We start from the raw sequence: 55624 nt of genomic DNA on the forward strand, positions 1-55624 counted from the left end.
CACGGCTCAAAGGTCGTCGGTGACGACGCGGCTTTGGTGCTGTTCTCCGGCGGGCAGGACTCGGCCACCTGCCTCGCCTGGGCGCTGGACCGCTTCCGGCACGTCGAGACGCTGGGCTTCGACTACGGCCAGCGCCACCGGATCGAACTCGACTGCCGTGGCCGCCTGCGCGACGGGCTCGCGCGCCTCGATCCCGCCTGGGCGGGCCGGCTCGGCGAGGACCACACGCTCGCCCTCGACGCGCTGGGGCAGGTCTCCGAGACGGCGCTGACCCGGGAGGCAGCGATCGGCTACGAGGCGTCCGGCCTGCCCAACACCTTCGTGCCCGGCCGCAACCTCGTGTTCCTGACGTTTGCCGCGGCGCTCGCGTACCGCAGGGGCCTGCGCCACGTGGTCGGCGGCATGTGCGAGACCGACTATTCCGGCTACCCCGATTGCCGCGACGACACGATCAAGGCGCTCCAGGTGGCGCTGAACCTCGGCATGGAGCGCCGCTTCGTGCTGCACACGCCGCTGATGTGGCTCGACAAGGGGCAGACGTGGCGGCTCGCCGAGACCCTGGGCGGCCGGGCGCTCGTCGACCTGATCGTGGAGGCGAGCCACACCTGCTACCTCGGCGAGCGGGGCACGCGCCACCCCTGGGGCTACGGCTGCGGGACCTGCCCGGCCTGCCGCCTGCGCGGCGACGGGTTTTCGCGCTTCACGGCCGGGGCGGCCTGAGCCGCGTCATCGATCGGCTGGCCTGAGCCCGTCGACCAGCAGCGCGAGCGTGCCGCGGAACGCCTCGGGGCTCGCGAACAGCCGCTCCATCAGCAGCGCCCCTTCGAGCGTCGCCACCACGTGGCGGGCGAGCAGCGCCGGGTCCGGCCCGAGGCGCACGCTGCCGTCCGCCTGCCCCTCGCCGAGCACCGCGGCGAGCCACGCGAGGTGGTCGGCGAAGAAGCGGGCGACGTCGCCGCGCAGGCGCTCGGGCAGGGCCTCGCCCTCGATCGCCAGCGCCGCGCACAGGCAGCCGAGCCCCTGCTCGACGCCCCCGAGATAGAGCCGCCCGTAGGCCTCGATCCGTCCCGGCCCGTCGGGGATGCCGGCGCGGATCTCGGAGAGGGCCGCCGCGTAGCGCGTCGCGTAGGCCTCCACCAGGGCGGCGCCGAGATCGGCCTTGGTCGGGAAGTGGTGGTGGATGCTGGCCTTGCGGATGCCCACCGCTGCCGCGAGGTCGGCGTAGCTGAAGCCGGCATAGCCGCGGCCCCGCACCAGGGTCTCGGCCTGAAGCAGCAACTCGGCGCGGGTGTCCCTCATGGCTCCTCGTGCTCGCGCGAACGTGCGGCCCGTCGGGCGCATCGTGGCCCTCTGCGCACGGTGTGCCACTTGACGCCGCAAAAATCTACCTACTAAATGGTTGGCAACGAGAGAGGGAGGTTTCGGCATGACGGCCCGCGCCGTCCGTCCGGGCACATCCACCGGCCTGTCGCGACGCCACGCCCTGTTCGGAGGCCTGTGCCTGTGCTGCCTCGGCACGGCGAGCCTGTCGGCCGGCGCCTACGCCGAGGCGTTCACCCTGGACGAGGTCGGCCCCGGCGTGTTCGTCCGCAAGGGCCTGATCGCCGACGCCACCCCCGAGAACGCCGACGCCATCGCCAACATCGGTTTCATCGTCGGCCGCTCCGGCGTGCTGGTGACCGAGTCCGGCGGCAGCCTCGCGGACGGGCGCTGGCTGCGGGCCGAGATCGCCAAGCGCACGGACAAGCCGGTCACCCACGTGGTGCTGAGCCACGTCCATCCCGACCACGTCTTCGGCGCCGGCGCCTTCGCGGGCGACGAGCCGGTCTTCATCGGCCACGCCAAGCTGAAGAAGGCGCTCGACGCCCGCGGCGCCTTCTACCGGCAGCGCCTGATCGATCTGCTGGGCGAGGCGGCCACCGGGCCGGTGGTCTACCCGACGCTGGCGGTCGCCGACACGGCGCAGGTCGATCTCGGCGACCGCACGCTCACCTTCACCGCCCACGGGCCGGCGCACACGACCTGCGACCTGTCGATGATCGACTCGGGCAGCGGCCTGCTGTTTCCCGCCGACCTCCTGTTCGTGGACCGCATCCCCTCCCTCGACGGCAGCCTCAAGGGCTGGCTCACGGAGGTGGAGCGGCTGAAGGGCATGGGCCCGAGCCGGGCGGTGCCGGGCCACGGCCCGACCGCGGTCGACCTCGCCCCCGCGCTCGCCGCCCTCACCGGCTACCTGACCGCGCTGCGCGACGGCACCCGCGCGGCCATCACCCGGGACGTGCCGATCGACAAGGCGGTGGCGAGCGTCGCCGCGGACCAGCGCTCCAAGTGGGCACTGTTCGACACCTACAACGGCCGCAACGTCACCGTGGCCTACCAGGAACTGGAATGGGACTGAGAACCGTTCACCGCCCATATCCCATCCTCGACCTCATCCTGAGGTGCCGCGTCAGCGGCCTCGAAGGAGGGCTCCAGGGATCGCGCGGCCGGCTGGAGGGCTCCTTCGAGGCCTCCGCTGCGCTTCGGCACCTCAGGATGAGGTGAAGACTTGGAAGAACGATCGGACAGGTTCTGAAATCGGGAGACACGTCATGAGATCCGCCCTGCTCGCCCTCGGCCTGACCCTGTCGGCCGCCACCCTCGCCGGGCCCTTGAGCCCCGCCCACGCCGCCGGCGCCTCCGACACCGATCAGGAGCGGACCGCGCGGTGGCAGGAGATCGCCAAGTCGATCTTCGGCGATCGCCAGATCGAGAAGACCGACACCCTGGTGAAGATCGACGCCCCCGCCCGCGCGCTGGACGCGGCGCTGGTGCCGATCACCCTGACCATGCCGGAGCCGGGCAGGATCAAGGCGGTCTCGCTCGTGATCGACGACAACCCCGCCCCCTACGCCGCCAAGTTCGAGTTCGGCCCGGCCGCCGACCCGTCCGAGCTGAAGCTGCGGGTGCGGGTGAACAACTACACCGACATGCACGCGGTGGTGGAGACCGCCGACGGCAAGCTCTACGAGGCCAAGCAGTTCGTGAAGGCGTCCGGCGGCTGCTCGGCCCCGATGGGCATGAGCGACGAGGAGGCGATGCGGGGCATGGGCGACATGCGGATGAAGTTCGCCGAAGCCCAGCCCGGCAAGCCGGTGGAGGCGACGCTGATGATCCGCCACCCGAACTTCTCCGGCATGCAGATGAACCAAGTGACCCGCGACTACACGCCGGCGCGCTACATCGACAAGCTGACGGTCTCGGAGGGTGATCGAAAGATCTTCACCATGACCGGCGACATCTCGATCTCCTCGAACCCGGTGATCAACTTCGGCTTCAAGCCGGACGGCAAGCCGCTCCAGGTCGCTGCCAGCGACAACCAGGGCGGCCGCTGGACGCACAGCTTCACGCCGCCGAGCCCGACGAACTGAGCATGCGGCCGCTTCCCACCCTCGGGCGCGCGGCGGCGCTCGCCGCGGCCGCCCTCTGCCTCGCCGCGGCCGAGCCCGCCGATTCCCCCGTGAACGTGCCGGAGCCGGCCGGGCTCTATGCCGGCCCGCAGCGGGGCTACACGCCGCCGACCCTCAAGGGCGCGCAGGTGGTGGACGCGGCTGCCGTCGCCGCGCTGATCGACGGGCCGGACAAGCCCGTGCTGATCGACGTGGCGATGCGCGACCGCAAGCCCGCGGGCTTCCCCGAGGGCCGCCCGTGGCTCCCCGTGCACCCCTCGATCCCCGGCGCGGTCTGGCTGCCGAACGCGGGCGCGGTGCCCCTCGCGCCGGAGCGCGAGGCCCTGTTCTACGCCCGCGTCGCCGAGCTCACCGGCGGCGACACGGCGCGGCCGGTGGTGGTGTTCTGCCACGTCGAGTGCTGGGGGAGCTGGAACGTGGGCAAGCGCCTCGTCGAGAAGGGCTACACGGGAATCCGCTGGCTGCCGGGCGGCGTCGAGGCATGGCAGGAGACGCACGACACCGCCAACCTGCGCGAGGATCCCGCCTGGGCGGCGACCGGGCAGGGGGAGCGGTAGGTCCCGCCGCCGCGAGGTGGCGGGCGGGGCACGCGATCCTGTCCCTGTCGGTCCGAAGCCGGCCGGTCCGCTCGGGGCTTGGCGGGTTTGCTTGGCAGGTTCGCTTGGCCAGTTCGCTCGGCCGGTTCACAGGCGATCATCGGTTCGAGTTCCGCGTGCGGCGGTCAGGCATGCCGAGATGCGGCTCACCGTCCACCACGGAAGAGCCGCGGCCCTTCCCCGTCCGTTCTGAGCCGCCGGGCCGGTCTCTCAGCCCGCCGTCACCGGGACGAGGCCGTGGCGCAGCATCAGCGCACGCATCGCTCCCGGGTCGGCGTGCCCGGAATTCACCAGATCAGCGGTCTCCTGGAAATACTCGGGTCCGAGAACGCCGGGCGTGAGGATGCTCAGGAAGGTCGCCGCATCGGCGGTGCGGTTGGCGAAGCCGTGCACGACCCCGCGCGGGATGAAGATGGAAGCGCCGACGCCGACATCGACGTCCCGCCGGTCGACCGTCCACGTCGTGGTCCCGGAGAGCCCGTAGACGGTCTCGTCCCAGCCCTCGTGGTAGTGGGGGATGGGCATGCCGGCCCCCGGCTGCGCGGTGGTCGTGAACACGTCGAGACTGTCGTTCGTCCCGTGCCGGTCCTGCAGGAAGCGCAGTTCCAGGCCGGCAAAGCGGATGGCCGTCGGCATGATCGCCTCCTGACAGGGGCCTGGACCGGACGCGGACATCAGGCGTGGCCGGACGCCGCCGCGATCCGGGAGAGATAGGTGGAGACCGCTCCCGGCTCCGTGGCCGCGCAGGCGAGATAGCCGTCCGGGCGCACCAGCGCGATCGTGCCCCCGTGAAGGGCCGGACGGATCTCGGGATCGACCAGATCGCCGAACGCCTTCTGGAGCGCGGCGACCGCCGCGGACGGCTCCGCGCACAGGGCGAAGCGCGGTGCCGATCCCGAACCGACCGGGGTCTGCCCGGCAACCGGCGCGACGCGCTCGCCGGGCCGCACCACCCCGTGCACGCCCGGGCCGTTCAGCGGACTGTCGGCGTAGTGGATCGCGACCTCCGACATGGTGTCGGCCACGCCGTGGGCGACCCGCGGGAGACCGAGCAGCAGGCGCCCGACCGCGTTGCGCACACCTTGCGCCACAGGGTTCTTCAGGGTGGCCACGCTGGTCAGCCGCTCGGCCGCCTTCAGCACCTCGTCGCCGACCCCGCTGCGCTCCGGGCTGTAGCTGTCGAGCAGCGTCTCGGCGGCCCGGCCGTGCACCACCAGCGCCAGCTTCCAGGCGAGGTTGACGGCGTCCTGCATGCCCGTGTTCATGCCCTGGCCGCCCGCCGGGCTGTGGATGTGCGCCGCGTCGCCGGCGAGGAACGCCCGCCCCCGGCGATAGGAGGCGACCTTGCGCCCGTTGATCCTGAAGCCCGACAGCCAGACCGGATCGAACAGGCGCGTGCCCGCGGGACCGCGCCGGTCGACCAGCGCCTGCACCTGTTCCAGGGTCGGCACCGGCGCGGCCTGACCTTCGGTGTAGGGCAGGTCGCCGATGATCCGGTAGCGGCCGGGCCGGATCGGGAAGATCAGCAGCACGCCGTCCCGGTGCCAGTGGATCGACGCGTCCCCGTCGGGGCGCGGGTAGCCCGTCATGTGCACGTCGGCGAGGAACCAGTCGCTGAGCAGGGTCTCGCCCGCGAACGGCATGTCGAGGGCGTGGCGCACGGCGCTGTGGGCGCCGTCGCAACCCACGAGCCAGTCCGCCCGGACCGCTTCCGTGCTGCCGTCCGCGCGCCGCAGCACCGCGCCGATGCCGTCGGCACCCATCACGAACGCGGTCGCCTCGGTGCTGCGCGCGACCGCGACGCCCTGCTCGGCCAAGCGCTCCTCCAGCAGGCGCTCGGTCTCGGATTGGGGGATGGCCAGGGCGTAGGCGTGGACGCTGGGGATGCCGTCCATCGCGACGCGGCCGACGACGTCGCCGCCCGCCACGAAGGTCACGCCCTTCACCTTGAACCCCGCCTCGACGAACGGGGCCGCCCCGCGGGCGCTGCCGCGATCGAGGAGTTCGAGGGTGCGGCTCCACAGCACCATCGCCTTGGACTTGTCGGTGCGGTGCATCGCCGTGTCGACGATGCGCACCGGGACGCCGTAGCGCGTGAGTTCCGAGGCGAGCGTCATGCCGACCGGACCGGCGCCGACGATGAGAACGGACTGTGTCACGGGTCGTCTCCGGGTCGGGTGGACATGCAAAGGGATGTGGGTGCCCTGACGTCGGCTAGAGCGCTCTCCGCCGAAGTGGATGCCGGTTCGGCGAAAGAGAGCGCGTCAAAACAAGGACTTAGAGTCGAGCACGATTGCAACGCGATCGGGAACGGCTCTAGGCCGGTCGGTGCCCCCCCGCCAACAGGTGCAGCGCGGTGGCGAGGATGCCGGCGGCGCGCTGCTTGCCGTCCGGCCGTCCCGTCGCGAGATCGATGACCGCTAGCCCGACCGAGAGGGCGTGGAGGAAGCGGGCAGGCTCCTCCGCGGCGGGTACGCCCCCGATCCGCGCCAGGAAGGACGCCCCGCGCGCGGCGATGCCGTCGGCCAGCTCACGGACGAGTTCGCGCAGGCGGGGCTCCTCGTCGCCGGCCTGCACGAGCGCCATGAGGACGCGGGTGTTCTCGTGCCGGGTGACCGACGCGGCGATGGCTCGGGCCGCCTCTTCCGGCGTGTGGAGCGCGGCCAGCGTGGCGTCGACGGCTGCCAACGGGCGGTCGACGGCGACGCGGCCGACGGCGGCCAGGAGGTCGAGGCGGGTGGGGTGGTCGTAGGTGATGTGGCTCTGGCGCAGGCCGGCCCGGGCGGCGACGCGGGGCCGGGTGAAACCGGCGTAGCCCTGCTCGCGCAGGGTGGTGAGGCCGGCTGCGACGAGCTGCTGCCTGCGGTCATGCGCGGGCCCCTCTTGGTTGGTCGACATACCAGCGCGCGCCGCGTCGATACTGTCAAGAACGACGCCCGGCCGTCCTGTGGCATCACCCGGCCGCTGAAGCGCGACGCGCGCGTCGCGCCGGAGGATACCCCCACGAGGGGGGAGGATACGGGCGCGCGGAGCGCGCACGAACGGCCGTCGGCTCCCAGGGCTGCCGCACCGGCCTCCGGACGGCGAGGTCGAGCCGGCACCGGGCGTGGCCCCGCGCCGCCGCGCCCGACGATCGGGCACCGCCCCTGACATCCGCGTCCCGCCGCCCCGTCCCGCCGCTGTCCCCGTCCCTGGGCCGTTGGTATAACGCCTGCCCCGGCCGGAGCCGGGGCGGACGGCGTGAGGGAGCGGCGATGTCCCAGGTGATCCAATCCCGCCGCCTGCGGGCGGTGGACATGGCCAAGCGCAAGGCCGAGGGGCGCAAGATCGTCGCGCTCACCGCCTACCACGCGCACACGGCCGGCATCGTCGATGAATTCTGCGACTTCATCCTCGTCGGCGACTCGCTCGGCATGGTGATGCACGGGATGGAATCGACCATCCCCGTGACCCTGGAGATGATGATCCTCCAGGCGCAGGCGGTGATCCGCGGCACCAGCCGGGCGCTCGTCGTCGTCGACATGCCGTTCGGCTCCTACGAGGCGAGCCGCGAGCAGGCCTTCCTCAACGCCTCACGCGTGCTGAAGGAGACCGGGGCCGGGGCGATCAAGATGGAGGGCGGCGCCCACTTCGCCGAGACGGTGGCCTTCCTCGTCCAGCGCGGCGTGCCGGTGATGGGCCATATCGGGCTCACCCCGCAGGCGGTGAACGTCATGGGCGGCTTCAAGGTGCAGGGCCGGGCGCCGGACGACGAGCGCCGCCTGCTGGAGGACGCCCGCGCCATCTCCGAGGCGGGCGCCTTCGCGATCGTGCTGGAGGGCATCGTCGAGCCGGTGGCCCGGACGATCGCCACCTCGCCCCGGGTCACGGCGGCGACCATCGGCATCGGCGCCTCCGCCGTCTGCGACGGGCAGATCCTCGTCCTGGAGGACATGCTCGGCCTGTCCGAGCGGACCCCGAAATTCGTGCGCCAGTTCGGCTCCCTGCGCGGCCACATCGAGGGTGCGGTGCGGGCCTATGCCGAGGAGGTCCGCGCCGGCCGCTTCCCGGCCGAGGACAACACCTACGGGGTGCGCTGAGGCTCAGGACCCGCGCTCGCGCGCGGGCGGGCCCTTCTGCCCCTTCAACGCGGCGAGGTAGGCGCGCAGCAGCGCCGCCCGCCGGGGGCGGAAGCTCGTGCCGGCCGCCCGCGCCTGCGCGATCCGGTCGGCCCGGAAGGCCCGGAACGCCTCGCGCAGGCCGCACCACGCCAGCACCGCCATCGCGCTGTCGAGGTAGACGATGGCGAGCGGCAGGATCGTGCGCTCGGTCACCGCCCCCGCCGCGTCGGCGTAGCGGATCGTCACCGCCTCCTCGCGCCAGCAGCCCTCGCGGATGGTGGCGAGGTCCAGGGTGGCGGGGTAGCGCGCGGCGAAGCGGTGGACCTGCGAGACCGCGTGGACGAGGTGCTGCTCGCCCGCGTCGGGCAGGGTCGCGGCGACCTTGGCGAGCGCCGAGGCGGCCGCCCGCGCCAGCGCCGGGTCGCCCATCTGGCGCACCTCGGCGAGGCCGAGCACCAGCGCCTCGATCTCCAGCCGGTCGAGGGTCTGGGGCGGTAGCGCCCCGTCCTCGATCAGGCGGTAGCCGTAGCCGCGCTCGCCCTCGATCCGGGCGCCGGCCGCCCGCAGGCTGTCGATGTCCCGGTAGACCGAGCGCAGGGAAACGCCGGTCTCCTCGGCGAGACGCGCCGCGGTGAGGGGCGCGGGCAGGACCCGCATCGCCTGGAGGAGCCGGAGGAGCCGGTCGGTCCGCGCCATCGCCCAACCGCCCTCGCCCAACTGACCTCGCCCAACTGACGGAATCTGGCAGGTGGGCGGGGCTATAACACCGGCCGTCCCCCGGCGACAGGAGCCCCGAGCCGTGATCACCCTCTACCATTCCCCCAAGACCCGCTCGACGCGGATCGTCGCCCTCCTCAAGGAACTCGACGCGCTGGAGGCGGTGCGGATCGCGGTCGTCACCACCGCGCGCACGGACGGGTCGGGGGGCCGCGACGCGCGCAACCCCCATCCCGAGGGCAAGGTGCCGGTCCTCGACCACGACGGGGTGCTGGTGCGGGAATCGAGCGCGATCGTGCAGTACCTCGCCGAGCTGTTCCCGCAGGCCGGCCTGAGCGTGCCCCCGGGCGACCCGCGCCGGGGGGCCTATCTCGGCTGGCTCGCGTGGTACGCGGGCGTGCTGGAGCCGGTGATCCTGTTCGAGGCGGCGGGGCTCTCGCACCCGCTGCTGAGCGCCACGTTCCGGGACAACCCGACCGCGCAGGACCGGCTCGCGGGCGCGCTCACGCAGAGCCCGTTCCTGCTGGGCGACCGCTTCACCGCGGCCGACCTGCTGCTGCACTCGCCCTACGCGTGGTTCGGCAAACCCGGCGTGCCGGCGATCGACGCCTGGGTCGACCGCTGCGCCGACCGGCCGGGCGCGCGCTACGCGACCGCCTTCGACGCGGAGCATGCGCCGGGCTGAGGCGGATGCCGGGAAAGGATGCGGGCGCCTCTCCTCCCCCTTGTGGGGAGGAGGTGGAGGTGGTGCCGGATCGAGCGGGGCGGTGCCTCCTGCACCACCCCCACCCCTGCCCCTCCCCACAAGGGGGAGGGCAAGCGCGTCGTGGTTCGCCGCTCACCCCAGCCGCCGGGCGGACAGGCGCAATCCCGGCGCGGGCCGCTCCAGCAGGACCTCGCGGCGGAAGCGCACCAGCCGGGCCGGGCGCCCGGCGGTGCCGCTGGTGAGGCTCTCGGTCTCCTCCACCAGCCCCTGGGCCGCCACGAGCCGGCGGAAGTTCTGCTTGTGGAGCTGCGTGCCCGACAGCGCCTCCACCGTGCGCTGGAGCTGGAGCAGGGTGAATTCCGGCGGCATCAGCTCGAACACCACCGGGCGGTACTTGATCTTGCCGCGCAGGCGGCCGATCGCGGTGGCGAGCACCCGGCGGTGGTCGAAGGCCATCGGCACGCCGGTCGGATCGCCCGCGATCGCCGGGCCGGCATTGCCCCGCGCCTCCGGGATCAGCCCGGCCTCGAACAGCAATTCGTAGCGCTCCAGCACCCGCTCCTCGTTCCAGGTGCCGCCGTTCAGGCCGAAGGTCAGGCCGAGGCGGTCGAGGCGGCGGCGGCGCAGGGCGGGGTCGCCGGCCGACTCCGCCCAGGCCACGAGCCGCGGCGCGATCGCGTCGAGCTGCGGCGGGCGGCCCGCCCGGAAGTCCTCGTAGGGCAGGTAGCGGTACCAGTTGTGCCACGCGGCCTCGGCGAAGCCCGCCGGGCGCTCCTCGCGCACCAGGGCGAGGTAGGCCACCGACAGGGCGTGCGCCTCGGGGGCGCCGTCGCCGCCGGAGCGGTCGCGGTCGCCGAAGGTGTAGAGCTGCTCCACGTAGCCGAGGCGCTGGTGGGTCTGGCGCTCCACCCAGGCGCGCAGGCCCCGCTCCAGGGTGGCGTGCTCGGGCACCAGCGGCCCGGCGGGCAGGCCGTCGCCGCGGCCCGGCGCCTGCTCGGGCACGCGGATCGTCAGCGCGCGCGGTTCCCCCTCGGTCGCGGCGACGATCACCGCGACGAGGCCCACGGAGGAGCGGTCGGGCAGGGCCTGGGCCGGGATCCCGTCCTTGACGCCGTCCGCGGCGCCGTCCCTGGCCCCGGCGCGGACCCCCTCCGTACCGTCCGTCTGCGCCCCGGCGACCGACATCCCCTCGCGGATTCCTCCCTGCGGCGCGCCCGAAGGTCCCGGGCGACCCCTCTATAGGCGCAGGGGAACGGCGCCCGTCAACGCGGCGGGTTGGCGGCCCGGCGTTCCCGGCGGGGCGGGCCCGACCCGCCGCGGCGCCACCGCAACGCTCTTGTGCGGCCCATATTTTAGAGTCAATCTAATTCCAGAATGCCGATTCATCCCGAATCCTGCCGCTGGTGGCAGCTCACCCCCGTGCAGCGGGCGATGCTGCGGCGGCTGTGGCGCGACGGCCCGCTGCTGGCGCCGAACCCGTGGGAGATGCGGACGGTGCGATCCCTGGCGCAGCGCGGGCTCCTGCGCAGCCGCGGGCGGGCGGACGCCGCCGGCACGTGGTTCCTGACCGCCCGGGCGCTCCGGCTGATCGAGGGGGCGGCGCCGGCGCGCGAAGCCTGACCCCGGCGCCGGGCCGGCGCCCCGCATTGACTCCCCGCCCGGCGCCGGGCTTCACCCGAGAAGAACACGCGCGCGGCGGGCCGGATGGAGCGGAGATCGGAGACGGGGCGGGGCGGGTCGGTCGCCGAGGTCGCGCTCGCCTTCCTGCGGCTCGGGCTCACCGCCTTCGGCGGACCCGCCGCCCATCTCGGCTACTTCCGCGAGGCGCTGGTGCGCCGCCGCGGCTGGACGGACGAGGCCGGCTACGCCGACCTCGTCGCGCTGTGCCAGTTCCTGCCCGGCCCCGCGTCGAGTCAGGTGGCCTTCGCCCTCGGGCTGATCCGGGCCGGGGGGCTCCTGGGCGGACTCGCGGCCTGGGCCGCGTTCTCGCTGCCCTCGCTCGCCCTGATGACGGCCTTCGCCGCCGGCGCGGGGGCGCTCGGCGGCCCGCACGGGGCGGCCCTGCTGCACGGGCTGAAGCTCGCCGCCGTGGCGGTGGTGGCCGAGGCCGTCCGGGGCATGGCGCGGAGCCTCGCCCCGGACCGGACGCGGGCGACGATCGCCGTCGCGGCGCTCGCGGCGACGGCGCTGGCGCCGGGCTCCGGCGGGCAGGTCGCCGCCATCGCGCTCGGCGCCGCCGCGGGTCTCGCCCTGTGCCGGGAACCGGCGACGGGGGAGGGGACCCGCGCCCCCGTGCCGGTGTCGCGGCGGGCCGGCGCGCTGGCGCTCGCCCTGTTCGCGCTCCTGCTCGTCGGGGCCGGGCCCCTGGCGGAGGCCCTCGGCGCCCACATGCTCGCGGTGTGCGCCGCCTTCTACCGGGCGGGGGCCCTGGTGTTCGGCGGCGGCCACGTGGTGCTGCCGCTGCTGCGCGCGGCGGTGGTCGATCCCGGCTGGGTCGAGCCGGGGGCGTTCCTGGCGGGCTACGGGGCGGCGCAGGCGGTGCCGGGGCCGCTGTTCAGCCTCGCCGCCTACCTCGGCGCGGTGCTGCGGCCGGGGCCGGGCGGGATCGCCGGGGCGGCGCTCGCCTTCGCGGCGCTGTCGCTGCCGGGCCTGCTCGTGGTCTACGGCGCCCTGCCGTTCTGGGGGCGGCTCGCGGCCCGGGCCGATGCGCGGGCCGCCCTGCGCGGCGCCAATGCCGCCGTGGTCGGGATCCTCGCCGCCGCCCTCTACGATCCGGTCTTCACCGCGGCGGTGGGGAACGCCCGCGACCTCGCGCTGGCGGCCGCCTGCTTCATGCTGCTCGCCGTCTGGCGGACGCCGCCGTGGTGCGTCGTCGCGCTCGCGGCGCTGGGCGGGCTGGCGCTCGCCGGCGGGTGAGGGGAGGGCTCCCCGCCGACGGGGCGCGCCCGACACCTCCCGCCCCTGCACCGATCCGCCGATCGCCCGGAGCGGTTGATGCCCGCCCACGCGCTCCTCCCCCTCGCCGGGCCCTTCGCCGGCCCTCTCGCCTTGCCCCCCGTCCTCGCCACCGTCTTCACCGCCGGCTGCGTGGCGATCCACAAGGCCGGGCGCCACGCCGAGCGCGTGACCGAGACCCTGGGCCTGCTGTTCATCGTCTGCGCTTTCCTGTGCGTGCTGCCTGTGCGTGCTGGCCCTGCTGGCGCGGGAGACCGGGATGCCCCTCGGCGGCGCGTCCGCGCCGCAACGCGACCGCGTCGCGGGCGGCCACGGGCCGTGGCCCTTCTTCTGATGCCCGAGGGCCGGGATCGACGCGCCCGTGTGTGCCGGGGCACGGCGGCCGGAAACGCGCGCGCTTAGGTCGTCCTCACGCCGCGAGCGCAGCCGCGGACCCCGAAGGAGACCTCCCATGACTCGCACCGCCAAGATCGTCCTGCTCGCCGGCCTCGTCGTCCCGAGCCTCGCGCTGCTGGTCGGCGCCTACGTCCACGTCGCGAGCCTCGCCCTGCCGACGCACTTCGTCTGAGGCCGGCGGGCCCCCGAGGCGGCCGATCCGATGAACCGGGCGCCGTCTCGGGCATTGCCCTCACCGGGAGGAGCCGATGCCGAGCGACGACGCGCACGAGCCCAACGCCGAGCCGGCGAGCTACGAGCCGAAGACCGTGAACCTCGAACCGCCGGACGCCGCCGCCTACTGGGCGCGCCGGTTCCAGGTGCCGGTCGAGCAGCTCCACGCGGCGGTGCGCGCCGCCGGCCACGAGCCGGCGCGGGTGGCCGCCCATCTCGGCCTGCCGTGGCCCTACGAGGCCAGCGGCATCGTCTGAGGGTGCGTCTCTAAGCAGGTTTCGCCGAAGTGGTTGCCGGTTCGGCGTCGAAAACCTGCGATCCACCAAGAATCTAAGCGGGTGAAGCGTTGGCGTGCCAACGCGAACCTGCTTAGGGCGAGGCCCGGTCCCGGCGGAAGGCGCCGAGCAGGCGGGTCAGGCCCTGGATCACCGGGCGGGCCTCCGCCCCGGGCTCCGCGGGCTCGCCCTCCGCGGCCAGCCCCAATTCGTGCAGCGCCTGGGCCAGCAGGGGCGGCCACGGGACGTCGTGCTCGCGCAGCAGCCCCGCCGCCTTGGCCAGCGCCCGGCTCTGCGCCTCGGGCACCGGGCGGCCGGTGATCTGCGCGTCGAGAACCTGCTCGGACAGGACGCCCACGAGGCGCAGCACCTCGGACAGGCCCGCCTCGTCCCCGGCGCCGTCGGTGTCGATGCGCGGTTCGGTCATGGCTTCCTGACCCGTCTGACGCCCGGCTCGTCGCCGTCGGTGAAGGCGATGCCCGCGGCTTCCAGGGCGCTCCTCAGCTTCATCAACGTCTGGACCCGGGTCCGCACGACGCCCTCCCCGGGCTCAAGCCGCTTGATCGTCGGCACCGAGACGCCGGACGCCTCCGCCAGCCGCTCCTGCGACCAGCCGAGGAGCGCGCGGGCCGCGCGGAGTTGGGACCGATCCATGATGCCCTTCGGACCGTGCGTGATGGCGAAGGCATCGGCGATGCGACCGGGACCGCCTCTGATCCGAACGGTATCGGATTGGCCGGAAAAAGCAACTGGCGCGTGTGCCCGCCCGTGCCGCCGCTCCGAGCGGGAACGCGGGGGCCGCCGCGAGGTTTGCCGGGAAACCGCGGCCCCGCGGCGGTGGCAGGAGGTGGACATGGCCGGGACCGACGCCCAGAAACCCGGGGACGAGGCGCCCCCCGGCGCGCCCGGAACCGGGGAGAACCTGTGCCGCCGCTGCGGCGGCACCGGCCGGCAGGCGGCGGAGCCCTGCCCGGATTGCCGCGGCACCGGCCGCGTCACCACCGGCATCGGCGGCGGGTAGGCTCCCGGCCTCAGGCCGTCGCGTCCGACCCCCCAAGGTCGACCACGACGATCTCCGGCGGCGCGCCGAGCCGCAGCGGCACGCCCGCCACGAAGTGCGCGCCGAGCCCCGCCGAGACGATCAGGTGGCGCCCGCCCTCGACCACGTGCCCCTGGGCGTAGCGGGTGCCGTAGCGCGACGGGATCCAGGGCGCGAAGCCGAGGAGCCGCACCTGCCCGCCGTGGGTGTGGCCGGACAGGGTGAGCGCCACGCGCGGGTCGAGGCCGGCGGCGAACAGGTCCGGCTCGTGCGCGAGCAGGATCACCCGGTCCCCGGGCGGCACGGGCGCGAGGATCCGCGCCAGCACCGCCAGCCGGTGCCGGTCCAGGGCCCGGGGATCCCGCGGCGCGCCCGGCACCTCCTCGCTCTCGATTCCGGCGAGCCACAGCCCCGCCGCCGCGTCGAGGGGCACGGCCGCGTTCTCCAGGACCGGGAGGCCCGCCGCCCGCAGCGCCCGCTCGGTCCGGGTCGGCCCGTGCCCGCGGCGGCGGGCCGCGCGGTCGTCGCCCCAGTCGTGGTTGCCCTGGATGGCGTGGACGCCCAGCGGCGCGGAGAGGCCGCGCAGCAGGCCGGCCACCGTCTCGACCGGTACGCCGCCCCGATCCTGCGAGCCGTAATCGCCGAGCAGCACGGTGAGGTCGGGCATGAGCGCGTTGGTCCGCGCCACCACGGCGGCGATCGCCGCCTCGCCCATGCAGCGCGGGTGGGCGTGGAAATCGGTGAGCACGGCGATGCGCAGGCGCGTCCCCGCGGGCCAGCCGGGCAGGTCCGGGCGGTAGGCCGCCACCCGCACCCGGTGCGGCTCGACCGCGATGGCGTAGCCGGTCCCGGCCAGGCCCCCGGCCGCGGCGAGCGCCGCGCTCAGGGCCGGCTGGGACAGCAGGGCGCGGCGGCTCAGCATCCGGGGCTCCGGAGCGAGCGTTCGAACGGCGCGTGAGCGCGACGAGGCATCCGCATGAATCCTGTTTGGCCGACCCCGGTTACCGGCCCGTGACCGATCCCCTGGAACGCGCGAACCAACGCGGCCGTCGCGTGTATAATCGACGTGTATAACCCCCTGGGCCCGACTGGGACCCGGGCCAGGGAGCGTCACCGGCACATGCATCCAGAACGGGTCGTCCAAGCCCGCGCCCAAGCCCTCCGCCGCGCACTGCCGCGCGCACCGGCCGCTCCCGCTTTCCGATCCCCGCCCGCGACCGTCCCGCGCCGGCTCTCGGCCGCCGTCGCCGCCCCCGGCCGGGGCTACTGGGCGCTGGCCGCCGCCCTCGCCGCCGCGGACGCGGTCTGGGCCTGGGCCGCCGGCATCGCGATCGAGCCGGCGGGGATGGCGGCCGCGGCGGGCATCGTGGCGGCGCTGCTCGCCGCGGCCGCGCTCCTCGGGCCGGTCAAGTCGGAGCCGTGCCTGCGCGGCATGGCGCTGGGCACCGCCTTCCTCGTCGCCTTCACCGTGCCGGCGGCCCTGCTGCACACCCTGGCCGCGGGCCTCGACCGGCCGCTGGTGGACCCGATCCTCGCCCGGGCCGAGGCGGCGCTCGGCTTCGACTGGCCGGCCTACGTCGCGGCCCTCGCCGGGCACCCGGACCTCGCCCGGGGCCTCGCGCTCGCCTATCACACCAGCGGCCCGCAGGTGGGTTTGGTGGTGATCGCGCTGGCGGGCACCCGCCGGCTCGGGCGGCTGTGGGCCTTCGCGCGGCTGTTCGCGCTGACCCTGCTGTGCGTGATCGCCGTCTCGGCGCTGTGGCCGGCGCTCGGACCCTACGCCCACTACGCGCCGCGGATCGTCCCGTCCGGGGAACTGGAGACCGCGGGCGCCCTGTGGCACCTCGAACCGGTGGCGCGGCTGCGGGCCGGGACGCTCGACCACCTCGCGCTCTCCGACCTGCGCGGGCTCGCGGTCTTCCCCTCGTTCCACGTCTGCCTCGCGATCCTCACCGCCTGGGCGCTCGCGCCGGTGCCGGTGCTCGGCCCGCTCGCCGCGCTGCTCAACGCCGCGGTGATCGTCGGCACGCTCGGAGCGGGGGGCCACTACCTGCCGGACCTGATCGCGGGGGCCGCGCTGGCGCTCGCGGCGCTGGCGCTCCGGGCCGCCGGGCGGCGGACGTCCGGGTTCCGGAAGGGCGAGCCCTTCCGCGGGTGCCGGGTGGAACCCTGCGATGTCAGGGCTCTGCCCTGACGACCCGCCGAAGGGCTGCGCCCTTCGGAATCCCCGATCGGACGCGGCTGCTCTATAGGGGCGGGATGAGCAACGTGATCCGCCCGACCTTCGGCCGCCGACCCGAGCCCGCCGCCCCGGCGCCCGAGGCCGAGACGGTCCAGCTCCTGCGCGTCTACGGCACCGCCGCCGGCCACGGCGTCGCGCTGATCCGGCACGAGGCCGGGCCGGAGGGGCCGGCGCTGCGGATCGTGGTCGGCCCGGACGGGTCCGACACGGTGGAGGCGGTCGCCGTCCTGCCGGACACCCCCGAGGGCGAGGCCGACGCCGAGCGCACCGCCCTCGCGATCCTGCGGGCGCTGGCGGTGGTCGAGGGCGCCGAGGAGGAGCCGGACCCGGCTTGAGCGGCCCCGCGCGCGCGGGCGTCTCCCGGCGCGCGCGCCGGTCTCAGCGCGCGCCGGTCTCAGCGCTCGCGCCAGGCCTTGGCGACCTGGTCGGCCAGCGGCTTCGTCAGGTAGCTCAGCACCGAGCGCTCACCGATCTGCATGTAGGCCTCCGCCGGCATCCCGGGGATCAGGCGCAGGCCGCCGAGACGCGCGCGCTCCTCGGGGCTGATGCGGATGCGCGCCGCGTAGAAGCTCGTCCCGGTCTTCGGGTCCTGGGTCACGTCCGCCGACAGGCGGGACACCTCGCCGGCGATCTCGGGGGTGGTGCGGGCATTGAAGGCGGACAGGCGCAGCATCGCCGGCTGGCCGACCCGGACGCTGTCGATGTCCTGCGGCTGGACCCGCACCTCCACCACGAGCTGGTCGTCGTCGGGCACGATCAGCATCGCCGGCTCGGCGGGGGTGACGAGGCCGCCGATCGTGTGGACGGTGAGCTGGTGCACGGTGCCGGCCTGGGGGGCGCGCATCTCCACGCGCTTGAGCTGGTCCTCCGCCGCCACCCGCTTCTCGGCGAGTTCCGACAGCCTGCCGCGGATCTCGGCCAGATCCTTGCCGACCTCGGTGCGCATGTCGCCGTCGATCTGGAGGATCTGCAGCTCGGTCTCGGCGATCTTCCCCCGGGTCGCGGCGGTCGAGGCGGTGAGCTGGCCGCGCTCGCCCTCCAGCCGCACCGCGTCCCGCTCCAGGACCGTGACGCGGGAGAGCGGCACGAGGTTCTTGGCGTAGAGGTCGCGCACGCCCGAGAGCTCGGTGCCGATCAGGGCGACCTCGCGCCCCTTGGCCGCCGCCTGCTCGGTCAGCCCGGCGACCTCCTGGCGCAACTGGGCGATCCGCTCGCGCAACTGCGCCTTCTGCCCCTCGCGTCCGGCGCGGCGGGCGGCGAACAGGCGGGTCTCCCCGTCGATGAGATGGGCCACGTCGGGCTCGGTCGGGGCGCGGGCGAGGAGGCCGGGCGGGAAGGCGACCTGCCCGGCGCCGTCGCGCTCCGCCTCGTCGCGGGCGCGCCGGGCGTTCAGCTCGTCGAGCGCCTTCAGGACCACGTCGAGGTTGGCCCGGGTCTGGGTCTCGTCGAGGCGGATCAGCACGTCGCCCGCCCGCACCCGGGCGCCCTCGCGCACGAGCAGGTGCCCGACCACGCCGCCGGTGGGGTGCTGGACCTTCTTGACGTCGGACTCGACCACGAGCTGGCCCGGGGCGATCACCGCGCCCGCGATCATCGTGTGGGTGGCCCAGCCGCCGACCCCGCCGACGAGGGCCGCCGCCAGGGCGAGCGCGAGCGCGAGGTGGCGGCCGATCGAGGCGCGGGCGTCCGAGCGGGCCGGAGACGCCCCTCCAGCGGGCGGCAGGGCGAGGGATGCGGACATCAGGCGCTCTCCTGGAGCGGCACGGCGGCGGGCCGCGGCGGCAGCTCCGCCGGGCCGGCGGCGGCCGGGCGCAGCACGCGCTTGAACACCTCGTCCTTCGGCCCGATCACCTGTACCCGGCCCTCGGCCAGGATCAGGACGCGGTCGAGGGCGGCGAGCGCGCTCGGGCGGTGGGCGACGACCACGCAGATGCCGCCGCGGGCGCGCACCCCGAGGATCGCCTGGGTCAGGGCGTTCTCGCCCTCCGCGTCCAGGTTGGCGTTCGGCTCGTCGAGCACCACGAGGAACGGGTCGCGGTAGAGGGCGCGGGCGAGCCCGATCCGCTGGCGCTGGCCCGCCGAGAGGCCGGCGCCGCCCTCGCCGAGCGGCGTGTCGTAGCCCTCGGGCAGGCGCAGGATCAGCTCGTGGACGCCGGCGGCCCGGGCGGCCGCGATCACCGCCTCGGCCGGGGCCTCCGGCTCGAACCGGGCGATGTTCTCGCCGATCGTGCCCGCGAACAGCCCGGATTCCTGGGGCAGGAAGCCGACATGCCGCCCGAGCGCCTCGCTCGACCACTGGTCGAGCGCCGCCCCGTCGAGCCGGACCTTGCCGCGGGTGGGGACCCAGACGCCGACCAGCGCCCGGGCGAGCGACGACTTGCCCGACGCCGACGGCCCGATCACCCCGAGCCCCTGGCCCGCCGCGAGCGTGAAGGTCGCGTCCTGCACCGCGAGGCGGGCGGTCCCGGGGGGCGCCACGGCGAGCGCCTCGACGGCGAGGCTCGCGGCCGGCGCCGGCAGCCCGTGGCGGGGCGCGGGCGCGGGCAGGCGCGCGAGCAGATCCGCGAGCCGGGCCCAGGCCTGGCGCGCCTGGACGAAGCCCCGCCAGTTGGCGATGGCGAGGTCGACCGGCGCCAGCGCCCGCGCCACGAGGATCGAGGCGGCGATGATGACGCCCCCGGTCGCCTGGTTGTCGATCACCAGCCACGCGCCGAGCGCCAGCACGCCCGATTGCAGGGCGGTGCGGAACAGCTTCGCGGCCGCGCCGAAGCCCCCGGCCGCGTCGGCGGCGCGCCGGCTCGCCTGCCGGTAGCGCCGGTTCACGTCCCGCCAGCGGTCGGAGATCCGGCCCTGCATGCCCATCGCCACGAGCACCTGGGCGTTGCTCCGGCCGGCCTCGGCCAGCCGGCCGCGCTGCGCGCCGAGCCCGGTGGCGGCGCGCGCCGGCTCCCGCGCGGCCCAGTCGGTGGCCAGGGTGACGGCGACGAGGAAGCCGGCGCCGCCGACCGCCGCCCAGCCGATCAGCGGGTGGAACAGGAAGCAGACCGCGAGGTAGACCGGCATCCAGGGCAGGTCGCACAGGGCGGCCGGCCCCATCCCGGACAGGAAGGCGCGGATCCGGTCGAGGTCGTGCAGCGGTTCGAGCCCGTCGCCGGCGCCCTTCAGCGGAGCCCGCACCACGAGGTCGAACACCCGCCCCTCCAGATCCTCGTCGAGCGCCGCGCCGACCCGGGCGAGGACGCGGGCGCGCAGGGCCTCGAACAGCCCCTGGAAGGCGTAGAGCGCCAGCGCCAGCACGATCAGGCCGACGAGCGTCGGGATCGAGCGGCTCGGGATGACCCGGTCGTAGACCTCCAGCATGAAGAACGAGCCGGTCAGGGTGAGCAGGTTCACGAGCCCGCTCATCAGCGCGACCCCGAGCAGGGCGAGGCGGCACCGCGCCAGAACACCGCCCAGTTCGCCCGCCTCGCGCCGCATCGTCACCGTCCCGGACCGTGCCGGGAACTGATGTCCCGCCGGCCAATCTTAGACATCGCAATCGTGGCGAGATTTCCATCGCCGCCTGCACGGGTCGAGCCGCGCGCGGACGAGCGCGAATACGCGAGGGTCCGGGCCGGCGCCGCGGGTCCGGCTCCGCTCAGGCCGCGATCAGGATCAGGGCGATCGCGATGTTGGTGACCTGGTGCAGGAACTGGTCGAAGCCCATCAGCCACCAGAACCGCGCGTCGGTGACCGCGAAGCGCGTCCGCTGGCCGACCAGCGCCTTGCCGCGGTCGACCGCCCCGTGGATCACGAAATCCGCCGGGGCGAGCCACCACAGGCCGGGCTTCACGGCGAGCACGATCAGCAGGGTGCCGAGCGCGTGCAGGCCGGCATGGGCGGCGAGCGGCGCCGGCCAGCCGCGGACCCGCTCCTTGCCCTGCGCCATCCAGCCGGTCTGGAGCAGGAAGTCCGCCCCGAGATGCTTCACCTCCAGCGCCAGCAGCAGCAGGGCGAAGGCCCCCACGGGAACGGGCGTGTCGAGGGACACCATCGCGGCCTCGCTCCTCCGGTTGGCCTTCGCCGCGCCTCGCTCGACGCGGTCGGATTCGTGACGGGAAAAAAATCACTTCGCCGACGCGACGTACACCCCCGCCCAGTCCGGCGGGGGCGGCGCGCGCTCGAATTCGGCGATGCGCGCTGCGTAGAGGTCGTAGAGGCGGTCCAGCCGCAACGCGCGCGCCGGCGCGCGGCAGGCGTCGAGAAGGGCCCGGGCCTCCGCCCAGTCCCGCGCGCGGTAGGCGGCGAGCAGGGCGCCGTGCCGGGCTTCGAGGAGCCGGAACGCCTCCGAGGCGCGGGTCTCGGCGTCGCCGACGAGCGCCGAGACTCGCTCGGCCTCTGCCTTGCCCCGCACCCGGATCAGGTCGATCTCCAGGATCGCGAAGCGCCCCGCCACCGCGGCGGCGGTGGAGGCCCCGAGGATCGTCTTGACGCCGTAGAGCTTCGACTGCCCCTCCAGCCGCGAGGCGAGGTTCACGGTGTCGCCGAGCACCGAGTAGTCGAACCGCAGGTCCGAGCCCATGTTGCCGACGACGCAGGGACCGGTGTTGATCCCGATGCCGATGTCGATCGGCAGCACCGGGTGGCCGCCGGACTCCGCCTCGGCCTTGCGCAGGGCGTTCAGCGCCTCCATCCGCGCGATCATCGCGAGCGCGGCGGCACAGGCATGGGCTTCCTGGTCGGGGTCGTCGAGCGGGGCGTTCCAGAACGCCATGATCGCGTCGCCCATGTACTTGTCGATGGTGCCCTGCGCGTCGAGGATCGCGTCGCTCAGCGGCGTGAGGAAGCGGTTCATCAGCGCGGTCAGGCCGGCCGGATCGTCCTTGTAGAACTCCGAGATCGCGGTGAAGCCGCGCACGTCCGAGAACATGATGGTCATGGTCCGGTCCTCGCCGCCGAGCCTGAGCTTCTCCGGGTTGGCGGCGAGCTGCTCGACCAGCGCGGGGGAGAGGTACTGCCCGAAGGCCGCGCGGATGCGCTGCCGGCCCATCTGCTCGCGGGTGTAGTTGGAGAACATCAGCACCGCGTAGACGCCGAAGCTCGCGAGCAGCGGGAAGGTCGGGTCCTGCAACGTGTTGAACTGGGTGAAGCGGAACCACGTCGCGGCGGCGATGAACAGCGCCACGAGGCCGCCGAGCACGAGGAGCCGCAGCGCCCCGAGCACCGGCGCCAGGACGACGATGCCGAGCGAGATCACCACCGCCTCGGCGATCTCGAGGAGCACCGCGTAGCTCGGATAGGACAGGGTGGCGCGCGAGAGCACGTTCTCCAGCACCTGCGCCTGCACCTCGACGCCGGGGATGCTGCGGTCGATCGGCGTGGTCTTGTTGTCGAGGAGCCCGATCGCCGAGGTTCCGACGAACACGATCTTCTGAGCCACCCGGGCCGGATCGAAGCTGCCGTCGAGGACGGTGCGGGCGGAGATGAAGCGGGCGGGATCGTGGGCGCCGAAGTGCAGCCAGACCGCGGCGGAGGCGTCGGTGGGGATCTCGAAGCCCGGCAGCGCGACCGCGCGCACGCCCCCCGCATCCGCCCGCACCAGGATCGTGCCGGAGCCGGTCAGCACGCGCAGGGTCTCCAGCGTCACGGAGGGGACCATCCGCCCCTCGGCGATCATCACCAGCGGGACCCGGCGCACGAGGCCGTCGCGCTCGGGGATGATGGTGAACAGCCCGCGCCCGGCGGCGGCGGTCTCCAGGACCGGCAGGTTGTGGAGGAGGCCGGGAAACTCCGCCAGGAACGCGGAGGGGTCGGGCCCGCGGACGGCGAAGCCGGTCTGCGGCACGGCATCGTCGCCGGTCGTCGCCTGGGCGAGGGCGGTCTGGCCGAGGACGACGCGGGTCGCGCCGACGGCCTGCGCCAGGGTCGCGTCGTTGCTCGGCAGCGTCTCCAGGGCGTCGGCGACCCCCGCGTCGAGGGGGCGGATGGTCCGCGCCATCAGCCCCGGCGAGAGCCGGTCGGGCTCGGGGAAGACCACGTCGAAGGCGATCACCGCCGCCCCGGCCTGCGCCAGCCGGTTCACCAGCTCGGCGACCCGGGTGCGGGCCCAGGGCCACTGCCCCTCGGTGCGCAGGCTGTCCTCGTCGATGTCGACGATCGCCACGGGCCGGAACCCGTCGGCGCGGGGGCTCAGGGTCTGAAGCGCGTCGAAGGTGCGCAGCCGCAGCAGCTCGACCGGGACCGGGTCGAGGAGGCGGATCATCACCAGCGCCGCCAGCACGAGCAGGGCCGCGCCCCGGTCGATGCCGATGCGGCGCAGGAGCCCGCGGCGCGGGCGCGGCGCGCCGGCCCTCGGGACCGGCTTCGCGGTCTGGCCGGCGGCCTGATTGGTGGCCTGGGCGGAGGCCTCAGGGGCGGGCTCGGCCCGGGGGGAACGGCGGCGGGGTCGGACGAACACGGTCGCGGCGCGTCCTACAGGCCGTGAAGCGCCGTGAAGAGGGTGTGCGGGATGGTGTCGTGCCAAGCCGCGTGCGCCACGGGGTGGTCGCCGTCGAAGCCGTCGGATCCCGCCGCGGCCTGGGCGGGGAGGCCGGCCGCCGGAGCCGCCGCGAAGGGCGGGGCGGCGGGGTGATCCGCGGCCGTCGGCGCGGCGTGGAAGCGGAGGTGCGGGTCGACCGCGTCGAGCCACGACGACCACGCGTCGCCGGTCGCGGCGCCGGGCGCCGGGATCTGCAGGAAGCCGAACTGGTCGTGCTGGGCGTCGAGGAGCGCGTGCGCGGGGGCCGGCGCGGGGACCTGCGGGAATGTGAGCTGCGGGAAGTCGAACGCGTCGTGCGCGCCCGTCCGGTCGTGCTGCGCGTCCGCGGCGTGGGTGCCCCCGGGCTGCCCGCTCTCCGCCGGCCGCGACGGCGCGGGGGCGGCCTGCTGCGCGGCCGCGCCGGGACCCGCCGCGTGGGCGGCCGGCCCGCCGCTCCCCGCGGCATTCGCTTCGCCCGCCGTCCCGGACCCGCGGCCGCCGTCGTCCGGCGGCCCGTGCGGGGCGGCGCGGTCAGCGTGGTCCGGGCGATCAGCGTGGTCCGGGCGATCACCGTGGTCCGCGCCCGGCCCGCCCGCGGCGGCGATCCCCGCGACGGGCGCGCCGCTCGAACCGCCCGCCGCAGCCTCGGACGCGTGCGATGCGGGCTCGGGGGACGCGGGCGCGGGGGACGCGGCGGCGTGATGCGCCTCGCCCGGCGACGCCGCGCGTCCGGTCGCGGCGTGCGCGTCCGCGGCCTGGCCATCGTGCGGGCCGGACGGGGCTGCCGCGTGCTCCGACCCGTGTTCGACCGTCTGCGTCGCCGCCTGAGGCGCCGTTCCCTGGACCGATCCCTGGGCGGCGGGCGCAGGCACGTCGGCGTGGGTGCCGCCCGACCCGCTCGACGCCTGTGCGGTCGAGACCGGGCTCGTGCCGGCCGGGGCCGCCGCGTGGACGGTCTCCTGGGCCGCCGCCGGCGCGATTCCGGAGCTCGATCCCTGGTTCGTGCTCTGGGTGGTCGCGGACGGGGATGCGTGGGCGCTGCCCGACCCGCTCGACGGCGGCGCGGCGGCGGTCGTGCCGGTGCCGACCGGGGCCGCCGCGTGGCCGGTCTCCTGGGCTGGCGCGTGGGTCGCTCCCGACGGCGTCCCCTGGCTCGATCCTTGGCTCGATCCCTGGCTGGTGACCGGGCTCGATGCCGGCGTGGCGGAGGTCTCGGTGTGGGCGCCGCTCGACGCCGGCGCGGGCGCGGCCGAACTCGGGCCGGCCGCCGCGTGGCCGGTCTCCTGGGCCGCCGCCGGCGCGATTCCGGTGCTCGATCCCTGACCCGTGCTCTGGGTGGTCGCGGACGGGGAGGCGGGGGCGCTGGCCGACCCGCCCGACGCCTGCGCGGCGCCCGCACTCGTGCCGGTGCCGCTCGGGGCCGCCGCGTGACCGGCCTCCTGGACCGGCGCATGGGCCGCCCCCGATTGCGCCCCCGACTGTGCCGCAGATTGCGCCCCAGATTGCGTCCCAGATTGCGCCCCTTGGCCTGTGCCCTGGCCGGCGGCGGCCGCGATGGAACCGACCGGTGCCTGCGTCGCGGCCGCGGGCTGTCCGTGGGCTGCGCTCTCCGCCGGGCTCGGGGTCGCGGTCTCGGATTCCGCCGCGTGGTGCGTCGCCGGTTGCGGCGCGTGAGCCTGCGCCGTCTGGGCGGTCGAGCCGTGGCCGCTTCCCGCTGCGGTCTCGCCTGACGGCGCGGCCTGCCCCGGCGTCGCGTGGGCGGGATCCGCCGGAGCGGCCTGCGTGGTGCCCGCCGCCAAGGCTGTTCCGGAGCTGGCTGCTCCGGAACTGGCTGCCCCGGAGTTGGCCGCTTCGGAGTTGGCTGCCCCCGAGGCCGCGTGGCCCGCGGGAGCCGCGTGCCCGGTCTCGATCGTCCCCGCGGGGGCCGGACCGGGGCCGGCGGTGGCGGTCGGGTGATGCGCGCCCGGAGCGGGGGTGGCCGCGGATGCGGTCTGGCCCGCGGCGGCGTGATCGGCGCTCTCCGCCCGCGCCGGGGACCCGCCGGGCGCGGCGACCGGGTCCGGGGCGACACGCTCCCGGGTCGGCCCGGGCTCGCCGGCAGGCTCGGGCTCGGACTGGGCCGCGGGTTCGGCCGCGCGGTCGGCCGGCTCGTGCGCGCCCGCGTGGCCGGTATCGGCGGTCCCGTGCAGGGAGAGGGGGCCGGACGCCGCGGACGCGGCGGGAGCGGCCCGCGCGGTCGCGGCGTCGGCGGCGCTGGGCAGGCGGCGCTCGCCGAGGGCGAGGGTCCCGTCCATCAGGGTGCCCGCGGCCCCGGCCGTCCCGGAATCCGGCAGGCCGAGGACGTGCCCCATCTCGTGCATCACGACGGTGAGCAGGTCGTAATGCCCCGCCGCCGCCTGGGACGGATCGGTGAGCCGGGCGGTCCCGGCGGCGTTGGCGGCGTGGGGGAACTCCGCGTCGTCCAGCGGCGTCGGGTCCACGTACCAGCCGGCGCCGGCCGCGTCGGCGTCGATGGTGACGCGGCCGGCGGCCTCCTGGCCGAGCGCCGTGCCCGAGAGGTCCGCCACGGCGAAGGAGGCGGCGGTCAGCAGCGCGATCTGCGACGCGGTCGCGCCCGCCGCCCGCCAGTCGGCGATCGCCGCCGCGACCATGCCGTCGAGCTGCCGCTGGGTCAGGGCCGTCACGCCGGGCGTCGCGGGCGAGCCCTGCACGCCGCCGGGGCCGGCGCTCTGCGAGGGCGGAGGGCCGATCGTGTAGTTGCCCGAGACGGTGGAGGTCCCGTCGGTCAGGGTGAAGGACAGGCTGGCGCTGCCGGCCGTCTGCGCGTGGTAGGCGATCTGCCCGGCGTCGATCTCCCGCTGGGTGAAGGTCGTGACCTCCGCGGTGCCGGTGCCGTCGGTCCGGGTGAAGTAGCCGAGGCTCCCGGAGCCGGTCCCGGACATCGCGTAGCGGAGGTCGGCGGCGGCGGTGTCGGGATCGGTCGCCCCGAACGCCGCGGCGCTCAGGGTCACGGTCCCGCCCACCGCCGCGCGGATGGCGTGGGTGCCCCCGGCCGTCGGCGCGTCGTCGATGCCGTTGATCGTCACGCGCACGGTCGTGGCGGCCGAGGCCATCCCGTCGCCGACGCCGACGGCGTAGGTCGCGGTGACGCTCTCGCCCTGGCGCAGGAACGCCGCCGCGCTGCTGGGCAGCGCGAAGGACCACGTCACGGTCCCCGCGCTGCCGGCGCTGCTCTCCCCCGTCACCGCCGCGGTCAGGGCGGTGCCGAGCGCCGTCTGCAAGGCCGTCACGGCCTCCGCGCTGGCGCCGCTGCCGGACGCGGAGACCGTCACGTGGTCGAGATGGGCCGTCGCGGTGTGATGGTCGCCCGCGTCGGCGTCCGTGAAGCCGACCGCGCCGGTGGCCTGCAGCGCCGTGACCGGGGTGACGGCGCCGTTATAGGCCTGGAAGACGTAGACCCCCGGGCTGCCGGTGTTGCCGGGAGCGGTCGGCAGGGCCTGGAGCTGCGCGGCGTTCCCCGATTGCGGCAGCTCGTAGAAGTTGACCCCGTTGCCGGCCGCGTAGCCGGCGCGGGCCACCACGGCCCCGCTGGCGTCGCCCGTCGTCCAGTTCACCGCCTCGTAGCGGTAGACGATGTCGAAGTCGCCGTCGCCGCGGCCGACGAGCTGGACCTGGAAGGCGTTCGCCCGGTCCGTGTGCTGGGCGTAGTAGCCGACATCGTCCCAGGTCACGGTGAGGGTGTGCCGGTCCGCGTCCAGGTCGAGGTAGACGCGGTCGGAGCCCGTCGAGGTGCCGCCCGGCGTCGCCGCCGTCGCGCCCCCGCGGGTGTCCACGTCGGCGAAGAACGGCGCGATGATCGCGGGGCTGGCGGCGGTGATCGGGCTCGGCCTGTAGCTGCTCGACGCCGCGCCGAAGGTGATGTTGCCGTTGTTGTTGACGTAGAGCGACGTGTAGTACGTCCCGAAGAAGTTGAGGCCGTTCGTCCCGAACACCGCCCGGATGTCGATGGCGCCCGACGAGTTGTCGTCGCCGATGTCGAGCACGGTCTCGCCGAAGCCGCCCGTCCCGCCGAGTCCGTTGACGAGGCTGCCGGCCGCGCCGCCGGCGGTCCCGCCTGAACCGGCGCTGCCGGCGGCGAGGGCGCTCTGGCCGGCCGACAGGGGTTGCGGCGCCGCACCGCTCGCCGGCGTCAGCACCGTGGCGGTCCCGCCTCCGCTCGTGATCGACGGCGCGTCGTTGATGCCGGTGACGAGGATCGCCAGCGGCGCCGTCGAGCGCGTCCCGTCGGCGGCCTGGGCGGTGATGCTGAACACGTCGGTCGCCTGCTGGCCCTGGGCCAGCACCGCGGCGTGGTCGGCGCGGTAGACGTAGGTCCCGTCCGGGTGCAGCGTCAGGGTGCCGTACTGGCCCGGCAGCGTCGCGCCACTGCCCGCCACGCCCGTGTCCGGACCCGAGGCCGGCCGGGCGGACACGACCTGGGCGCTCGATCCGCCCGTTCCCGGGCCGCCCGTTCCCAGGCCACCTTGCCCCAGGACGCCCTGGCCGGACCCGTCGGCGGCCAGGACCTGGCCCTGCGTCACCGAGCCCGACTGGGGCTGGAGCGCGAAGGGAGCCGGGGGCGGCGCGGCGGGTTGCTGCGGGGCCGGCTCGGGCGAGGGCCCCGGCGCGGGGAGGGGGGCCGGCGCGGGGACGGCCGGCTGCGGCGTGGCGGCGGGCTGCGTCGGAGCCGGCTCCGCGACCACCTGGACGACGGCCGGTGCCGCGGCCGCAGGTGCCTGGACGATCGCGGCCGCGGGGGCGACGGCAACGACCGGGGCGACCGCAGCCGTTGGGGCGACCGCGGGCGCCGGGACGACGGGCGACGGCGCCGCGGCGGCGGGCAGGGGGGCCGCGGCGCTGGCCGTCACGACCCCGCCGGGGAGGTCCGTGCGCGGCGGCTCGCTGCCCGGCTCGGAGGGCGGGCTCTGGACGGGGCCGGGGCCGGGCGGGGTGCCGGGGGCGGACGGGCCGGATTCCGGACCCGCCGGCAGCCCCGGGGCCGGCGGCTGCATCTGGCCGGGGGGCGGCAGGACGAGGCTCGGGGCCGTGCCCGAACTCGTCCCGCCGCCGGTGCTGGGCCCGGTATAGACCGGCAGGCGCGGCGCCTCGGCCTGGGTCTGCTGCATGCTCTGCACGAGGGTGCGCTCGTGCGCCATCTCCTCGGCGCTCTTCGGCACCTGCTCGACGCGGGCCTCGGCCGTGCCCGTCGGGCGCACCACCACCGCGGTCTTCGGGTCCGAGACGGTGGCCAGCAGCCGGGTCGGGTCGTCGCGGTCGTAGATGTCGAACCGGCCGGTATGCTCCTGCGGGTTGTCGCCGGTCGCCGGCTCGGTGATGACCGCGTAGCTGGTGGTGCCGTCCTCGGCGATCACCGAGGCCCGGACGGCGGTGCCGCGGATGCCCATCGTCGCCACCGGCGTGCCGACCTTCATGTCGCCGGTCTTGGCGACCTGGCCGGCGACGAAGCTGAGCGAGCCCTGGACGAGGTTGATCAGGCTGCGGTTGTCGGCGCCGCCGGGCTGGTAGACCAGCTCGTTCAGCACCATCCGGGCGTTGCCGGCGAGGCTGAACAGCGAGCCGTCGAGGAACGCCACCGCCAGCGCCGCGCCCCGGTCGGTCTGGACGACGTCGCCCTTGTAGACGAGGTCGCCCGCGTGCAGCGTCACGGTGACGCCGTTGCGCACGACCGCCGCGCCGCCGCTCAGCGTCTGGACGCGGCCGATGGCGCCGCTGGCATCCGTGGCCGGCGCGGGCCCCGCCTGCGCCACCTGGACCCCGTGCGCGGGCCGGGCCAGCGCCTCGATCACGTCGTCCGGGAGGGAGGCCCCGTTCGGGGCCACGAGCTTCGGCCGGTGCTGCGCGGAGAAGTAGTCGGGCACGACGAGGCGCTGGCCCTCGCCGGTGATCACGAGATCCGCCCCGTCGCGGACGTAGTCGCCCCGGAAGATCAGCCCGGCATCGTCGACGCGGACGATCCCGTCCGCCGCCTGCCCGCCGACGGGACCGAAGGCGAAGCCGTCGGCGCGCATCCCGGCGAGATCGAACAGCGGTCTCAAGGCGCCAGTCCCACTCAGGCACGCGGCGGGACGTCCCGGCGGCCTTGCATCGCCCGTGATCGCATCAGGGCGACGAACCTATCGTACCGATTGCAGGCCCGATTATGGCAGCGGGCGCGCGCCGCCAAGCGGGCAAGCGATGCTAGATTGTATTGCGGCGATCCGATGCATCGCCGCAACAGGTTTCCGGCGGACGAGCCCGTCGTGCGGCCCCGCGCGGCTCTCCCGTCCGGCGGGCCGGGCGGCCGCGGTCACAGGTGCTTGAGCCCGAAGCTATCCAGGAGCGGCAGCAGCTCGTCCCGGGCGCGCAGGCGGTGGCGGTGGGCGCAGGCCTGCGCCTCGGCCGGGTCGCCGCGCCGGATCGCCTCGACCAGCGCCCCGTGCTCGGCCACCGAGGCGCCGAGCTCGCGCCGCAGCCGCAGCGTCAGCATGCGGGCGCGGTGCGACTGGTCGTTGATGGTCTGGATGATCCGGATCATGCGCCCGTTCCCCGCCCGCTCGACCAGCGCCCGGTGGAAGCCGGCATCCGCCTGTCCCCAGGCGGGCAGGTCGCCGGCCCGCCACGCCGCGTCCATGGCCTCGGTCTGCGCGGCGAGTTCCGCCGCGGCCGCCGCGCGCGCCGCGTCGGGCAGGGCGGCGAGCAGGGCGGCGGCCCGCCCCTCCACCGCGACGATCACGTCGTAGATCTCGCGCATGTCCTCCGGGGCCAGCGCGCAGATCAGCACGCCGCGCCGGGGCAGCACCCGCACCAGCCCGTCCTCCTGGAGGCGGATCACCGCCTCGTGGACGGGGGTCCGGCTCATGCCGAGCCGCAGGGCGATCTCCTGCTCGGAGGCCTGGTAGCCGGGCGCGAAGCTCGAATCCTGGATGGCCCGCTTCATCGCCGCGTAGGCGTCGTCGACCAGCGACGGCCGCCGCTCGGCCTCCGGATCCTCGGCCTTCGTCCCCGCCGCCGAACGCCCCCGCGCCATCGCCCGACCTCCCGTGCCCGATCCTTCGTATCAACTTCCATGCAAGCTGCAATACGGACTTGACGGGGGACGCGTCGCGGCCTAGGCAATGCAAACTTGCATGCAAGCTGGCACACATAGGCCGGCGCGTGCCGGGCACCCCGGTGGGCATCCCAGGAGGAAACGATGGACGGTTCGCTTGAGAAAGCGACCATGCGCCGAGTCATGTGGCGCTTGGTCCCCTTTATCTGCCTCCTGTACTTCATCGCCTTCATCGACCGCGTGAACATCGGCTTCGCCGCGCTGACGATGAACAAGGACCTCGGCTTCTCCTCGGCCGTGTTCGGCTTCGGGGCGGGGGTGTTCTTCTTCGGCTATTTCCTGTTCGAGGTGCCCTCGAACATGGTCCTCGACAAGGTCGGCGCCCGCCTGTGGATCGCCCGGGTGATGATCACCTGGGGCCTGATCTCGGGTGCCTTCGCCTTCGTGCAGGGCGAGTACAGCTTCTACATCCTGCGCTTCCTGCTCGGCGCGGCCGAGGCCGGCTTCTTCCCGGGCATCATCCTGTACCTGACCTACTGGTTCCCGACCCGCTACCGCGCGGGCGTCGTCTCGCTGTTCATGGCGGCCGCGCCGATCTCGGTGGTGCTCGGCTCGCCGATCTCCAGCGCGCTCCTGGGGATGGAGGGCATCCTCGGCCTGCACGGCTGGCAGTGGATGTTCCTGATCGAGGCCGCCCCCGCCGTGGTGCTCGGCGTCGTGGTGCTGTTCTACATGACCGACCGCCCCGAGAAGGCGCGGTGGCTCACCGACGACCAGCGCGCGTGGCTGGTCGCCGAGATGAACGCGGAGCACGCCCGCAAGCAGGTCGTGGCCAAGCACGGCGTCCTGGCCGGGATGACCGACATCCGGGTCCTGGCGCTGGCGCTCGTCTACTTCGGCACCTCGGCCGGCCTGTACACGCTCGGCATCTGGGCGCCGCAGATCATCAAGAGCTTCGGCCTGTCGACCATGGCGGTCGGCTTCCTGAACGGCGTGCCGCCGACGATCGCGGTGGTCGCGATGATCCTGTGGGCGCGCCACTCGGATAAGACGCGCGAGCGCACCTGGCACGTGGTCATCGCCTGCCTCGTGGCGGCGGCGGGCCTGATGCTGGCCGGCGGCGCGTCCTCGACCGTCGCCGTGATCGCCGCGCTCAGTCTCGTCAACGTCGGCATCAGCGCGGCCAAGCCGCCGCTCTGGGCGATGCCGACGATGTTCCTGTCCGGCTCGGCGGCGGCGGTGGGCATCGCCACGATCAACTCGATCGGCAACCTCGGCGGCTTCGTCGGCCCCTGGGCGATCGGCTGGCTCAAGGACCAGACCGGCGGCTTCACGGCCGGGCTGGTGTTCGTGGCGGCGCTGCTCGTGCTCTCCGCGGTCGTCACCCTGATCGTCGCCCGCGCGGGGCGCCGGTCCGAGACCGCCGACGCCGTCGCGCACTGACATTCCCCGAATCGACGCTTCCCGAAGCCCGACGCCCCTTCAGCACGGAGACCTGTCATGACGAAGACCTACACCATCGCCGCCATCCCCGCCGACGGCATCGGCATCGAGGTGATCGCCGCCGGGATCGAGGTGCTCGACGCGCTGGCCGAGAAGAACGGCACGTTCAATTTCAAGTTCGATCATTTCGACTGGGGCTCGGACTACTACAAGCGCCACGGCGTGATGATGCCCGCCGACGGCCGCGAGCAGATCAAGGACCACGACGCGATCTTCTTCGGCGCGGTCGGCGCCCCGGACGTGCCCGACCACATCACCCTGTGGGGCCTGCGGCTCGCCATCTGCCAGCCCTTCGACCAGTACGCCAACGTCCGCCCGACCCGGATCCTGCCCGGCATCACCAGCCCGCTGCGCCACGTCACGGGCCCGGAACTCGACTGGGTGATCGTGCGCGAGAACTCCGAGGGCGAGTACGCGGGCGTCGGCGGCCGGGTCCACCAGGGCCATCCGGAGGAGGTCGCCACCGACGTGTCGATGATGACCCGCACGGGCGTCACCCGGATCATCCGCTACGCGTTCAAGCTGGCGCAGTCCCGCCCGCGCAAGCTTCTGACCGTCGTCACCAAGTCGAACGCCCAGCGCCACGCGATGGTGATGTGGGACGAGATCGCCGCCGAGGTGGCGCGGGAGTTCCCCGACGTGACCTGGGACAAGATGCTGGTCGACGCCATGACCATGCGGATGGTGGGCAAGCCCGAGAGCCTCGACACGATCGTGGCGACCAACCTGCACGCCGACATCCTGTCGGATCTGGCCGCCGCGCTCGCCGGCTCGCTCGGCATCGCGCCGACCGCCAACATCAACCCGGAGCGCAAGTTCCCGTCGATGTTCGAGCCGATCCACGGCTCGGCCTTCGACATCACCGGCAAGGGCATCGCCAACCCGGTCGCGACCTTCTGGACGGCCTGCCAGATGCTGGAGCACCTCGGCGAGAAGCCCGCGGCCGACCGGCTGATGCGGGCGGTGGAGCGGGTGACCGCCGACCCGAACCTGCACACCCCCGACCTCGGCGGCAAAGCCACCACCCGGCAGGTCACGGACGCGGTGATCGCCGCCATCCGGGGCGACAACGCGTAGCGCTCGCGGGCCGCGCGTCCGAACCGGCGCGCGGTCCCGGCGGTTGGTCCGGCGTCCCGCCCCAGGGAGGTCCCGATGGAGGCCCCGATGCCCGACCTGCCCGTACCCGAGACCCCGAGCCCCGACGGGTCGGATCCGCCGCCGGCCGAGCCGATGACCAACGCGCCGATCCCGCTCGCCGAGGACGAGCCCGGCGTCGGCCTGTCGCGCCCGAACGACGAGCCCGACGACCCGGCCCGCGATACGGGCGACGACGCGGGCGAAGGCGGCCGCGTCCTGTGACTCCGCCGGGCGCGGGCCGCGTAGGGCCCTCTGCTCAGGGCGGCGCGCGGCCGGCCCGCTCGTAGGCGTCGCCGTCCGGCTCGCCGGGCGCGTCCGCGTCGGGGTCCGGCGGCACCTCGGCGTCCAGGCGGCGCACCATCTCGCGGGCGACCTCGCGCTCGCCCAGCACGATGTGGTCGGCCCCGTAGCGCTGGAGATGCGCGACGCCCGCGTCGGAATGGGCGCGGGCGATGATCGTCAGGTCGGGCCGGGCGGCGCGGCCCGCCTCGATCAGCGAACTCGCCTCGAACGGGTCGGGGATCGCGCTGATCAACCAGCGGGCCCCGGGCAGGTTGGCGGCCCGCAGGAGGTCGGCCTCGCCCGCGCTGCCGGCGAAGGCCTCGATCCCCTCCGCGCGCAGGCGCGCCACCGTCTCGGCGCGCTCCTCGATCACCAGGAACGGGATGTCCCGCGCCCGCAGGCCCGCCCCGATCAGCGAGCCGACCCGCCCGTAGCCCGCGAGCACCGCGTGGTCGCTGAGGTCCGTCGCGGCGCGGATGGGGGGAGCCGGCGCGGCGGGGACCGGCGCCCGGCCCTCCCGGGCCGAGAGGCGCGGTGCGATCCGGTCGAGGGCGGAGAACAGCAGCGGGTTCAAGAGGATCGACAGGATGGCGCCGGCCAGGATCAGGTCGCGCCCGGCCTCCGGCAGGAGCCCGAGGCCGACGCCGAGGCCGGCGAGGATGAAGGAGAACTCGCCGATCTGCGCGAGGCTCGCGCTGATCGTGATCGCAGTGCTCAGGGGATGGCCGAAGGCCCGCACGATCAGCAGCGCGGCCACCGACTTGCCGAGCACGATGACGAGGACGGTGGCGGCCAGCGGCCCGGGTTCCCGCAGCACGATCGTCGGGTCGCACAGCATGCCGACCGAGACGAAGAACAGGACGGCGAAGGCGTCGCGCAGGGGCAGCGTCTCCTGCGCCGCCTGATGGCTGAGGGGGCTCTCGGCCAGCACCATCCCGGCGAAGAAGGCGCCGAGCGCGAACGAGACCCCGAACAGCTCGGCCGAGCCGAACGCCACCCCGAGCGCCACGGCGAGCACGGCGAGGCGAAAGAGCTCCCGCGAGCCGGTATGGGCGGTGTAGTGCAGGATCCACGGGATCACCCGGCGGCCGACGAGCAGCATCAGCCCGACGAAGGCGGCGACCTTGACGAGCGTCCAGCCGAGCGCCGCCGCGATCCCGTCCGGCCGCAGCCACGCGGCGAGCCCCCCGGCCTCGGGCGCCGGCGGCGTCTCCGCCCGGCCGCCGAGCAGGCCCGAGACGGCCGGCAGCAGCACCAGGGCGAGGACGGTGGCGAGATCCTCGACGATCAGCCAGCCCACCGCGATGCGCCCGCGCTCGGTGTCGAGCAGCCGGCGCTCGCGCAGGGCCCGCAGCAGCACCACGGTGCTCGCCACCGAGAGCGCGAGGCCGAAGACCAGCCCGGCGCCGAGCGGCCAGCCGAGCCAGGCGGCGAGCCCCATCCCCAGGAGCGTCGCCACCGCCATCTGCCCGACCGCCCCGGGGATGGCGACCGCCCGCACGGCCAGGAGGTCGGCGAGGGAGAAGTGCAGCCCGACCCCGAACATCAGCAGGATCACGCCGATCTCGGCGAGCTGCTGCGCGAGGCCCTGGTCGGCCACGTAGCCCGGGGTGAACGGCCCGATCAGCGTGCCGGCGACGAGGTAGCCGACGAGGGGCGACAGGCGCAGCCGCTGCGCCAGCACGCCGAAGACGAAGGCGAGGCCGAGGCCGGCGACGACGGTCGCGATCAGCGGGGTATGGTGAGGCATGGTCTCCTGCACGGTCGGTGAGCCGCCATCATGGGCTGCGCGCCGCGGCTGGCCAACCGGCCGGGCCCCGAGAAAGCCGCCGCACGGCGGCGCCGGGCCTGGGAGGCGGGACATCCCCGGCCCCCCATGCCCGCGGCGCCGGCCGTGCGATGGCCGGAGAACGCCCGCCATCCCCGCCCGCCCCACCCGGCTCGCCGGCGATATCCGACGACGGCTCCATCCCGGCCCGGAATGATCCATCCTGCGCCGTTGCGCCCGCTGCCCGGTTGGGCTAGAGGAAGCGGAGGCCTGCACCCGTAGCTCAGCTGGATAGAGCGTTGCCCTCCGAAGGCAAAGGTCACACGTTCGAATCGTGTCGGGTGCGCCAATCTTCTCAATGACATAGGCGGCACGTATGCCGGTGGTCTTCTCGATGGTGTCACCGAGGTGTCACCGGGGGCGGACCGTCAGGCGATCCGGTGCTGCGGCCGCGACGGCCTTTCTGCTCGCGTTCGGCGGGGCATCGGCGCTGGCGCAGGTCCAGCAGGAGCGCTTCAGCTACCCGGTCGGCCTCGACCCCGACGGCGACAACTTCCTGGCCCTGCGCAGCCTGCCGAGCGGCACCGCGGGCGTGCGCGTCGCCCGGCTCGGTCCGGACACCCTGTTCACCGAACTCGGCCGCCAGGGCGGCTGGGTGAACATCCTGCTCCCCTCCGGCCAGACCGGGTGGGTCAGCGCCCGCTACGTCGGCTGCTGTCGCAGTGCCGGCGTCGCCCCGCCCGCTCCGGTCGCCCCCGCGGCCGCATCGTCCTGCGACGACCTCTGGTACGAGCGCAACGCGGTCTTCAAGGCGGCCGGATACTGCTTCCGCTCGCCGCGCGGGATCCGCACCTTCGGCAACGCGGGCTGCCAGTTCGACGACGAGGCCGACGTGCCGCTCTCCGCGCGCCAGCGCGAACAGGTCGCGCGGGTGCGGGCGACGGAACGTCGGCTCGGCTGCGCGCCGTAGGGCGAGGACCGTTGCCGATCCCCACCGGGATCCTGTTTATCCGCGCGCTGTTCACGCTTGCCCTGGCGGTGGCCGGGTGGTGGGTGGCCGGGTGGTGGTCGGATCCGGGCGCGCCGCCGCTCGGCCCGCGGTTCGTCGCCGAGCTCACCGAGGGCGGACTCTGGACCGGGCCGTTCCTGTTCCTGATGGCGGTCGGCGACGTCACACGGCGCGGCCAGCAGACCGTTGAACACCGCTGCCGGGCCCATCGTCAGGCCGCCAGCATCGCGAGCGCCAGCAACCCCAGCACCAGCCCGCCCTGGAGCAGGCAGGCCGCGCGGTAGAGCCCGAGCGCCCGGGCGATGTCGTCGGGCCCGGCCTCCGCCCGGCCGTCGCCCATGTGGGCGTCCGGGACGGTGACGCCGCCGTAGACCCGGGGGCCGGCGAGCCGCAGCCCCAGGGCGCCGGCCATCGCCGCCTCCGGCCAGCCGGCATTGGGCGAGCGGTGATGCCGGGCGTCCCGGGCCATCGCCCGGAGCGCGCCGCGCGCGTCGGCGCCGCGCATCGCAGCGGCCCCGGCGATCAGCAGGCCGGCCAGCCGCGCCGCCGGCACGTTCACGCCGTCGTCGAGGCGGGCCGCCGCCCAGCCGAAGGCGGCGTGGCGCGGGGTGCGGTGGCCGATCATGCTGTCGGCGGTGTTGATCGCCTTGTAGAGCGCCCCGCCCGGCAGGCCGAAGGCACCGATCCAGAAGGCCGGCGCGACGATGCCGTCCGAAAAATTCTCGGCGAGGCTCTCGATCGCCGCGCGGCACACCGCCGCCTCGTCGAGGGTCTCGGGATCGCGCCCGACGATCATCGCCACGGCCCGGCGCCCGGATTCCAGCCCGCCGCTCCGCAAGGCCGCCTCCACCGCGGCGACATGGTCGTGCAGGCTGCGCTGCGCCGGCAGGCTCGCGCAGAGGAGGGCGAGCAGCAGGGTGGCGGGGAGGGGGCCCAAGGTCGGGCTCATGAGCCCGGCGAGCCACGTCGCGCCCAGCGCCGGCGCGGCCACCGCGGCGAGCAGCAGCGCCAGAGCCAGGACGCCCGCGCGCCGGCGGCGGCGCTCCGAACCCCGGTTCAGGCCGCGATCCAGGGCGGCGATCAGGCGGCCGATCCAGGTGACAGGGTGGCCCAGCGCCCGGTAGAGCGCGTCCGGATAGCCGGCCGCCGCCTCGATCCCGAGGGCGAGGGCGAGGATCGCGAGCGTCTCGGGCGGATGCATTTTTATTCGAACTCGGTGTCGAGCCTGGACGAGATCGACCACGGCGGCGATCTCGGGCGGATTCGGGACGCGTTTCCGGATGCGCCGGAGCCGTGGATCGACCTGTCGACGGGGATCAACCCGGTCCCCTATCCGCTGCCGGAGATCGAGGCCAGCGCCTGGACGCGGCTGCCCGCCGCCGCCGACGGGCTCGCCCTGCGCGCCGCCGCCGCGGCGGCCTACGGCGCGCCGGACCCTGAGCACGTCGCCGCGGCGCCCGGCACCCAGATCCTGATCGAGACCCTGCCGCGCCTCGTGGGCCCGGCCCGCGTGGCGGTGGTCGGGCCGACCTACGCCGAGCACGCGGCGGCCTGGGCGCGGGCGGGGCACGCGGTCGAGGCGGTGACGGGCATCGACCGGGTCGGCGCGGCGGAGGTCGCGGTGCTCGTCGACCCGAACAACCCGGACGGGCGCACCCACCCGCTGCCCGAGCGCCGGGCGCTCGCCGAAGCGATGCGGGGCCGCGGCGGCCTCCTCGTCGTCGATGAGGCGTTCCTCGATTTCGAGCCGGTCGCGAGCCTGTGCCCGGAGGTGGCGCCGGGGCTCGTGGTGCTGCGCTCCTTCGGCAAGAGCTACGGGCTCGCCGGGATCCGCCTCGGCTTCGCGGTGTCCGACCCGGAGACGGTGCGCCGGCTCGGGGCGGCGCTCGGGCCCTGGGCTGTGTCGGGTCCGGCGCTCGCGGTCGGGACCGCGGCGCTCGGCGACCGGGGCTGGCGCGAGCGTGCGGCCCGGGACCGCGCGGCGGACGCGGCCCGCCTCGACCGGATGATCGTCCGGGGCGGCGGCCGCGTGGTCGGCGGCACCAGCCTGTTCCGCACCGCCGACTTTCCGGACGGGCCGGATCTCCACCGCCGGCTCGGGGCGGCGGGGATCGCGGTCCGGCGCTTCTCGGACGCGCCGAAGCGGCTGCGCTTCGGGCTTCCCGCCGACAGGGCGGCGTGGTGCCGGCTGTCGCGGGTGCTGAAATAGCCTCCCGTACGGTTCCGGTCGTGAGACTGCGTGTTCGCCCCCGCCGTCATGGCGAGCGGAGCGCGGCGATCTCGGGGCGGCGCGCTCGCCGGGCTCGCGCGAGCCCGGGTCGCCTCGCCTGCGGCGCGCCGCAACTGCGTCGACGACGGCGGCGGTTACGTCACCACGCTCGGCTCCGCCCGGCCGGTGCGCGGCGCGATCTCGCCCAGCGCCCGCGCCGCCGCGACGACCGGCGCCAGCACCTCGGCCACCGGCCGCTCCAGCCGGTCCGGCGCTGCCTCGTAGCGCTCGAGATAGACCCGCAGCGTCGCTCCCGCAGTGCCGGTGCCCGACAGCCGGAACACCACCCGCGCGTCCTCCGCAAAGCCGATCCGGATGCCCTGGCGCTCGGTGAGCGAGCCGTCCACGGGATCGCGGTAGGCGAACTCGTCCGCCGCCGAGACCGTGAGGTCGCCGACCCGCGTGCCGGGCAGGCCGGGCAGCTTCTCGCGCAGCGCGTCCATCAGGCCGGCGGCGGCGTCCGCGTCCACCTCCTCGTAGTCGTGGCGGGCGTAGTAGTCGCGCCCGTAGGTCCGCCAGTGGGCGCGCACCAGCGCGTCGGCGCGCTCCCCCGTGGCGGCGAGCACGTTGAGCCAGAGCAGCACCGCCCACAGGCCGTCCTTCTCGCGCACGTGGTTCGAGCCGGTGCCGGCGCTCTCCTCGCCGCACAGGGTGATCAGCCCGGCATCGAGCAGGTTGCCGAAGAACTTCCAGCCGGTGGGGGTCTCGAAGGCGCGGATGTCGAGCGCTGCCGCGACCCGGTCGGCGGCGCGGCTGGTGGGCATCGAGCGGGCGACGCCGGCAAGCCCCCCCGCGTAGCCCGGCGCCCGGTGGGCGTGGGCGGTGAGCAGGGCGAGGCTGTCGCTCGGGGTGACGAACAGGCCGGGCGCCACGATCATGTTGCGGTCGCCGTCGCCGTCCGAGGCGGCGCCGAAATCCGGCGCGTCCGGGCCGTGCATCAGGTCGAACAGGTCGCTGCAATGGACCGGGTTCGGGTCCGGGTGGTGGCCGCCGAAATCCTCCTTCGGGACCGCATTCACCACCGTGCCCGCGGGGGCGCCGAGCATCCCTTCGAGGATCGCGGTGGCGTAGGGCCCGGTGACCGCGCTCATCGCGTCGAAGCGCATGCGGAAGCCCGACGCGAACAGGCGCCGCACCGCCGCGAAGTCGATCAGCTCGGCCATCAGCGCGGCGTAGTCGGCCACGGGGTCGATGACCGCGACCGTCATGGCCCCGAGCCGGGTCTCGCCCACGGTGTCGAGGTCGAGGTCCGGCGCCTCCACCAGGGTGTATGCGGTCAGCGCCCTGGCCCGGGCGAAGATCGCGTCGGTGACCGCCTCCGGGGCTGGACCGCCGTTGCCCGCGTTGAACTTGATGCCGAAATCGCCGTCCGGCCCGCCGGGATTGTGGCTCGCCGACAGGACGATGCCGCCGACCGCCCCGTGCTTGCGGATCACGCAGGAGGCGGCCGGGGTCGAGAGCAGGCCGCCCTGGCCGACGAGCACCCGCCCGAATCCGTTGCCGGCAGCGAGCCGCAGGGTCGTCTGCACCACCTCGCGGTTGAGGAAGCGCCCGTCGCCGCCCACCACCAGCGTCGCGCCGGCCTTCTCGGGAAGCGTGTCGAAGATCGCCTGGACGAAATTCTCGACGTAGTGGGGCTGCCGGAAGACCGGCACCTTCTTGCGCAGGCCGGAGGTGCCGGGCTTCTGGTCGGGGTAGGGCGTGGTGGCGATTTTCGTCGTGGAAGCCATGCCGTTTCCATTCCCAGTCTGGCAGCACGCACGTTCGCAGTCGTCCCGACCGTGACCTCATCCTGAGGTGCCGTCGCGCAGCGGCGGCCTCGAAGGAGGGCTCCAGGGATCGCGCGGCCGCTGGAGGATCCTTCGAGGCCCGCTCGCGCGGGCGCCTCAGGATGAGGTCGCGGGTGGGAGAGTCGGTCTACTCCGCAGCCTGCCGGGTTTCGTAGCCGAGCCGCGCGTTCAGCTCGCGGATCAGCTCGACCGCGGCCTCGGCGATCACCGTGCCCGGCGGGAAGATCGCCGAGGCGCCGGCCGCCCGCAGGGCGTCGTAGTCGCCCGGCGGGATGACGCCGCCCACCGCGATCATCACGTCGTCGCGGCCGGCCTCCGCCAGGGCCGCCTTCAGCTCCGGCACCAGCGTCAGGTGGCCGGCGGCCAGCGAGGAGACGCCGACGACGTGCACGTCGTTCTCCACCGCCTGCCGGGCGGCCTCGGCGGGCGTGGCGAACAGCGGCCCGATATCGACGTCGAAGCCGAGGTCGGCGAAGGCGGAGGCGATCACCTTCTGGCCGCGGTCGTGCCCGTCCTGGCCCATCTTGGCCACAAGGATGCGGGGGCGGCGCCCGTCGGCCTCCTCGAACGCCTCGACCAGCCCGCGCACCTCTTCCACCACCGGCGACATGCCACCCACCTCCCGCTTGTAGACGCCGGAGATCGAGCGGATCTCGGCGCGGTGCCGGCCCCAGGCCTTCTCCAGGGCCTCGGAGATCTCGCCGACGGTCGCCTTGGCCCGGGCGGCGTCGACGGCCAGCGCCAGCAGGTTGCCCGCGCCGTCGGCGGCCTGCGTCAGGGCGTCGAGGCGGGCGGCGACGTCGGCCTCGTCGCGCTCCGAGCGCAGGCGCTTGAGCTTGTCGATCTGGAGCCGGCGGACGTTGCCGTTGTCGACCCGCAGCAGCTCGATCGTCATGTCGTCGTCGGGCCGGAACTTGTTGACGCCGACGATGGTCTGGCGGCCGGAATCGATCCGGGCCTGGGCGCGGGCGGCCGCCTCCTCGATGCGCAGCTTCGGGATGCCGGCCTCGATCGCCTTGGCCATGCCGCCGAGCCCGTCGACCTCGCGGATGTGCTCCCAGGCGCGCGCCGCGATGTCGGCGGTGAGACGCTCCACGTAGTACGAGCCGCCCCACGGGTCGGCGATCCGGGTGGTGCCGCTCTCCTGCTGGAGGAAGAGCTGGGTGTTGCGGGCGATGCGCGCCGAGAAGTCGGTGGGCAGCGCCAGCGCCTCGTCCAGCGCGTTGGTGTGCAGCGACTGGGTGCCCCCTTGGGTCGCCGCCATCGCCTCGATGTTGGTGCGGGTGACGTTGTTGAACACGTCCTGCGCGGTGAGCGACCAGCCGCTCGTCTGCGAGTGGGTGCGCAGCGCCAGCGACTTGTCCGATTGCGGGTCGAACGCCTTCACGAGCTTCGCCCAGATCAGGCGCGCGGCCCGCATCTTGGCGATCTCCATGAAGAAGTTGGTCGAGATCGCCCAGAAGAACGACAGCCGCGGCGCGAACTGGTCGATCGTCAGGCCAGCGGCCAGCCCGGCCTTGATGTACTCGACGCCGTCGGCGAGCGTGTAGGCCAGCTCCAGGTCGTTCGTCGCGCCGGCCTCCTGCATGTGGTAGCCGGAGATCGAGATCGAGTTGAACTTCGGCATGTTCTTCGACGTATAGGCGAAGATGTCGGAGATGATCCGCATCGATCCCTTGGGGGGATAGATGTAGGTGTTGCGGACCATGAATTCCTTCAGGATGTCGTTCTGGATCGTGCCCGCCAGCTTCTGCGGCGGCACGCCCTGCTCCTCGGCCGCGACGATGTAGAGGGCGAGGATCGGCAGCACCGCGCCGTTCATCGTCATCGACACGGTCATCTCGTCCAGCGGGATGCCGGAGAAGAGCGTGCGCATGTCGTAGATCGAGTCGATCGCCACACCCGCCATGCCGACATCGCCCGAGACGCGCGGGTGGTCGGAATCGTAGCCGCGGTGGGTGGCCAGATCGAAGGCCACCGACAGGCCCTTCTGCCCGGCGGCGAGGTTGCGCCGGTAGAACGCGTTCGAATCCTCGGCCGTGGAGAAGCCGGCGTACTGCCGGATCGTCCAGGGTTGGGTGACGTACATGGTCGGGTAGGGCCCGCGCAGGAACGGCGCCACGCCCGGATAGGTGTCGAGGAACTCCAGCCCCTCCCGGTCCTCGGGCCCGTAGCGGCCCTTCACCGGGATGTCCTCCGGGGTCATCCACGGCTCGGGAAGCGGGGGGAGGGCGACCGCCAGCGGCGCGCCGGCCCAGGGCACGGCGGCGAAATTCGGGATGCGGCTGGTCATGGCGCTGACTCGTCGTGGCGTCTTGTCCCGTCATTATAGACGGGCACGGGGACCGGGCTACTCCCCCGGGCGCCCGGCGCGGGGCCGCCGCAGCAGGGCGACGCCGGCCGCGACCAGCATCAGCGCCATCCCGTACCACGTGATCGCGTAGACGAGGTGGTTGTTGGGGAACGCGATCACCGTCAGGCCGCCCCGGGGCAGGCCGCCGGGGTTCGGGGCGTCGTCGGCGTCGACGAAGTAGGGGGCGACGCTCCGCCCCACCGGCCCGAGCCCCCGCGCGGCGGCGATGGCCGCGACGTCGCGCGAGTACCAGCGCCCATGCGCCGGGTCGTTGGCGCGCAGGAAGGCGCCGCCGGGCTCGGTGAGGCGCAGGAGCCCCGTCACCACACTCTCCCCCGCGACCTGTCCCGCCTCCCGGGTCGCCGGGTCCCGGCGGTCGGACGGCACGAAGCCGCGGTTGACCAGAACCAGGCTGCCGTCGTCCCGGCGCAGCGGCGTGAGCACCCAGTAGCCGCCGCCGTACTCGGTGACCGCCTGGACGAGGGTCTCCCGGTCGTGGAGGAACGTGCCCGACAGGCGCACGTGCCGGTAGGCGTCGTCGGGCGAGACGGGCGCGTCGGCGGCGGGCGCGGGGCTCGCGGGGGCGTGGACCCGGGCATCGACCCGGGCGATCAGGTCGAGCTTCCACGCCCGGCGCTCGACCTGCCACGTGCCGAGCCCGAGGAGGGCGAGGAAGGCGAGGACGACGCCGAGGACGAACACGGCGCGGCGGAGCGGGGAGGGGGGCGGCGCCTCGCCGGAGGCGGGCGGCCCGGTCACGGGCACGGACGCCCGAACCGGGCCGCGTCGGCGCGCCGCGGCGTCCGGACGGGTCTCACGCGCAACGCTTCACTCTTCAGGGTGGGCCGCCCGGCGGAACCGGGCCGGCCTCCGGGATCAGGGCATCTTGTGCAGGACGTCGCCCGCGGACATCGGCATCATGTTCTTGTTCAGGTGGTGCATCACCCACACCGTGCCCGAGAGCATGATCACCACCAGCGTGACGGTGAAGATCAGCGCCATGAAGGTCCAGCCGCCCTCGGACTTGGTGTTCATGTGCAGGAAATAGACGACGTGCACCACCATCTGCACGCCGCCGAGCGCCAGCACGACGAGGGTGGTGACGAGGCTGTTGTCGAGCACGTTGCCCATCACCAGCCAGAACGGGATCACCGTCAGGATCACCGACAGGACGAAGCCGGTCATGTAGCTCTTGAACGAGCCGTGGCCGCCCTCGTTGTGGGCGTCGTGCGCGTCCTGGCCATGCGCATGCTGGCCGTGCGCGTGTTGGATTTGCGCGTCGGCGTGGGCGGCGGGCGAGCTCATTCGAGCACTCCAATCAGGTAGACGACCGTGAACACGCCGATCCAGACCAGATCGAGGAAGTGCCAGAACATCGACAGGCACATCAGCCGCCGCTTGTTGGCGACGACGAGACCGTACTTGTGGACCTGGACCATCAGCGTGACCAGCCAGAGGATGCCGAACGAGACGTGCAGCCCGTGGGTGGAGACGAGGGTGTAGAACGACGACAGGAAGGCGCTGCGCCAGGGCGGCGCGCCCTCGTGGAACAGGTGGACGAACTCGCGGATCTCCAGGGCGACGAAGGCGACGCCGAACAGGCCGGTGATCGCCAGCCAGATCTGGGTCTTGCGCTGGTCGTCCCGGTCCATCTCCAGCATCGCGAAGCCGTAGGTGATGGAGGAGAACAAGAGCATCGCGGTGTTCAACGCGATGGCGGGCAGCTCGAACAGGTCCTTCGGGGAGGGGCCGGCCGCGTAGCTGCGGCCGAGCACCCCGTAGGTCGCGAACAGGGTCGCGAAGATGAGGCAGTCGCTCATCAGGTAGAGCCAGAACCCGAGCATGGTCGAGCCCTCGGAGTGATGGCCCTCCTCGTCGGTCACGTAGAAGACCGGCGCCGCGGCGCCGGGGGGAGCGGTCTCGCCGTGCATCATCGGATCAGGCCATCTCCAGGACGCGGGACCGCTGCCCCTCGGTCCGCGAGACCTCGTCGGCGGGGATGTAGAACTCGCGGTCGTAGTTGAACGTGTGGTGGATCGCGACGACGAGGATCGCGGCGAACGACACGGCCGCCAGCCACCAGACGTACCAGACCATGGCGAAGCCGAACACGAAGCTCAGGCCGGCCAGGATCGCGCCGGTGGCGGTGTTCTTGGGCATGTGGATCGGCCGGTAGCCGGTCAGCGGCCGGCTGTAGCCGCGGTTCTTCATGTCCCACCACGCGTCGGAATCGTGGACCACGGGCGTGAAGGCGAAGTTGTAGTCCGGGGGCGGCGACGAGGTCGACCATTCCAGGGTCCGGCCGCCCCACGGGTCGCCGGTGAGGTCGCGGAGCTGCTCGCGGCGGCGGATCGAGACCACGAACATGATGATCTGGGCGGCGATGCCGAGCGCGATCAGCCCGGCGCCGAGCGCCGCGATCACGAACCAGATCTGGAGCGACGGGTCGTCGAAGTGCTGCATGCGGCGGGTCACGCCCATCAGGCCGAGCACGTAGAGCGGCATGAAGGCGACGTAGAACCCGCTCACCCAGAAGCACAGGGCCACCTTGCCCCAGAACTCGTCGAGCTTGAACCCGAAGGCCTTGGGGAACCAGAAGGTCACGCCGGCGAACATGCCGAACAGCACGCCGCCGATGATGACGTTGTGGAAGTGCGCGATCAGGAACAGGGAGTTGTGCAGCACGAAGTCGGCCGGGGGCACGGCGAGCAGCACGCCGGTCATGCCGCCGATCACGAAGGTGACGATGAACGCCACGGTCCACAGCATCGGCACGTCGAACCGGATCCGCCCACGGTACATCGTGAACATCCAGTTGAAGATCTTCGCCCCCGTCGGGATCGAGATGATCATCGTCGTGATCCCGAAGAACGAGTTCACGTCGGCGCCCGAGCCCATGGTGAAGAAGTGGTGCAGCCACACGAGGTAGGCGAGGATGGTGATCACCACCAGCGCGTAGACCATCGAGGTGTAGCCGAACAGGCGCTTGCCGCAGAAGGTCGAGGTGATCTCCGAGAACACGCCGAAGGCGGGCAGGATGAGGATGTAGACTTCCGGATGACCCCAGATCCAGATGAGGTTGAAGTACAACATCGCGTTGCCGCCGAGGTCGTTGGTGAAGAAGTGCATGCCGAGGTAGCGGTCGAGCGACAGCAGCACGAGGACGGCGGTGAGGATCGGGAACGCGGCGACGATCAGGATGTTGGTGCACAGCGACGACCAGACGAAGATCGGCAGCTTCATCATGGTCATGCCCGGCGCGCGCATCTTCACGATGGTCGCGACGAGGTTGATGCCCGACAGCGTCGTGCCGATGCCGGCGATCTGGAGCGCCCAGATGTAGTAGTCCACGCCGACGCCGGGGCTCATGTCGGCCCCCGAGAGCGGCGGGTAGGCGAGCCAGGTGGCGCGGGAGAACTCGCCGACGAACAGGGACACCATCACGAGGATGCCGCCGGCCACCGTCATCCACAGGCTGAAGTTGTTGAGGAACGGGAAGGCGACGTCGCGGGCGCCGATCTGCAGCGGCACCGCGTAGTTCATCAGCCCGGTGACGAACGGCATCGCAACGAAGAAGATCATGATCATCCCGTGGGCGGTGAAGATCTGATCGTAGTGGTGCGGCGGCAGGTAGCCCTGCTCGGAGCCGAAGGAGATCGCCTGCTGCGAGCGCATCATGATCGCGTCGGCGAAGCCGCGCAGCAGCATGATCGACGCGAAGACGCAGTACATGATGCCGATCTTCTTGTGGTCGATCGACGTGACCCAGTCACGCCACAGCGGACCCCAGAACCGGTAGTAGGTGATCAGCGCGAGCACGGCGACGCCCATCACCGCCACGCCCGCGAACGTCCCGATCAGGATCGGCTCGTGGTAGGGGATCTGCTCGATCGTGAAGCGGCCGAAGATGAGCTGCTGCAGATTGATGTTGTCGAACATGGGATCGGCCCGTTCAATGCGTCCGCTGGCGACCGCCGCGTCTGATGTCCGTCACGTCTTCGAGCCGTGCCCGGCCCGGTCGGGCCGGCGGCTCCCCTCACCCGGCGGGCCGCGCCGCGGCGCGACCGCCCCATCCGAGGGGCCCCGGGCGTCGTCCCCTCACTCGTTCAACTGCTTCGGCGCGATCTGATCGGGCCGGTCCTGGCCGACCGGCTGCTCGCCGGAACCGCGGGAGTCGGGGTTGCCCATGTCGGGGCGCGGCTGCATGCCCTGCGGCTGGGTCTGGCTGTGCGGCGGGCTGCCCGAGGCCGGGGCGGTGGCGCCCGGGGGCTCGTTGCCCTGCGCGGCGAGCGCCTTGTCGTAGCGCAACCGCTCGTAGTTCGCCTCGGCCTCGGCGCCGGTGGCGCCGCCCTGCGCGTCGATGCGCATCATCTCGCTCATGCACATCTGGCCCGGGAACGGGCACAGGTCGAGGATGCGGCGGTAGAGCCCGTCGGCGTAGGACTTGTAGAGCCGCGCCGGCTCCGCCTCGCTCGGACGGGCGAGTTCGGTGTAGGTGTCCTGCGAGAGGTCCTTGCCCTCGGCCTTGGCCTTGGCGACCCACGCGTCGAAATCCGCGTTCGACAGGCCGCGGAAGGCGAAGAACATGTTCGAGAAGCCCGCGCCGCTGTAGTGCGCCGAGCGGCCCTCGTAGTCGCCCGCCTTGTTGATCACCGCGTGGAGCTTCGTCTCCATGCCCGGCATCGCGTAGATCATGCCCGCGAGCGTCGGGATGTAGAACGTGTTCATCACGTTGGTGGCGGTGATCTTGAAGGTGATCGGCCGGTCGACCGGCGCGGCGAGTTCGTTGACGGTGGCCACTCCGTATTGTGGGTAGAGGAACAGCCACTTCCAATCCATCGCGACAACTTCGACCTGCAACGGCTCGACGCCGGCGGGCAGCGCGCGCTTGGCGTCGATCCGGGTCAGCGGCCGGAACGGGTCGAGGGTGTGGGTGCTGATCCAGGTGAGCGCCCCGAGCGCGATGATGATCATCAGCGGCGCCGTCCAGATCAGCACCTCGAGCTGGGTCGAGTGGTGCCAGTCGGGATCGTAGACCGCCTTCTCGTTGCTCGCGCGGAAGTGCCACGCGAAGAACAGGGTGCAGGCGATCACCGGCACGATGATCAGCAGCATCAGGCCGGTGGAGGCCAGCACGAGGTTGCGCTGCTGCTCGGCGACGTAGCCCATCGGCTGCATCACCACGAGGTTGCAGCCCCCGAGCAGCGCCAGCAGCGGCAGGGCGAGGAAGGGCAGAGCGCGCGCGCGGCGGGCCCGGGGGCGGGCGCCGCTGTCGTGTCGGGGGGCCGGATCAGTCACCGCGATCGTCTCGTCATCCCGCGCCGCGCGGAGGCGGCGCCGTTGTCGGGGGCCGGGGAGGGCGGCGCGAGCGCGCCGCAGGACGGGGAGCGCCTACATCTGCCGCATCTCGGAGCGATCGATGAACAGGGCCGCCAGGGAGCAGACCGCGCCGGAGAGCAGGTAGACGCCCACCATCGCCAGCCCGTAATCCTGCGACAGGTACAGGGCTACCAGCGGCGCGAAGCCGGCGCCGATCAGCCACGCGAAGTCGGAGGTGAGCGCCGCGCCGGTGTAGCGGTAGCGGTTGCCGAGCCGGGCGGTCACCGCGCCGGAGGCCTGGCCGTAGGCGAGGCCCAGCAGCATGAAGCCGGTGGTGACGTAGATCGTCTGGCCGATGGCGCTCTCGCCGAACAGCAGCGGCGCGATGATCGAGCCGATGGCGAACAGGCCGATCAGGCTCGCGCTCATGATCAGGGCGTTGCGCCGGCCGATCTGGTCGGCGATCAGCCCGGAGGCCGCCACCGCGCCCGCGCAGATGATCGCCCCGGAGAACTGCACCATCAGGAACTCGCCGGGCGAGCGGTCGGTGTTGTTCAGCGCCAGCCACGCGATCGGGAAGATCGTCACGAGGTGGAACAGGGCGAAGGCGGCCAGCGGCACGAAGGCGCCGAGCACGACCTCCCGGGTGTGGTGCCGGAACAGCTCCAGCACCGGCACCGGCTTCAGCCGGTCGAGGTCCATCATCCGGGCGAACTCGTCGGTGGCCACGAGGCGCAGCCGGGCGAACAGGGCGACCACGTTGATGGTGAAGGCGCAGTAGAACGGGAAGCGCCAGCCCCAGTCGATGAAGTCCTCCGGCGACAGGTTGACGATGAAGAACGAGAACAGGGCGCTGGCCACCATGAAGCCGATCGGCGCGCCGAGCTGCGGGATCATCGCGTACCAGCCGCGCCGCTCCCGGGGGGCGTTCATGGCGAGCAGGGAGGCGAGCCCGTCCCAGGCGCCGCCGAGCGCCAGACCCTGGAGGATGCGCAGGATCGCCAGCAGGTAGACCGCGCTGATGCCGATCGTCTCGTAGCGCGGCAGGAAGCTGACCGCCGCGGTGGAGCCGCCGAGCAGGAACAGGGCGGCGGTGAGCTTGACGCCGCGGCCGTGCCGCCGGTCGATCGCCATGAACAGGGCCGTGCCGAACGGCCGCGCGACGAAGGCCAGCGCGAAGATCGAGAAGGCGTAGAGGGTGCCCTTGAGCGGATCGACGAACGGGAAGAACACCTTCGGGAAGACCAGCACCGAGGCGATGCCGAACACGAAGAAGTCGAAGTATTCGGACGCGCGCCCGATGACCACGCCGATGGCGATCTCGCTCGGCGCGACCTTGTGGTCGCCCATGGCGCGCTGGGCGTCGCGCTCGAGCCCGGTGCTCGATGCCGTGGAGGTGTTGGAACTCATCGTCCGCTGCCGTCCTCGTCGCCCGCGCGGCAGGCCCTGGCCGCACCCCTGACAGTCGCCGCGTCATGCTGCATGCGCAGGCGTACCGCAACCTTCGCCCGACGCAAGCGGGCCGTGCGCGACGCGGTGACACTGGGCGGCGCGCGTCGCCCGCGACGATCTGTCGACACGTTTCGGGGCCTGCGCCCGTCGAGGGGGAGACGGGTCAGGAAAAGGGCCGCGACGAAGCCAGACCTCGCGGGCGCGGACCGGCCCGATAGGGCCGGATCGCGCGTTCAAACCCTGTAATGGGCCGAATTCCGTGACAGATTGATGTTGTAGTACGGGTCGGCGCGCAGTTGCGGCCCCCAGCGGTCGAGCATGGTCAGCACCTCGCCCTCGAAGCGCTTCTTCTTCTCGGGGGTGTCCTCGGCACCGCGGCTCTTCGACTCGTGGTGGGTGAGCCGGGCGAACGGCGTCCAGACGATGCGGTAGCCCGCCGTGCGGATCTTCAGGCACAGGTCGATGTCGTTGAAGGCGACCTTCAGCGCCTTCGCGTCGAAGCCGCCGATCTCGGCGAACACCGCCGCGCGGGTGGCGAGGCAGGCGCCGGTCACCGCCGAGACCTCGTGGGCGAGCGTCATCCGGCAGAAGTAGCCGGGCTCGGCGTCGGGCACGCCGAGATGGCTGTGGCCGGCGACCCCGCCGATGCCGAGCACCACGCCGCCGTGCTGGATCGTCCCGTCCGGGTAGAGCAGCTTGGCGCCCACCGCGCCGATCTCCGGGCGCACGGCGTGGCGCACCATCTCCGTGAGCCAGTCCGGCTCCAGCACCTCGATGTCGTTGTTGAGGAACAGGAGCACCGCGCCGGTGGCGGCGGCCGCCCCCCGGTTCGACAGGTCGGAGAAGTTGAACGGCCCGGGCACGGCCACCACCCGCACCCGGGGGTCGTCCCGGTAGCGGCTGAACAGGGCCGCGGTCTCGGGCTCGCGGCTGTCGTTGTCGAGGATCACCACCTCGATGTCGGGGTAGTCGGTCTTCTTCGTCAGCAGGCCGTCGAGGGTCACGGCCAGGAGTTCGGCCCGGTCGCGGGTGGGGATGATCACCGAGACCCGCGGCGGCGGCGCGGGCAGGGGCCGCACGAGGCGGTTGAAGCCGTGGGGCCCGCGCTCCGCCCGCCCGCCCCAGGGGGCGACGACCTCCTCCAGCGCCCGCAGGCGCGCCGCCTCGGCCCGGGCGAGCGCCCGGTCGGAGAAGGTGCCGGAGCCGCCCGCCGCCCGCCAGTGGTAGAGCACCAGGGGGATGTGGCGGACCCGGGCCGGGTCCAGGCCGTCGGTGAGCCGCAGCAGCAGGTCGTGGTCCTGGCTGCCCTCGAAGCCCGGCCGCAGGCCGCCGACCGCCCGCAGCGCGTCGGTGCGCGCGGCGGTGAGGTGGTTGATGTAGTTCTGCCCGTAGAGCAGCTCGCGGTCGAAGTCCGGCTTGAAGTGCGGCTCGAACCGGCGCCCGCGCCCGTCGATCTTGTCCTCGTCGCTGTAGATCAGCACGAGCTCGGGGTCGGCGCGCACGGCGCGCGCGACCTCGTAGAGGGCGTCCTCGGGCAGGGCATCGTCGTGGTCCATGAAGACGCACCAGGGCCCGCGCGCCGCGTCGAGCGCGTCGTTGGTGGCGCGGGCGATGTGGCCGTTCTCGGCCCGGGTCAGCACCCGCACCCGGGGATCCTCCGCGGCGGCGCGGGCGAGGATCCGCCGCACCCGCGGGTCGGTCGAGGCGTCGTCGACGGCGCACAGCTCCCAGTGCGGGTAGAGCTGGGCCTTGAGGGAGGCGAGCGCCGCCCGCAGCACCCGCGGCGCGGGATCGTGGACCGGCATCAGCACCGAGACCAGCGGCGGCCCGGGCCACGCGGCGATCTCGGCGCGGATCGCCGCCAGCTCCGGCCCGCGCCGGGCGCGGGTGCGGGTCCAGCGCTCGTAGCCCGACTCCCGGCGGTGGCGCAGGGCCCGGTCGAGGAAGCCGCGGGCGCGGACCCGCTTGCCGAGCGCCCGCCAGTAGAGGGCGGTGAGCGCGATGCCCGGCTCGCGCAGCAGGGCGCGCAAGGCGAGGCGCGGCCGGGCGAGGCGGCGCACCGCGATCCGGCGCAGGGTCGCGGGCGCCCGGCCGGCGAGCGTGGCGACGCGCAGCTCGGCCACGTCCCCGGGCAGCCGCCCGGTCCAGGCGAAGGCGCCGCCGCCCAGCGTCTCCTCCGGCAGGGGCGGCCCGGGCCGGCCGTCGGCGCCGACGAGGCTGAGCGACAGGCCGGCCTCGCGCGCGGCCGGGTCGTCGGCGAGCGCCACCTCGATCCAGGCGCCGCCGAGGCCGGAGAGGTCGAGGCGCAGGCCGTCCGCCCCCGCGCGCAGGGTGAGAGGGCGGCGGGGACCCGCCCCGACCAGGAAGGCCGCGGGACCCGACATCTCAGGCGGCCCCGCGAGGGGCTGGACGCGCGACCGCACGGGCGGCCTCGATCGTCTGCGGCGCGGGAGGTGACATGTCGCGATACCTGACAGGGAAGGGGCGGCCGCGGCCCATAGCGCATTTTCCCCGGCGCATGCACCGCCGCCGCACCGATGCACCGCCGCCGCACCGATGCGGCGCGCCCCGCCCTCGGCGCGCCCGGCCGATTCTCCCGCTTGCGCCCCCCGGCGGCAGCGGCTATAGCCCCGCCGCACCGGAGCCCGCGCGGTTCCGGCCCGGGCGCGTAGCTCAGCGGGAGAGCACTACCTTGACATGGTAGGGGTCACAGGTTCGATCCCTGTCGCGCCCACCACGTTCTCAACGACTCGGCAGGCGTTGTGACGTGGCCCCACCCGGTGCGGAAGCACTGCGGAAGCAGCGAGATCCAAATCGTCATACTCGCTATCCTCGGCTTCGTACCACAGCCGGGTTTCGCGCGGTGTTGTGGTGGAGGTGAGCCATGACGCACGTGACCTGCCACCGCGTAGGCGACGAGTTCGGACATGGGGTGGGAGAACTCGGTTCCGGCCGCCGCCCGGACAACCTCGCGCGCACCCGCTGTCGCGTGGCCGGCGCGGTCTCGGGCTCCGTCGAGACGAGCCTGGAAAGCTAGGCTGTACTGTCCGAGATCGTGGGTCAGCCCGGCCAGGAGTGCCGCTCGGCGGGCTCCGAACTTGCCCGCGCGCGACGCAGCCCCGTTGGCCCCGCCGTTGAGGTGATCCGGCAGGGGTTGCCAGTCGGCGCGGTCCGAGCGGTCGGTCGAGTGGGCATAGAACATCGGGCGACGCTCCCAGTCGACCCAAGGCGGCGCAGAACGCTGAATCTACGGCACCGATCGCGGAGCCCGCAGGCAATAGAGTTGCCCAAAACCCAAGGATTCTAACGTCCGGGAAGGGTCAGCATGTACCGTGGTTGGGCCGCGGCATCACGATCAGGATGACCCGTTCACTCCCCAAAGCCCAAAACAAGGCAGCATACAGCGCTGACTGTGGGAGACACGTCTGTGAGCCAGCTCGGAAAATCCAGCCCAGTGCTTGAAAGCCCTGGCGCGCCCTACGGGAATCGAACCCGTGTTTTCGCCGTGAAAGGGGTACTAGCCAGACAAACGGGGACGTTCCGGGACGTGCCCGGATGTTGCGTTATCAGGCACTTAGTGTGATGGTGTCCGAAGCGGTCCCGGTTTGTTCGCTCACGTATTTTGGGCCAAACTTGGGGTCATTCGAGGTCGCCGATGGCCCGCACACTTCGAGAGGCAACCCTGGACACCCGCGCCGCCCGGCTGCGGCTGGCGCCATCCCGGAAACCGTACTGGCGCAGCGTCGAGGGCGGCCTGCAACTCGGGTACCGCCGGGGCGATAGGGGAGGGGTGTGGCGCGCCCGGCGGTATGTCGATGGCCGGTACCTCGAGACGACGCTCGGGGTGGCGGACGACGAGACCGACGCCGACGGCGTGAAGGTGCTGACCTTCCGCCATGCCCTCGCGGCCGCGCGGTCCTGGTGGCAGGCCGAGGAACGCCGGGAGCTCGGCGCGCCTGAGCAGCGCGCCGGACCCTACACGGTCGGTGCCGCGCTGGACGACTATCTGAGCCACTACGTCGCCAAGGGAGGCAAGAGCGAGAACGCGACCCGCACCGCGGCCGAAGTCCACGTGCGACCCGCCCTCGGCGCGATCGTCCTCGACAGGCTGACCACGCGAAAGGTCCGCGATTGGCACCACGCGCTCGCCAACGCTCCCCGCAGGCTCCGCACCCGGCTGGGCGAGGCACAGCAGCTCGCCGAGCTCGATGACGATCCCGAGGCGGTGCGCGCCCGGCGCGCCACCGCCAACCGCGTCCTCACCATCCTGAAGGCCGCGCTCAACCACGCCTTCGCCGAGCGGCACGCCAGCACGGATGCCGCGTGGCGGGCGGTGAAGCCCTTCCGCGAGGTCGACGCGCCCCTCGTCCGGTTCTTCACCGAGGACGAATGCCGGCGGCTGGTGAACGCCGCCGAGCCCGAGTTCCGGCGCCTCGTCCAGGGCGCGCTGCTGACCGGCATGAGGTTCGGCGAACTCGGCCGTTTGAAGGTGTCCGAGGTCAATCTCGACGCCGGCACCGCGACCGTCCGCCGGGGCAAGGGCGGCAAGGGCCGCCACGTGGTGCTGACGGACGAGGCTCGAGATCTCTTCCGCAGCCTGATCGCCGGCCGGCCGGGCTCAACTCTGGTCTTCGCTCACGATGACGGCCGGCCGTGGGGGATGTCCCACCAGATCAGACCCATGACCGAGGCCTGTCGCCGCGCCGGCATCGTGCCGGCTGCTGGCTTCCACATCCTCCGCCACACGCATGGCAGCGCGCTGGCGATGAGGGGCGTGCCCATGCAGGTCATCGCACAGCAGCTCGGCCATGCCAACACGCGAATGACCGAAAGGCACTACGCGCACTTGGCGCCCAACTATGTAGCCAACACCATCCGGGCCAATTTCCCTATCCTGAACCTCGGCGGGGGATCGAACATAGCTGACCTCGGACGGCCGGCAGGTGCGAGGACCGCCTGATGCCGGTTGAGCAGATCAGCGAGCCGGGCGCAGATTGGGTACCGCTTCACCAGGCGCCGTTCCGCTTCTTCCCGAACTTCGCGCCCACCCCTGACGAGGTTCGTCGTGAGCTGCTTGGCCGCCTCACACGGGTGCTCAGCCGGCTGCAGGTGAACTTCCGGTGCTATGAAGATCCTGACTACGTCGTCGTATGCGAAGGGGAGGGGCTTTACCTCAGCATCGATGCGGATGGCGGCACGTTTGATCTGTCGTCGCGCATCCACGACAACCTACCGATAGTGTTCGGTCGGCCGCATGCGTTCCTCGGTTCGTATGATGATCCCGAGTTGAGCAGCTATAAGGTGGATGAAAAGGAAGCGTTTCGAGAGATCGCTCGGTCTCTAACCGATACTGCATCGTACCAGCTCGCCGCGGCACTGAAGACGCAGGCAGGACGGGTCATGGCTCGCGTTGGATCTCTGGTGGCTCCGTTCCAACACATTCCCCTCGATGCGTGGCGCGGCTTTAAGCCTGTCCTGCGTGATGCAGATGCCGACGTCGAAGATCACATGTGGGATGCTATCGGAACTGACGGCACAAGACTGTTCTCCATCTTCGTCGCCCCACACGCCCGGCTGGCGGATCCTTCGCCGGCGTCCAGCAGCGCCGCAGAGCGAGACTGCTTCCGGTGGCTAAAGGGGCTGATGCAGCATTCAGATCAGAGGACGAATACCAAGGACGCACTGAGGGCGGAGGCTCTAGGAAAGTTTAAGGGCCTATCAAAAGTCGGCTTCAACCGAATGTGGCACGAGGCTATCGAGAACACGGGTGCCTACGCGTGGAAGGATGGAGGCCGTCCCTCGAAATCCAAAACCCTAATCCCTGACGCAATTAATCACTGAGGGGTTTTTTCGGCCGGGTGCAGGAATCACTATCGTCCTCGGATTTCAGCAAATCCGAGGAGGTACAGAGATGTTTGAAACAGGGGCCGAGCGGATCGACACGCTCGCCAAGCATTCCCCGCTGAGCCGGAGTGCGATCTACACCGCTATAGCCGATGGCGAACTCACCGCCCGTAAGCACGGCGGCTGCACCATCATACTCAAAGCAGACTGGGAGGCCTTCTTGGCCAGCCGACCCGTCATGGAGCGCAAGCCTCGTAATGAGGGCCGCCCATGAGCAACGAACGCGCACTTGAGATCATCGAGCGCGGTATTGAGGCTATGGCAGCCTACGGCCCTGATGCCACCCTCGAAGATATTATATTTATCAACATTAGGAGGGGTGAGGCATGGGCTGCGCGCTGCTGGGTTCATCAGCGTAAAAGACGAGGACCATTCTCCGGCCGCATAACCTCCGATCGAATTTGGTGTGAGTTGGTCTGCATGGCAGCTAAAGAAGCCGGAGATTGGAAAGTCGATGAAGAACAGTATGGCCTTGATGGCATCAAGCCTCGCTCTAAAGCTGCCATCAAGACAAGTGAAGCGCTCGTGGTTTGGTTTGTTTTAAAATTTACGGATATTGCTTTCGCA

At 73.2% G+C, this 55624-nt stretch carries 49 protein-coding genes and 2 tRNA genes (1 of these 51 cut by a window edge); 24 read left to right on the top strand and 27 right to left on the bottom strand.

Going from position 1 to position 55624, the window contains the following annotated elements; translation table 11 throughout:
* The first annotated feature begins 33 nt into the window (after positions 1 to 33).
* Positions 34 to 720: a 7-cyano-7-deazaguanine synthase QueC gene (gene queC / locus Q8W71_RS15280; RefSeq protein WP_305526335.1), complete on the top strand. Its 687-nt coding sequence runs from the start codon at positions 34 to 36 to the stop codon at positions 718 to 720.
* A 6-nt stretch (positions 721 to 726) separates the two neighbouring features.
* On the opposite strand, the gene Q8W71_RS15285 is transcribed toward queC, so the two are convergent.
* Complete coding sequence (locus tag Q8W71_RS15285) at positions 727 to 1299, bottom strand: TetR/AcrR family transcriptional regulator (RefSeq protein ID WP_305526243.1); 573 nt, start codon at positions 1297 to 1299, stop codon at positions 727 to 729.
* Positions 1300 to 1426: 127 nt separating this feature from the next.
* Between Q8W71_RS15285 and Q8W71_RS15290 the strand changes: the two genes are divergently transcribed.
* The 3 genes from Q8W71_RS15290 (at position 1427) to Q8W71_RS15300 (ending at position 4006) form a co-directional block, all read left to right on the top strand.
* Positions 1427 to 2398: a quinoprotein relay system zinc metallohydrolase 2 gene (locus Q8W71_RS15290; protein WP_305526244.1), complete on the top strand. Its 972-nt coding sequence runs from the start codon at positions 1427 to 1429 to the stop codon at positions 2396 to 2398.
* A 193-nt stretch (positions 2399 to 2591) separates the two neighbouring features.
* A complete protein-coding gene (locus tag Q8W71_RS15295; RefSeq protein WP_305526245.1) occupies positions 2592 to 3410 on the top strand; it encodes a quinoprotein dehydrogenase-associated SoxYZ-like carrier in 819 nt (272 codons plus the stop codon).
* 2 nt (positions 3411 to 3412) lie between these two features.
* A complete protein-coding gene (locus tag Q8W71_RS15300) occupies positions 3413 to 4006 on the top strand; it encodes a rhodanese-like domain-containing protein (protein ID WP_305526246.1) in 594 nt (197 codons plus the stop codon).
* A gap of 249 nt (positions 4007 to 4255) precedes the next feature.
* Here Q8W71_RS15300 and Q8W71_RS15305 read toward each other — a convergent pair whose 3' ends face one another.
* From Q8W71_RS15305 to Q8W71_RS15315, 3 genes are all read right to left on the bottom strand, one after another.
* Positions 4256 to 4681 carry a cupin domain-containing protein gene (locus Q8W71_RS15305; RefSeq protein WP_305526247.1) on the bottom strand — a complete coding sequence of 142 codons (426 nt, stop codon included), beginning with the start codon at positions 4679 to 4681 and terminating at the stop codon, positions 4256 to 4258.
* 38 nt (positions 4682 to 4719) lie between these two features.
* Positions 4720 to 6204, bottom strand: coding sequence for an FAD-dependent monooxygenase (locus Q8W71_RS15310; RefSeq protein ID WP_305526248.1), 1485 nt, complete (start codon positions 6202 to 6204; stop codon positions 4720 to 4722).
* A 157-nt stretch (positions 6205 to 6361) separates the two neighbouring features.
* A complete protein-coding gene (locus Q8W71_RS15315; protein WP_305526249.1) occupies positions 6362 to 6943 on the bottom strand; it encodes a TetR/AcrR family transcriptional regulator in 582 nt (193 codons plus the stop codon).
* 356 nt (positions 6944 to 7299) lie between these two features.
* Between Q8W71_RS15315 and panB the strand changes: the two genes are divergently transcribed.
* A complete protein-coding gene (panB, locus tag Q8W71_RS15320; protein ID WP_305526250.1) occupies positions 7300 to 8124 on the top strand; it encodes a 3-methyl-2-oxobutanoate hydroxymethyltransferase in 825 nt (274 codons plus the stop codon).
* 3 nt (positions 8125 to 8127) lie between these two features.
* On the opposite strand, the gene Q8W71_RS15325 is transcribed toward panB, so the two are convergent.
* Positions 8128 to 8841, bottom strand: coding sequence for a helix-turn-helix transcriptional regulator (locus tag Q8W71_RS15325; RefSeq protein ID WP_305526251.1), 714 nt, complete (start codon positions 8839 to 8841; stop codon positions 8128 to 8130).
* 103 nt (positions 8842 to 8944) lie between these two features.
* Between Q8W71_RS15325 and Q8W71_RS15330 the strand changes: the two genes are divergently transcribed.
* Positions 8945 to 9547, top strand: coding sequence for a glutathione S-transferase family protein (locus tag Q8W71_RS15330; protein ID WP_305526252.1), 603 nt, complete (start codon positions 8945 to 8947; stop codon positions 9545 to 9547).
* 153 nt (positions 9548 to 9700) lie between these two features.
* Here the strand turns inward: Q8W71_RS15330 and Q8W71_RS15335 are convergent, their stop codons facing one another.
* Complete coding sequence (locus Q8W71_RS15335) at positions 9701 to 10753, bottom strand: NUDIX hydrolase (protein WP_305526253.1); 1053 nt, start codon at positions 10751 to 10753, stop codon at positions 9701 to 9703.
* Positions 10754 to 10942: 189 nt separating this feature from the next.
* On the opposite strand from Q8W71_RS15335, the gene Q8W71_RS15340 reads away from it, so the two are divergent.
* From Q8W71_RS15340 to Q8W71_RS15350, 3 genes are all read left to right on the top strand, one after another.
* Complete coding sequence (locus Q8W71_RS15340) at positions 10943 to 11188, top strand: hypothetical protein (protein WP_305526254.1); 246 nt, start codon at positions 10943 to 10945, stop codon at positions 11186 to 11188.
* Between the two features lie 84 nt (positions 11189 to 11272).
* Complete coding sequence (gene chrA / locus Q8W71_RS15345) at positions 11273 to 12484, top strand: chromate efflux transporter (protein WP_305526255.1); 1212 nt, start codon at positions 11273 to 11275, stop codon at positions 12482 to 12484.
* 683 nt (positions 12485 to 13167) lie between these two features.
* The gene (locus Q8W71_RS15350) at positions 13168 to 13389 is read left to right on the top strand and encodes a DUF3606 domain-containing protein (protein WP_305526256.1); all 222 of its coding nucleotides are present in this window, start codon (positions 13168 to 13170) and stop codon (positions 13387 to 13389) included.
* 112 nt (positions 13390 to 13501) lie between these two features.
* Here Q8W71_RS15350 and Q8W71_RS15355 read toward each other — a convergent pair whose 3' ends face one another.
* Together Q8W71_RS15355 and Q8W71_RS15360 are read right to left on the bottom strand one after the other, a co-directional pair.
* The gene (locus tag Q8W71_RS15355) at positions 13502 to 13834 is read right to left on the bottom strand and encodes a hypothetical protein (RefSeq protein WP_305526257.1); all 333 of its coding nucleotides are present in this window, start codon (positions 13832 to 13834) and stop codon (positions 13502 to 13504) included.
* The gene (locus tag Q8W71_RS15360) at positions 13831 to 14061 is read right to left on the bottom strand and encodes a helix-turn-helix domain-containing protein (RefSeq protein ID WP_305526258.1); all 231 of its coding nucleotides are present in this window, start codon (positions 14059 to 14061) and stop codon (positions 13831 to 13833) included. Before Q8W71_RS15360 ends, Q8W71_RS15355 begins: the two co-directional genes overlap by 4 nt.
* Positions 14062 to 14260: 199 nt before the next feature.
* Between Q8W71_RS15360 and Q8W71_RS15365 the strand changes: the two genes are divergently transcribed.
* Positions 14261 to 14428 (top strand): hypothetical protein, encoded by a 168-nt coding sequence (locus Q8W71_RS15365; RefSeq protein ID WP_305526259.1) that lies wholly within the window; start codon positions 14261 to 14263, stop codon positions 14426 to 14428.
* Positions 14429 to 14438: 10 nt separating this feature from the next.
* On the opposite strand, the gene Q8W71_RS15370 is transcribed toward Q8W71_RS15365, so the two are convergent.
* The gene (locus Q8W71_RS15370; protein WP_305526260.1) at positions 14439 to 15368 is read right to left on the bottom strand and encodes a metallophosphoesterase; all 930 of its coding nucleotides are present in this window, start codon (positions 15366 to 15368) and stop codon (positions 14439 to 14441) included.
* A gap of 198 nt (positions 15369 to 15566) precedes the next feature.
* Here Q8W71_RS15370 and Q8W71_RS15375 point away from each other — a divergent pair, with 198 nt between their 5' ends.
* On the top strand, positions 15567 to 16640 hold the full coding sequence (locus Q8W71_RS15375) for a phosphatase PAP2 family protein (protein WP_305526261.1): 1074 nt from the start codon (positions 15567 to 15569) through the stop codon (positions 16638 to 16640).
* A gap of 65 nt (positions 16641 to 16705) precedes the next feature.
* Positions 16706 to 17023 carry a hypothetical protein gene (locus Q8W71_RS15380; RefSeq protein WP_305526262.1) on the top strand — a complete coding sequence of 106 codons (318 nt, stop codon included), beginning with the start codon at positions 16706 to 16708 and terminating at the stop codon, positions 17021 to 17023.
* A 59-nt stretch (positions 17024 to 17082) separates the two neighbouring features.
* On the opposite strand, the gene Q8W71_RS15385 is transcribed toward Q8W71_RS15380, so the two are convergent.
* The 6 genes from Q8W71_RS15385 to Q8W71_RS15410 all read right to left on the bottom strand — a co-directional run bounded on the left by Q8W71_RS15385 (position 17083) and on the right by Q8W71_RS15410 (position 30250).
* Positions 17083 to 18429 (bottom strand): HlyD family type I secretion periplasmic adaptor subunit, encoded by a 1347-nt coding sequence (locus Q8W71_RS15385; protein ID WP_305526263.1) that lies wholly within the window; start codon positions 18427 to 18429, stop codon positions 17083 to 17085.
* Positions 18429 to 20165 (bottom strand): type I secretion system permease/ATPase, encoded by a 1737-nt coding sequence (locus Q8W71_RS15390; protein WP_305526264.1) that lies wholly within the window; start codon positions 20163 to 20165, stop codon positions 18429 to 18431. The genes Q8W71_RS15385 and Q8W71_RS15390 overlap by 1 nt, the downstream gene beginning before the upstream one ends.
* A 160-nt stretch (positions 20166 to 20325) precedes the next feature.
* Positions 20326 to 20721: a DUF3307 domain-containing protein gene (locus Q8W71_RS15395; RefSeq protein WP_305526265.1), complete on the bottom strand. Its 396-nt coding sequence runs from the start codon at positions 20719 to 20721 to the stop codon at positions 20326 to 20328.
* 72 nt (positions 20722 to 20793) lie between these two features.
* Positions 20794 to 22986, bottom strand: a complete 2193-nt coding sequence (locus tag Q8W71_RS15400; RefSeq protein ID WP_370875429.1) for a CHASE2 domain-containing protein — start codon at positions 22984 to 22986, stop codon at positions 20794 to 20796.
* Between the two features lie 152 nt (positions 22987 to 23138).
* Complete coding sequence (locus Q8W71_RS15405; protein ID WP_305526267.1) at positions 23139 to 29279, bottom strand: nidogen-like domain-containing protein; 6141 nt, start codon at positions 29277 to 29279, stop codon at positions 23139 to 23141.
* 251 nt (positions 29280 to 29530) lie between these two features.
* The gene (locus Q8W71_RS15410; protein WP_305526268.1) at positions 29531 to 30250 is read right to left on the bottom strand and encodes a GntR family transcriptional regulator; all 720 of its coding nucleotides are present in this window, start codon (positions 30248 to 30250) and stop codon (positions 29531 to 29533) included.
* Between the two features lie 165 nt (positions 30251 to 30415).
* On the opposite strand from Q8W71_RS15410, the gene Q8W71_RS15415 reads away from it, so the two are divergent.
* From Q8W71_RS15415 to Q8W71_RS15425, 3 genes are all read left to right on the top strand, one after another.
* Positions 30416 to 31714 carry an MFS transporter gene (locus Q8W71_RS15415; protein ID WP_305526269.1) on the top strand — a complete coding sequence of 433 codons (1299 nt, stop codon included), beginning with the start codon at positions 30416 to 30418 and terminating at the stop codon, positions 31712 to 31714.
* Positions 31715 to 31771: 57 nt separating this feature from the next.
* Positions 31772 to 32851 carry a tartrate dehydrogenase gene (locus Q8W71_RS15420; protein ID WP_305526270.1) on the top strand — a complete coding sequence of 360 codons (1080 nt, stop codon included), beginning with the start codon at positions 31772 to 31774 and terminating at the stop codon, positions 32849 to 32851.
* Positions 32852 to 32926: 75 nt separating this feature from the next.
* On the top strand, positions 32927 to 33133 hold the full coding sequence (locus Q8W71_RS15425; protein WP_305526271.1) for a hypothetical protein: 207 nt from the start codon (positions 32927 to 32929) through the stop codon (positions 33131 to 33133).
* A gap of 34 nt (positions 33134 to 33167) precedes the next feature.
* Here Q8W71_RS15425 and ybaL read toward each other — a convergent pair whose 3' ends face one another.
* Positions 33168 to 34943 carry a YbaL family putative K(+) efflux transporter gene (gene ybaL, locus Q8W71_RS15430; RefSeq protein ID WP_305526272.1) on the bottom strand — a complete coding sequence of 592 codons (1776 nt, stop codon included), beginning with the start codon at positions 34941 to 34943 and terminating at the stop codon, positions 33168 to 33170.
* Positions 34944 to 35233: 290 nt separating this feature from the next.
* Between ybaL and Q8W71_RS15435 the strand changes: the two genes are divergently transcribed.
* From Q8W71_RS15435 to Q8W71_RS15445, 3 genes are all read left to right on the top strand, one after another.
* Positions 35234 to 35310 (top strand) — tRNA-Arg (locus Q8W71_RS15435).
* A gap of 315 nt (positions 35311 to 35625) precedes the next feature.
* On the top strand, positions 35626 to 35931 hold the full coding sequence (locus Q8W71_RS15440; RefSeq protein WP_305526336.1) for a YARHG domain-containing protein: 306 nt from the start codon (positions 35626 to 35628) through the stop codon (positions 35929 to 35931).
* An 11-nt stretch (positions 35932 to 35942) separates the two neighbouring features.
* The gene (locus Q8W71_RS15445) at positions 35943 to 36254 is read left to right on the top strand and encodes a hypothetical protein (RefSeq protein ID WP_305526273.1); all 312 of its coding nucleotides are present in this window, start codon (positions 35943 to 35945) and stop codon (positions 36252 to 36254) included.
* Here the strand turns inward: Q8W71_RS15445 and cbiB are convergent.
* Complete coding sequence (gene cbiB, locus Q8W71_RS15450; RefSeq protein WP_305526274.1) at positions 36182 to 37171, bottom strand: adenosylcobinamide-phosphate synthase CbiB; 990 nt, start codon at positions 37169 to 37171, stop codon at positions 36182 to 36184. The two genes, Q8W71_RS15445 and cbiB, sit on opposite strands and share 73 nt — an antisense overlap.
* Between cbiB and cobD the strand changes: the two genes are divergently transcribed.
* A complete protein-coding gene (gene cobD / locus Q8W71_RS15455) occupies positions 37166 to 38179 on the top strand; it encodes a threonine-phosphate decarboxylase CobD (protein WP_305526275.1) in 1014 nt (337 codons plus the stop codon). The genes cbiB and cobD overlap by 6 nt on opposite strands.
* Before the next feature lie 155 nt (positions 38180 to 38334).
* On the opposite strand, the gene Q8W71_RS15460 is transcribed toward cobD, so the two are convergent.
* The 9 genes from Q8W71_RS15460 to Q8W71_RS15500 all read right to left on the bottom strand — a co-directional run bounded on the left by Q8W71_RS15460 (position 38335) and on the right by Q8W71_RS15500 (position 51537).
* Positions 38335 to 39969, bottom strand: coding sequence for an alpha-D-glucose phosphate-specific phosphoglucomutase (locus Q8W71_RS15460; protein ID WP_305526276.1), 1635 nt, complete (start codon positions 39967 to 39969; stop codon positions 38335 to 38337).
* 187 nt (positions 39970 to 40156) lie between these two features.
* Positions 40157 to 42322, bottom strand: a complete 2166-nt coding sequence (scpA, locus tag Q8W71_RS15465; RefSeq protein WP_305526277.1) for a methylmalonyl-CoA mutase — start codon at positions 42320 to 42322, stop codon at positions 40157 to 40159.
* A 57-nt stretch (positions 42323 to 42379) separates the two neighbouring features.
* Positions 42380 to 43141, bottom strand: a complete 762-nt coding sequence (locus tag Q8W71_RS15470; protein ID WP_370875425.1) for an SURF1 family protein — start codon at positions 43139 to 43141, stop codon at positions 42380 to 42382.
* 117 nt (positions 43142 to 43258) lie between these two features.
* The gene (gene cyoD, locus Q8W71_RS15475) at positions 43259 to 43687 is read right to left on the bottom strand and encodes a cytochrome o ubiquinol oxidase subunit IV (RefSeq protein WP_305526278.1); all 429 of its coding nucleotides are present in this window, start codon (positions 43685 to 43687) and stop codon (positions 43259 to 43261) included.
* Positions 43684 to 44316 carry a cytochrome o ubiquinol oxidase subunit III gene (gene cyoC, locus Q8W71_RS15480; RefSeq protein WP_305526279.1) on the bottom strand — a complete coding sequence of 211 codons (633 nt, stop codon included), beginning with the start codon at positions 44314 to 44316 and terminating at the stop codon, positions 43684 to 43686. Before cyoC ends, cyoD begins: the two co-directional genes overlap by 4 nt.
* Positions 44317 to 44320: 4 nt before the next feature.
* The gene (cyoB, locus tag Q8W71_RS15485; RefSeq protein ID WP_305526280.1) at positions 44321 to 46321 is read right to left on the bottom strand and encodes a cytochrome o ubiquinol oxidase subunit I; all 2001 of its coding nucleotides are present in this window, start codon (positions 46319 to 46321) and stop codon (positions 44321 to 44323) included.
* 159 nt (positions 46322 to 46480) lie between these two features.
* On the bottom strand, positions 46481 to 47680 hold the full coding sequence (cyoA, locus tag Q8W71_RS15490) for a ubiquinol oxidase subunit II (RefSeq protein ID WP_370875426.1): 1200 nt from the start codon (positions 47678 to 47680) through the stop codon (positions 46481 to 46483).
* A gap of 93 nt (positions 47681 to 47773) precedes the next feature.
* On the bottom strand, positions 47774 to 49111 hold the full coding sequence (locus Q8W71_RS15495) for an MFS transporter (protein ID WP_305526281.1): 1338 nt from the start codon (positions 49109 to 49111) through the stop codon (positions 47774 to 47776).
* 275 nt (positions 49112 to 49386) lie between these two features.
* Positions 49387 to 51537, bottom strand: a complete 2151-nt coding sequence (locus tag Q8W71_RS15500; RefSeq protein ID WP_305526282.1) for a glycosyltransferase family 2 protein — start codon at positions 51535 to 51537, stop codon at positions 49387 to 49389.
* 278 nt (positions 51538 to 51815) lie between these two features.
* Here Q8W71_RS15500 and Q8W71_RS15505 point away from each other — a divergent pair.
* Positions 51816 to 51890: transfer RNA gene (locus tag Q8W71_RS15505), tRNA-Val, on the top strand.
* Here the strand turns inward: Q8W71_RS15505 and Q8W71_RS32915 are convergent.
* A complete protein-coding gene (locus tag Q8W71_RS32915) occupies positions 51861 to 52355 on the bottom strand; it encodes a CRISPR-associated endonuclease Cas3'' (RefSeq protein ID WP_370875427.1) in 495 nt (164 codons plus the stop codon). The two genes, Q8W71_RS15505 and Q8W71_RS32915, sit on opposite strands and share 30 nt — an antisense overlap.
* Before the next feature lie 453 nt (positions 52356 to 52808).
* Between Q8W71_RS32915 and Q8W71_RS15515 the strand changes: the two genes are divergently transcribed.
* From Q8W71_RS15515 to Q8W71_RS15530, 4 genes are all read left to right on the top strand, one after another.
* Positions 52809 to 54113, top strand: coding sequence for a tyrosine-type recombinase/integrase (locus tag Q8W71_RS15515; RefSeq protein ID WP_305526284.1), 1305 nt, complete (start codon positions 52809 to 52811; stop codon positions 54111 to 54113).
* Positions 54113 to 54994 carry a hypothetical protein gene (locus tag Q8W71_RS15520; protein WP_305526285.1) on the top strand — a complete coding sequence of 294 codons (882 nt, stop codon included), beginning with the start codon at positions 54113 to 54115 and terminating at the stop codon, positions 54992 to 54994. The genes Q8W71_RS15515 and Q8W71_RS15520 overlap by 1 nt, the downstream gene beginning before the upstream one ends.
* Before the next feature lie 70 nt (positions 54995 to 55064).
* Complete coding sequence (locus tag Q8W71_RS15525) at positions 55065 to 55271, top strand: MerR family transcriptional regulator (RefSeq protein WP_305526286.1); 207 nt, start codon at positions 55065 to 55067, stop codon at positions 55269 to 55271.
* Positions 55268 to 55624 carry the 5' portion of a hypothetical protein gene (locus Q8W71_RS15530; protein WP_305526287.1) on the top strand. The gene runs 36 nt beyond the window's last position, so 357 of the gene's 393 nt are visible here — the first part of the coding sequence; the start codon lies at positions 55268 to 55270; the stop codon falls past the right edge of the window. Before Q8W71_RS15525 ends, Q8W71_RS15530 begins: the two co-directional genes overlap by 4 nt.

This window comes from Methylobacterium amylolyticum (assembly GCF_030700245.1).
Taxonomy (GTDB): domain Bacteria; phylum Pseudomonadota; class Alphaproteobacteria; order Rhizobiales; family Beijerinckiaceae; genus Methylobacterium.

Excerpts from the sequence above, each read along its gene's own strand:
- Q8W71_RS15285 (WP_305526243.1), bottom strand. The coding sequence starts at position 1,299 with ATGAGGGACACCCGCGCCGAGTTGCTGCTTCAGGCCGAGACCCTGGTG.
- Q8W71_RS15290 (WP_305526244.1), top strand. The coding sequence starts at position 1,427 with ATGACGGCCCGCGCCGTCCGTCCGGGCACATCCACCGGCCTGTCGCGA.
- Q8W71_RS15295 (WP_305526245.1), top strand. The coding sequence starts at position 2,592 with ATGAGATCCGCCCTGCTCGCCCTCGGCCTGACCCTGTCGGCCGCCACC.
- Q8W71_RS15300 (WP_305526246.1), top strand. The coding sequence starts at position 3,413 with ATGCGGCCGCTTCCCACCCTCGGGCGCGCGGCGGCGCTCGCCGCGGCC.
- Q8W71_RS15305 (WP_305526247.1), bottom strand. The coding sequence starts at position 4,681 with ATGCCGACGGCCATCCGCTTTGCCGGCCTGGAACTGCGCTTCCTGCAG.
- Q8W71_RS15315 (WP_305526249.1), bottom strand. The coding sequence starts at position 6,943 with ATGTCGACCAACCAAGAGGGGCCCGCGCATGACCGCAGGCAGCAGCTC.
- panB (WP_305526250.1), top strand. The coding sequence starts at position 7,300 with ATGTCCCAGGTGATCCAATCCCGCCGCCTGCGGGCGGTGGACATGGCC.
- Q8W71_RS15325 (WP_305526251.1), bottom strand. The coding sequence starts at position 8,841 with ATGGCGCGGACCGACCGGCTCCTCCGGCTCCTCCAGGCGATGCGGGTC.
- Q8W71_RS15335 (WP_305526253.1), bottom strand. The coding sequence starts at position 10,753 with ATGTCGGTCGCCGGGGCGCAGACGGACGGTACGGAGGGGGTCCGCGCC.
- Q8W71_RS15340 (WP_305526254.1), top strand. The coding sequence starts at position 10,943 with ATGCCGATTCATCCCGAATCCTGCCGCTGGTGGCAGCTCACCCCCGTG.
- chrA (WP_305526255.1), top strand. The coding sequence starts at position 11,273 with ATGGAGCGGAGATCGGAGACGGGGCGGGGCGGGTCGGTCGCCGAGGTC.
- Q8W71_RS15350 (WP_305526256.1), top strand. The coding sequence starts at position 13,168 with ATGCCGAGCGACGACGCGCACGAGCCCAACGCCGAGCCGGCGAGCTAC.
- Q8W71_RS15355 (WP_305526257.1), bottom strand. The coding sequence starts at position 13,834 with ATGACCGAACCGCGCATCGACACCGACGGCGCCGGGGACGAGGCGGGC.
- Q8W71_RS15360 (WP_305526258.1), bottom strand. The coding sequence starts at position 14,061 with ATGGATCGGTCCCAACTCCGCGCGGCCCGCGCGCTCCTCGGCTGGTCG.
- Q8W71_RS15365 (WP_305526259.1), top strand. The coding sequence starts at position 14,261 with ATGGCCGGGACCGACGCCCAGAAACCCGGGGACGAGGCGCCCCCCGGC.
- Q8W71_RS15370 (WP_305526260.1), bottom strand. The coding sequence starts at position 15,368 with ATGCTGAGCCGCCGCGCCCTGCTGTCCCAGCCGGCCCTGAGCGCGGCG.
- Q8W71_RS15375 (WP_305526261.1), top strand. The coding sequence starts at position 15,567 with ATGCATCCAGAACGGGTCGTCCAAGCCCGCGCCCAAGCCCTCCGCCGC.
- Q8W71_RS15380 (WP_305526262.1), top strand. The coding sequence starts at position 16,706 with ATGAGCAACGTGATCCGCCCGACCTTCGGCCGCCGACCCGAGCCCGCC.
- Q8W71_RS15385 (WP_305526263.1), bottom strand. The coding sequence starts at position 18,429 with ATGTCCGCATCCCTCGCCCTGCCGCCCGCTGGAGGGGCGTCTCCGGCC.
- Q8W71_RS15390 (WP_305526264.1), bottom strand. The coding sequence starts at position 20,165 with ATGCGGCGCGAGGCGGGCGAACTGGGCGGTGTTCTGGCGCGGTGCCGC.
- Q8W71_RS15395 (WP_305526265.1), bottom strand. The coding sequence starts at position 20,721 with ATGGTGTCCCTCGACACGCCCGTTCCCGTGGGGGCCTTCGCCCTGCTG.
- Q8W71_RS15410 (WP_305526268.1), bottom strand. The coding sequence starts at position 30,250 with ATGGCGCGGGGGCGTTCGGCGGCGGGGACGAAGGCCGAGGATCCGGAG.
- Q8W71_RS15415 (WP_305526269.1), top strand. The coding sequence starts at position 30,416 with ATGGACGGTTCGCTTGAGAAAGCGACCATGCGCCGAGTCATGTGGCGC.
- Q8W71_RS15420 (WP_305526270.1), top strand. The coding sequence starts at position 31,772 with ATGACGAAGACCTACACCATCGCCGCCATCCCCGCCGACGGCATCGGC.
- Q8W71_RS15425 (WP_305526271.1), top strand. The coding sequence starts at position 32,927 with ATGGAGGCCCCGATGCCCGACCTGCCCGTACCCGAGACCCCGAGCCCC.
- ybaL (WP_305526272.1), bottom strand. The coding sequence starts at position 34,943 with ATGCCTCACCATACCCCGCTGATCGCGACCGTCGTCGCCGGCCTCGGC.
- cobD (WP_305526275.1), top strand. The coding sequence starts at position 37,166 with ATGCATTTTTATTCGAACTCGGTGTCGAGCCTGGACGAGATCGACCAC.
- cbiB (WP_305526274.1), bottom strand. The coding sequence starts at position 37,171 with ATGCATCCGCCCGAGACGCTCGCGATCCTCGCCCTCGCCCTCGGGATC.
- Q8W71_RS15460 (WP_305526276.1), bottom strand. The coding sequence starts at position 39,969 with ATGGCTTCCACGACGAAAATCGCCACCACGCCCTACCCCGACCAGAAG.
- scpA (WP_305526277.1), bottom strand. The coding sequence starts at position 42,322 with ATGACCAGCCGCATCCCGAATTTCGCCGCCGTGCCCTGGGCCGGCGCG.
- cyoD (WP_305526278.1), bottom strand. The coding sequence starts at position 43,687 with ATGAGCTCGCCCGCCGCCCACGCCGACGCGCAAATCCAACACGCGCAC.
- cyoC (WP_305526279.1), bottom strand. The coding sequence starts at position 44,316 with ATGATGCACGGCGAGACCGCTCCCCCCGGCGCCGCGGCGCCGGTCTTC.
- cyoB (WP_305526280.1), bottom strand. The coding sequence starts at position 46,321 with ATGTTCGACAACATCAATCTGCAGCAGCTCATCTTCGGCCGCTTCACG.
- Q8W71_RS15495 (WP_305526281.1), bottom strand. The coding sequence starts at position 49,111 with ATGAGTTCCAACACCTCCACGGCATCGAGCACCGGGCTCGAGCGCGAC.
- Q8W71_RS15500 (WP_305526282.1), bottom strand. The coding sequence starts at position 51,537 with ATGTCGGGTCCCGCGGCCTTCCTGGTCGGGGCGGGTCCCCGCCGCCCT.
- Q8W71_RS32915 (WP_370875427.1), bottom strand. The coding sequence starts at position 52,355 with ATGTTCTATGCCCACTCGACCGACCGCTCGGACCGCGCCGACTGGCAA.
- Q8W71_RS15515 (WP_305526284.1), top strand. The coding sequence starts at position 52,809 with ATGGCCCGCACACTTCGAGAGGCAACCCTGGACACCCGCGCCGCCCGG.
- Q8W71_RS15520 (WP_305526285.1), top strand. The coding sequence starts at position 54,113 with ATGCCGGTTGAGCAGATCAGCGAGCCGGGCGCAGATTGGGTACCGCTT.
- Q8W71_RS15525 (WP_305526286.1), top strand. The coding sequence starts at position 55,065 with ATGTTTGAAACAGGGGCCGAGCGGATCGACACGCTCGCCAAGCATTCC.